Here is a 52500-nt window from a genome sequence, read left to right on the forward strand (position 1 = left end):
GTGGGTGCTAAGGTCCATTGTCAAAAGGGAAACAGCCCAGACCATCAGCTAAGGTCCCCAAGTGTGTGTTAAGTGGGAAAGGATGTGAAGTTGCACAGACAACCAGGATGTTGGCTTAGAAGCAGCCACCATTTAAAGAGTGCGTAATAGCTCACTGGTCGAGTGACTTTGCGCCGAAAATGTAACGGGGCTAAACACACCACCGAAGCTATGGCTTGATGCTTGCATCAGGGGTAGGGGAGCGTTGAATTGAGGTTGAAGGTATACCGTAAGGAGTGCTGGACACAATTCAAGTGAGAATGCCGGTATGAGTAACGAAAAGATCAGTGAGAATCTGATCCGCCGAAAACCTAAGGGTTCCTGAGGAAGGCTCGTCCTCTCAGGGTAAGTCGGGACCTAAGGCGAGGCCGAAAGGCGTAGTCGACGGACAACAGGTTGAAATTCCTGTACCACCGAAAGCCGCTATGAGCAACGGGGTGACGCAGGAGGGTAGTGACGCAGGCTGATGGATGCCTGTCTAAGCAGTGAGGCTTGTGTGTAGGTAAATCCGCACACTTTAAGGTCAGGCTGTGATGGGGAGCGAAAATTACAGTAGCGAAGGTCATGATCTCACACTGCCAAGAAAAGCCTCTAGCCAGGAAGCAGGTGCCCGTACCGTAAACCGACACAGGTAGGTGAGAAGAGAATTCTAAGGCGCGCGGAAGAACTCTCGTTAAGGAACTCGGCAAAATGACCCCGTAACTTCGGGAGAAGGGGTGCCCCGGTAGTGTGAATAGCACGAGGGGGCCGCAGTGAAAAGGCCCAAGCGACTGTTTAGCAAAAACACAGGTCTGTGCGAAGCCGCAAGGCGAAGTATACGGGCTGACGCCTGCCCGGTGCTGGAAGGTTAAGGGGAGTGGTTAGCGCAAGCGAAGCTATGAACCGAAGCCCCAGTAAACGGCGGCCGTAACTATAACGGTCCTAAGGTAGCGAAATTCCTTGTCAGGTAAATTCTGACCCGCACGAATGGCGTAACGATTTGGGCGCTGTCTCAACGAGAGATCCGGTGAAATTTTAATACCTGTGAAGATGCAGGTTACCCGCGACAAGACGGAAAGACCCCATGGAGCTTTACTGCAGCTTGATATTGAACTGGGGTGCGATTTGTACAGGATAGGTGGGAGCCTAGGAAGAGGGAGCGCAAGCTTCCTTGGAGGCGCCGTTGGGATACCACCCTGATCGCATCTGAGTTCTAACCTGGTACCGTGATCCGGTACGGGGACCGTGTCAGGTGGGCAGTTTGACTGGGGCGGTCGCCTCCTAAAATGTAACGGAGGCGCCCTAAGGTTCCCTCAGAATGGTTGGAAATCATTCGAAGAGTGCAAAGGCAAAAGGGAGCTTGACTGCGAGACCTACAAGTCGAGCAGGGACGAAAGTCGGGCTTAGTGATCCGGTGGTACCGCATGGAAGGGCCATCGCTCAACGGATAAAAGCTACCCTGGGGATAACAGGCTTATCTCCCCCAAGAGTCCACATCGACGGGGAGGTTTGGCACCTCGATGTCGGCTCATCGCATCCTGGGGCTGAAGTAGGTCCCAAGGGTTGGGCTGTTCGCCCATTAAAGCGGTACGCGAGCTGGGTTCAGAACGTCGTGAGACAGTTCGGTCCCTATCTGTCGTGGGCGTAGGAAATTTGAGAGGAGCTGTCCTTAGTACGAGAGGACCGGGATGGACGCACCGCTGGTGTACCAGTTGTTCCGCCAGGAGCATCGCTGGGTAGCTACGTGCGGAAGGGATAAGCGCTGAAAGCATCTAAGCGTGAAGCCCCCCTCAAGATGAGATTTCCCAGTATGTAAGACCCCTTGAAGACGACGAGGTAGATAGGTTGGAGGTGGAAGTGTGGCAACACATGGAGCTGACCAATACTAATCGGTCGAGGGCTTATCCTAACTTTTAAGACGCGATGATTCGTTTCGGATTCAGTTTTCAGGTGATTAACCTGTAGCAAGAACGTTTGGTGATGATGGCGGAGGGGTTCCACACGTACCCATCCCGAACACGACCGTTAAGCCCTCCAGCGCCAATGGTACTTGGACCGCAGGGTCCTGGGAGAGTAGGACGTCGCCAAGCAATAACGAAGAGACATGATCCATAATGGATCGTGTCTCTTTTTTGTTGTTTTCGTATTGTTTTCTGTTAGTAGGGTTTCTTTGGTGTATACCAAGAGGCGGTGAACGTTCTATTTTAAGTGGTATGATTTCTTCACTGGATGGTGGGAAGAGGGCTGCCGGTGATTTCTTTTACTTGATCTTCTGTTTGTAGTTCTCCGTTGGATTCTATTCTTTGCTTTGATCTTCTTCGTATAGTCTATTTTTGGTTCTATTTTGTTCTATTGGCTGCTTTTGTTATTCACTTTCTTTGTATTCTTCTTGTTCTGCGTTCTGTTGTTCTCGATATGTATTATACAATCGCCACTTAGTGTTTTCTCTTTTCTGGCTTTGCTTCAGGCTTTTTAACTTTTAGCAGTACTCTTGTTGTTCCAATGAGGGTATAGCAGTAGAAGGTGTTTCAGAGAGGTATTGGAGAAAGATGTTGTAGAGGGGCTCCAAGGAAAGAGGGATACGTATTATACAATTACCCGGTGGTTTTTTGTGGCTAGTAACTAGAAGCAGATAGGCTAGAAGTGATTATATTAATTGTATGAGCTATGATTAGATCATTTTATTCAGGCGAGTACGAAAGCGGTCTAGTATGAAAGGCTTTTGATATTTGACATGCAGGATTTTGGTTTCGATTCGGATGGTTAGATTGGAATTTCATGTAGAGATTTAGTGAAACATGCTTGGTCTTTTAATATAGCGTTTAGAGAAATCCAACTTAGAAATCATATACAATATAATCGTTTTGTCCATGATGAGAGGACATTCGTATGTCCTGAAAAGCCAAATTGGATTGTTCAAAATTCATTTATGTGATTATGCTGTAACGTTCTTGACAGCCCATAACCCCTTTGCTAAGATTGCAATAATATATTTTCAGAAACTTATTTTCAAGAATGTATTTCTTGATCATAAAGGCTTTAAATCAGGCTTAAAAGCTTATGAATATTCCCTTTGAGACGGTGCCCTGAGCACTGGAAATGATCGGAACCTATTCTTTGATTTTTTTCGGCTGTGACAGCGGATTAAAACGGATTTATTTATAAGCCTCATATCAAAAGAAGAAAAGGGAGGAATATCCTCGTGTGGGAAACAAAGTTTGGTAAAGAGGGACTAACATTTGATGACGTGCTGTTGGTTCCACGTAAGTCGGAAGTATTGCCGAAGGAAGTTAATGTTTCTACTGTACTCAGCTCGTCCGTTAAACTGAATGTACCTCTGATCAGTGCGGGTATGGATACTGTTACTGAAGCTGCAATGGCAATTGCAATGGCACGTGAAGGCGGTATCGGCATCATCCACAAAAATATGTCGATGGAACAGCAAGCTGAGGAAGTAGATCGTGTAAAACGCTCCGAAAGTGGTGTTATCACCAATCCATTCTCCCTTACTCCTGATAAAATGGTATCCGATGCAGAAGCAGTAATGGCAAAGTATCGTATCTCTGGCGTACCAATCGTAGATGCGGATCATAAGCTGGTTGGTATCATTACGAACCGTGACCTGCGTTTCATCCATGACTTTAATATCCCAATCAGTGACGTGATGACTAGCGAAAACCTGGTAACTGCTTCTGTTGGTACAACATTGCAAGAGGCTGAGGTTCTGCTACAAAAACACAAAATCGAAAAACTACCACTGGTAGATGAGAACAACATCCTCAAGGGCTTGATCACAATCAAGGATATTGAGAAAGCCATCCAGTTCCCGAATGCAGCGAAGGATGCACAGGGTCGTTTGCTCGTAGGTGCAGCGATTGGTGTATCGAATGATGCTTTTGCACGTGCGGAAGCACTGGTTAATGCCGGTGTCGATCTGATCGTCGTTGACTCTGCACATGGACATCATATTAACATTTTGGATGCAGTACGTAAGCTGCGTAGCATGTTCCCTGAACTCACTATCGTTGCAGGTAACGTAGCTACAGGTGAAGCGACTCGTGATCTGATCCAAGCAGGTGCATCTGTAGTTAAGGTTGGTATCGGTCCAGGCTCGATCTGTACAACACGCGTTATCGCAGGTATCGGTGTACCTCAGATTACAGCGATCTATGATTGTGCGACAGTTGCACGTGAATACGGCATACCAATTATCGCTGACGGCGGTATCAAGTACTCTGGCGAAATTACCAAGGCACTGGCTGCTGGAGCATCGGCAGTTATGCTGGGTAGTATGTTTGCTGGTACAGAAGAAAGCCCGGGCGAATCGGAGATCTATCAAGGTCGTCGTTTCAAAGTATATCGCGGTATGGGCTCCATGGCTGCGATGAAACAGGGTAGTAAGGATCGTTACTTCCAGGATGATGATAAAAAGCTCGTCCCAGAAGGTATCGAAGGCCGTGTAGCTTACAAAGGTCCTTTGTCGGAAACGGTGCACCAGCTGATCGGCGGTCTGCGTTCAGGTATGGGGTATTGTGGTACAGGAAGTCTGGAAGAGCTGCGCAATGATACACAATTCATCCGTATCACAGGCGCCGGTCTGCGCGAGAGCCATCCACATGATATTCAGATTACAAAAGAAGCGCCTAACTATTCTCTGTAATAGATCGTAAGTGAAGACTATGTTGATTGCTTTCGTATCATGTGAGAGCAATTCATTTTCATCATTCTTCTGTATACGCATATAGGTGATAAAAATCGTCTTATGAAGACAGATTAACAAGAACGGATTTAATTATGGCTACTTTCTGGTCTATGACTGGGAAGTGGCCATTTTTTACTTTGAAAAGCAGTGATCGTTGGCGCCGGATGAGGACGGCTGGTGTGCGACGCTATGGGTAAGGCATACTACAGACTGGTGCAATATTCAGAGCACGCTTCAAAAGAGCAGAATAATGACTATAAGCCAAAATCGCAATAAAGTATACGCTTTGATGTAAACTCAGCTCGAATATAAATCTGATTTTAGCAATAGCTCTAAGCTCTAAATGGAAGTAGTCACTCGTATATATAAATAATCATTCATGCATATCTGTACTTCTCCTATTTATTATTTAAACATGATATTAACTTCATCATTTTAAAAGATGAATCGTGAGTAAGCACCACTTTACAGCTAATTTAATTAAAAAATGCAGTTGACGTTTATCGGAGCCTATGATTTATTAAGGGCTTGTCTTTTTTTGCATGTCACCATGTGCTAAAATGAGAAAGTCATCGTGATAGCGGGTTTTAACTGTTTTATGGTTTACATAGTACCGCGCATTACATGCAATACTATAGGTAAGTTTTGAGGGGAGCATTTATACATTGGAACGCAAGTGGGGAAAGCAAACAGGAAAGAAGTCGAAACGTCAACTCATTAAAAAAAGTGTAGCATCGTTGATGCTTGTAAATATGCTATGTCTATCTACAATTGTTCCAACAGCAGCAATGGCTGCATCGGCTACATCCGGTACTTCGACTGATCAAAAATCTACAGAAGCTACTGCTTCCGGCAGTACATCGATACCTTCTGCTGACTCGCTTGGATTGCAGGTTAAGTCTGCTATTTTGATTGAAGCAACGACAGGTAAGGTTCTCCTGTCTATTAATAGTGATGAAGCATTGCCTCCAGCAAGTATGTCTAAAATGATGACTGAGTATATCGTTTCCGATTATGTAAAACAAGGCAAAATCAAATGGGACGATGTGGTAACCGTATCTGCTAACGCAGCAGCACAGGTTGGCTCGCGTGTATTCCTTGCTGAAGGAGATAAGCACACGGTTCTGGATTTGTACAAAGCGATGGCAGTAGGCTCGGCTAATGATGCGACCGTTGCACTGGCAGAGTATATCGCTGGTGGCTCTGAAAAAGAGTTTGTGAAGTTAATGAATGAAAAAGCCAAGGACTTTGGCATGAAAACAGCACATTTTGCTAATGCTACAGGTTTGAGTATTGCGGATATGCCGAAAGGTACACAGCCTGAGGATGGCAAGGAAACCGTTATGTCTGCTTCCGATACCGCTATTCTTGCACGTCATATCGTTGTGGATCATCCTGACTTTAATGAAGTGACCAAAATTCAGTCCTTCAAATTCCGTCCTACCGATAAGTCACCAGTAGTGAACTGGAACTGGATGCTGGCGTCGAACTCGTCTATTACCAACTTTAAGGCGTATGCCTATCCAGGCCTGGATGGTTTGAAAACAGGTCATACGAATGCAGCAGGTCAGTGCTTTACGGGTACAGCTGAGCGTAACGGTATGCGTCTAATCAGTGTCGTAATGGGAACATCCAGTGATAAACAACGTTTTATCCAAACAAAAAAAGTACTGGACTACGGCTTTGATCACTTTGAAGTGAAGCAAATCGTAGGTGCGAAGTCGGCAGTCTCTGGTCTGGCTACCATACCAGTAGTAAAGGGTTCAGCAACAGAAGTTCCTGTGGTAACGGATGCAGCGGTTAATGTAGTTGTACCAAAGGGCACAAATCCGCAAAATGTAACGTACACGGTATCGCAAGCGGATGAAACAGCACGTACAGCACCAATCGAAGCAGGCAAAGCACTCGGTACGATCACGTATACGTACAAAAACGACAGCATGCCGCAGGATCAGGTGACAACGGTGAATCTGATTGCATCGGAGCCTGTGGAAAAAGGAAGCTGGCTGCGTCTGTTCTTCCGTTCGATCGGTGACCTGTTTGGCGATCTGTTCAATTCCGTGAAAAATATGTTCTAATTGGATAAAGATATGGCTTGAGCAATGATATAGATTTTGTGATATGCAGGTTTAGATCCAAGCGAAGACACAAAGCCAGTCTACCGGAATGATGGATATCTTGTCTGGCTGTGGATTTTCAAGGTATCTCATCCACTGTTATAACTGCTCTATTCGATTAGCATCCAATACCCTTTGACCCGCCAGGCACTGCCTGGCGGTCATTCTGCGATATACGGTGAAAATGTATTGTATAATGCATATGTGTCATGTAAAATTATGAGTTAGATTCTGTCCTCTTTTCAGCCTGAAATCAGGCATGGGACGGCTGTTGCGGCCGACGCAGAACGTCATTGATAACGAATCCCGCTGCCGACTGAGCACGGGATATTTACAGAAAGTATTCAGGAGGCATGGACATGGAAACTGGTACATCGAGAGTAAAAAGAGGTATGGCGGAAATGCAAAAAGGCGGCGTCATCATGGACGTTATGAACGCGGAGCAGGCAAAGATTGCCGAAGCTGCTGGTGCAACAGCAGTTATGGCTCTTGAGCGCGTGCCTTCTGATATTCGTGCAGCGGGTGGGGTTGCTCGTATGGCTGACCCGACGATTATCGAGGAAGTTATGAAGGTTGTTACGATCCCGGTTATGGCGAAAGCGCGTATCGGTCACTATGTAGAAGCAAAGATACTGGAATCAATGGGTGTAGATTATCTGGACGAGAGCGAAGTGCTCACACCTGCTGACGAAGTATATCATATCGATAAAAATGAATTTACTGTACCATTCGTATGTGGTGCAAAGGATCTGGGCGAAGCACTGCGTCGTATCGGCGAGGGTGCAGCTATGATTCGTACAAAGGGTGAGCCAGGAACAGGTAACATCGTTGAAGCGGTACGCCATATGCGTCTGATCAACAGCCAGGTTCGCAAGGTACAAAACATGTCCAAGGATGAGCTGTATGCTGAAGCGAAAAACCTTGGTGTAGCTTACGAGCTGCTGCTGGGCGTGCACGAAAGCGGCAAGCTGCCAGTTGTTAACTTTGCAGCGGGTGGCGTAGCGACTCCTGCTGACGCGGCTCTGATGATGCATCTGGGTGCAGACGGCGTATTTGTTGGTTCTGGTATTTTCAAATCCGACAGCCCTGAGAAATTCGCACGTGCGATCGTTGAAGCGACAACGCATTATACGGACTACAAGCTGATCGCTGAGGTATCCAAAAATCTGGGTACACCAATGAAGGGGATCGAAATCTCCAAATTGTCTCCTGCTGAGCGTATGCAGGATCGCGGCTGGTAAGAAAGAAGGATAGTGGAATGAAGATTGGTGTACTGGCACTTCAAGGTGCTGTAGCAGAGCATATTCGCAGCTTACAGCTGGCAGGTGCAGAGGCTGTCAGTGTGAAGCGTGTAGACGAGCTGGGTGAGCTGGACGGTATCGTCATTCCTGGTGGAGAAAGTACCACCATCGGGAAGCTGATGCGTAAGTACGACTTTATGGATGCGTTGAAGCAATTTTCGGCACAGGGTAAACCGATGTTTGGTACATGTGCAGGCTTGATTGTACTGGCAGAACGAATTGAAGGCCAGGAGGAAGCGCATCTGGCGCTGATGAACATGACGGTATGCCGGAATGCATTTGGACGCCAGAAGGAGAGCTTTGAGACTGATCTGGATATTCAAGGTGTCCCTGAGCCTGTTCGTGCAGTATTTATCCGTGCGCCACTGATCGAATCGGTGGGTGAAGGTGTAGAGGTATTGTCGGTGTATAACGATGAGATCGTAGCTGCACGTCAGCAGCATCTGCTCGCCTGCTCCTTCCATCCAGAGCTGACAGATGACTATCGTCTACATCAGTATTTTGTAGATATGGTAAAGGAATCACTGGCAAGTAAGGCATAAGCTTGTTATCCATAGTGTTGCTGTGATTGAGGTTACAGTGTGTGATGCTAGATGAACATCAACAGACAGTGGCGCCTATAGTTACAATGCTACGGTATAATAAGGCTATGCATAGTCATAATAGAGGCTACACGCTGTATAAACAGCTTATGACGATAAGTAGATAAGTAATGGTAGGATCGACCTTAACTCTTGGCAGCTTCCGTGAGTAGAGTATACTCAACTTGCGGAGTGCGGCAAGTTCTCGCTTGCCCGGTACAGCCGCTGGTGTGGAGAAGCGAATCGCCCTATGGCGGTTGGCTTGCCGCATCCGGTCTGTCGGCGAAAAGGGGAACGGGAGTTAAGGTTATTTTTATGAGGAGGGGTTATTCATGTTAGACGTTAAAATCTTGCGTAACGAGTATGATCGTGTTGCGCAGGCACTACAAAATCGCGGCAAATCGCTCGATCTGATCTCTAGCTTCCCAGAGCTTGATTCGAAGCGCCGTGAGCTGCTACAGGAGACAGAGCTGCTTAAAAATCGCCGCAATACGGTATCTGGCGAAGTCGCACAACGCAAAAAGAACAAAGAGGATGCGGAAGAGCTGATTCTGGAAATGCGTCAGGTGTCTGATCGCATTAAGGCGCTGGATGAAGAAATTCGTAATCTGGAAGCCGAAATCGATAGCCTGACACTGGCTATTCCAAACCTGCCAGATAGCAGTGTACCTGTAGGGGCATCGGAGGAAGACAACGTGGAGCTGCGTCGTAATGGCGAGCCGCGTGAGTTTGCATTCGAGCCGAAGGCACACTGGGATATCGCGCAGGAGCTGGGTATTCTTGATTTTGAAGCAGGGGCGAAGGTTACAGGCTCACGCTTTACCTTTTATAAAGGATTGGGTGCTCGTCTGGAGCGTGCGCTGATCAACTTTATGATGGATGTGCATAGCGGTGATCATGGCTATGAAGAGATTCTGCCTCCATATATCGTGAACCGTGATAGTCTGGTCGGTACAGGACAGCTGCCGAAGTTTGAAGAGGATCTGTTCAAGCTGACGGATACTGACTACTATCTGATCCCGACAGCAGAAGTTCCAGTAACGAACTATCATCGTGAAGAAATTCTGGCTAAAGAAGAGCTACCTAAGTATTATGTGGCCTATAGCTCCTGTTTCCGTTCGGAAGCTGGCGCGGCTGGTCGTGATACACGCGGACTGATTCGTCAGCATCAATTCAATAAAGTTGAGCTGATCAAGGTTGTTGAGCCAGAAACTTCATACGAAGAGCTGGAAAAGATGACGGCTAATGCAGAGCGTATCCTGCAATTGCTCGGTCTGCCTTATCGTGTACTTGGACTGTGTACAGGCGATATGGGCTTTAGCGCAGCGAAGACATATGATCTGGAGGTATGGCTGCCAGAAAGCAATATGTATCGTGAAATTTCGTCTTGCTCCAATGTGGAAGACTTCCAGGCACGTCGTGCAAGCATCCGCTATCGTAAGGATACGAAGAGCAAGCCTGAATTCGTGCACACACTGAATGGTTCTGGTCTGGCAGTAGGTCGTACAGTCGCTGCGATTCTGGAAAACTATCAGCAGGAGGATGGCAGTGTGATCGTACCTGAGGCACTTCGTCCATATATGCGCGGTGTTGAAGTGATCGGTAAGTCGGAAAAATAAATATTGTGCTACTATACGATGTATGATATATTAATTATGTTGTGCAATATTCGTTTGAGTATTACATGACATTAATGTTCGGAGAGGTACCGAAGCGGTCATAACGGGGCGGTCTTGAAAACCGTTAGGGGGCAACTCCACGTGGGTTCGAATCCCACCCTCTCCGCCATACATCTATAATACCAAGTCGTTCTCAATGAGAACGGCTTTTTTGTTGCGTTTATCTCGACGATTGTCCGGTTTTTTATAGGAGGAGCTGATATTTTATGTAATAATAATAAGAGTAGATCATGAATTGGACAAAAAGTTGTCACCTTTCGTGATGCCAATACGTACATAAGAACAGGAGGCTAGGCCATGGCACTGAACCAACCTCCAGATTTGGCCGCGTTCACACCGGTAGAACACGGTAAACGTTCCCTACGCAGCACGATGGTACGCACGATGCTGATTGTATTGGGAGCAATCCTGGTTGCTGTTGCACTTGAATTGTTTCTCGTCCCAAACAATGTTACTGATGGCGGCATTACAGGCATATCGATTATTATGTCCTTCTTAACGGGCTGGAAGCTAGGGATATTTCTATTTCTGATCAATATTCCTTTTCTGGTCATCGGCTACAAGCAGATTGGTAAAACCTTCGCATTATCAACACTGCTCGGTATTTCGGTGATGTCGGTAGGCACACTGCTGTTGCATCCGGTCGCTGCCTTTGTAAATGAAACGGTACTGGCGGTTGTGTTTGGCGGGATGTTTCTCGGACTTGGCACCGGGTTAGTATTACGCTCTGGTGGATCACTGGATGGAACGGAGATTATCGCAATCTTGCTATCGCGGCGGACGATCTTTTCGGTGGGCGAGATTGTAATGATTATCAATGTGTTCATTTTGACTGGAGCAGGCTTTGTATTCGGCTGGGATCGAGCGATGTATTCGATTATTGCGTACTACATTGCTACCAAGGTGATCGATATTACGATCGACGGCCTGGATCAATCCAAGTCGGTCTGGATCATTAGTGATCGGACGTATGATATTGGCAATGCCATTATTAGTCGGTTAGGACGAACTGTTACTTATTTATCCGGTGAAGGTGGCTTCTCTGGCGAAGACAAAAAGGTGATCTTTTGCGTCATTACACGTCTGGAGGAAGCCAAGCTGAAGGAAATCGTTAATCATTTTGACGAAAATGCTTTTATGGCAGTCGGTAATATTCACGATGTCAAAGGCGGTCGCTTCAGAAAGCGGGATATTCACTAAACGGACCCGTGTACATGCTAGACTACGCAGAATGATCCTTTTCCATGCCAATACTGTGCAGCAATCAACTTGCATAAATGCGCATGATAGGGACCAATCAAGCCTTTTTTACCTATGGAGCAATCCTGAGTTTTACAGAAAGTTGACCTGTTGTGTTAAGAAAATATAACTAATTTTGGCTTTGACATTTAAAATCATGCCAAAATGGGTTATCATGGATGCGGAGTTTATTTTTTCACTTTATGAAAAGATAGTAAAGGATTCACGCTTAGAAACAGGAAGGGGTATCATAATGAACAAGAAAATGACAGGTAGTTTGCTAGCATTGCTGCTGGTATTCACTATCGCACTGGTTGGCTGTACGAAAAAAGAAGAGCCGAAGGAAGCGGTAAAAGCAGCAACAACAGCTGCCGCACAAATGACTTCGTATACGATGAGTACTCAATTTAAAATTACAGATCTGGCAATCAGCTCCGCAGATGGTGCAGCAGCTACAGATTCTACGAATGCACAGATCATCAATGCATTGAAAAATGCAGAGATCACTGCAAACGGTGTGTACCAAGCTGATCCAATGCAAACGGAAATGACGATTAACCTGAAGCTGGGTGGAGGCACAATGAACTTTGAAGTGCCAATCGTGATGACACAGGACACGATGTATGTGAAAATTCCACAAATCCCAATGCTGCCACTGCCACAAACAACAGTTGGTAAATTCCTGAAGCTGGATCTGAAAGAGCTGGCTCAGCAACAAGGACAAGACTACAAGCCGCTTAGCCCAGCAACAAGCCAAAAGCTGGCACAAGAGCTGTCCAGCGCGGTTCTGGACAAATACGATCAAGCGACGTACTTCAAAGACATCAAGCCTGCTGATGCAAGTCTGCCAGAAGGTGTAGATGCAAAACAAGTGGTACAATTTGCTGTAACGAACGACAATGCCAAACAAGCTGTTGAAATTTTCGTAAAACAAGCACTGCCAGCAGTACTGGATGTTATTTCTAAAGAAGAATATCGTTCTGCACTGAACGTGTCTCAACAAGAAATTGATGACATGAAAAAAGACCTCAATTCTCAGGATTCTCAGAGTGAGTTCTCCAAAGCAGTTGCTGATCTGGACAAATACCTGACGCTGAACCAATTCCATATCAACACAGCGATCAACGATAAAAACTTCCCAGTGTATCAACAAATGGTGATGGATGCAGTATTCTCTGATCCAGATACGAAGGAAAATGTGAAGCTGGCACTGGATGGTAATGCGCAGTACTCCAAGATCAATGAAAAACAAACCTTCGCAATCGGTATTCCAGCGGATGGCGATGTGATCACTATGCAAGAGCTGCAAAAAGAGCTTGGCTATTAATAGCTGAAGCAATCCGGTCATCATTGAACAATGAACGGAATGCCCTTTATCAATGAATAGAGGATTATGACTTAAACGAATGCGATATCGCGTGCATATCATAGGTGAAGAAAGATAAGCATCCATGGATCAGTAAAGGCTGGTCGCTCTGCTGGAATGAATCAGCTGGCCTTACGAAGTGAGGTGAGGCTGGTTCAGCTCAAGCGGACTGTAGCGTAACGAGCAAGTTGTAGAATAAGTATTGAATCGATACAAGAATCGAAGTAGCTTGGACGTAATGTAGAGCTTTGTATAAGATAAGCAGTATCCTTTAAACACGCGATAATTCATTCGACGATAGCCTAATCTCATACTATTGATATGAAAAACCCCCGCTAACAGCATTAGCTGTTTAGCGGGGGTTTTGTGTTACTGAGCTTGTGTTACTGAGCTTGTGTTACTGAGCTTGTGTTACTGAGCTTGTGTTACTGAGCTTGTGTTACTGAGCTTGTGTTACTGAGCTAACATATCTTCTGCCAGTAGCGCATAGATCTGATGATCTTCCCAGTTACCATTAATTTTAACGAGCTTACGAGCGATGCCTTCGGGTTGAAAGCCGCATTTTTCTACTACACGCTTGGAAGAGATATTGTCCGGTATAATACCTGCCTGAATTCGGTGCAGGCCAAGCGAGCGGAAGCTATACGTGAGGACGAGACGCACGGCAGCTGTCATATAGCCGTGTCCCTGATGTTCTGAGCTAAGGGAATAGCCTAATTCGGCGAATTGTCCAACACCTCGCACGATATGGCTAATCGAGATCGTCCCGATCAGCTCATCCTTTTCCTGTAGAAAGATACCGAACAGATAACCGCGATCCTCGGCAGCTTCCTGCTGGCGGCGATATAGCAGGTCGAGCTGACTGGCTTTTGTGAAAAATTCTTCTGGATACTGCGGCTCATAGCGCTGATTCGCGTCCCGGCTTTGTATGCGCATATGTAATAGCGCTTCTGCATCCTCTGGCTGCAATAAACGGACATAGATTCGATGATCTGTATCCTGTAGCTGAATTTGCATCGTGTTAGCCCTCCTTACGTTGCAACTTGTTTTGCTTCAAACGAACACGCAGCTCGCGGAAGAAGTCCGTTAGCAGAGCGGCACATTCCTCCTGCGCTATACCATCTATTACCTCAGTACGATGATTGAAGCGGGGTTCCTGAAGCAGGTTCATCAATGTGCCTGCACAGCCTGCCTTGGGATCCGTCGTACCATAGACGACAGTCGGGATACGACTCTGCACGATAGCGCCAGCACACATCGGGCACGGCTCCAGTGTGACATATAGAGTACAGTCGAGCAGACGCCAGGAGCCAAGCTGCTTACTCGCTTCGCGAATAGCAATAATTTCGGCATGGGCTGTAGCATCATGGGTTGTCTCGCGCAGATTATAACCACGACCGACGATCTCATTATTTTTAACGATGACGGCGCCAATCGGAACCTCGCCCAGCTGTTCTGCTTTGCGTGCTTCGGCGATAGCTTCCTTCATCCAGTGTTGATGTTGTACGATCAAAATGACAAAACCTTCTTTCTGCTGTGGATACGTTATATACTTGTCCATCGAACAAATATTCGTTGTTAACAGCTTGTGGACAGAATTGTGGATAACTTTTATTTCTTATAAAAAATAAATTGTGGATAGAAGTAGAGATAGCAAGGGAATCACCAGCAAGCCTTATAGTATGCTGAATCGCTGGCTTGACTTCGCTACAATTTTTACAAAAGAACATAACTAAATTATCCACAGGTGGAGCCTATCTGTATTTTATTGTAGGCAATCAGGAATCGTATTTCAATCTATAATCGATATGCGAATGATCCTCCAAAAACAAAGAACGGATACCGACGGGTACCCGTTCTTGCTATGTCTGGCACAATGACCAGTATAATAAACGAAGAGACTATGCAAAATTAATTATTTTTGTTATTTACGATCGATTGCAGTGACGTATCGGAATTATTATCTGCATATTTGCGGACAATGGCAACCTCAACGCGGCGATTCTGAGCACGTCCAATATTTGTGCTATTATCGGCGATTGGGCGATATTCACCGTAACCGATTGCGCTGAACTTGCGCGGATCAAGGTTTTTGTTCAGCAGTATGATCTGCATGAAATTCAGTGCACGATCCGAGCTAAGATTCCAGTTAGATGTATAACGCGAATTGGAGATTGGAATATTGTCCGTATGACCGGATACGATTACATCGTAGCCAGGAATCTCCTGCAAAATGTTGGATAGCGATTTGGCGAGTTGACGAGATTCTGGTTTTACGTTAGCCATACCAGAAGCGAACAACGTATTATCGCTGATCGTTACCTTTAGCTCAGACTGATTCAGCTTGGTATTCAGCTGCGAGCTTAGGCCATTACTTTGAATGTATTGATCCAGCTTACGTTTTACCTTTTCCAAATCCTCTTGCTCTTGCTTTTGCAATTGCTCACGTAGCTTTTCCGCTGACGTTTTGGATTTGCTATCCGTAGGTGTAGCAGCTTCGGCCGTATTATTATCGGGTTGACCTTTACCTGTCACTTTACCATTGGTTGGTGCCAGTGAGGTTTGATCCATTACACCAGCACCGCCGGTAAATGCGGCATTAAGCGCCTCAGCCATTCCCTTAAACTTGGAGGCATCGAGGGAGCTCATCGAAAATAGAGTAATAAACAGTGCTAGAAGTAGTGTCATCAAGTCAGAATAAGGAAGCAGCCAGCTTTCGTCCGCGTGCTCCTCATGGGGCTCGTGTCGTTTACCCTTCTTGCTCACCGCTGCCACCTCCTCCTTGATCAGCTTCAAGCTCCGCGCTTTCAGCCGGTGTCAGGAACACAGCCAGCTTTTGACTAATTGCCATTGTGGATACGCCGGATTGAATCGACAGCAGGCCTTCGACCATCATCAGCTTGACCTCTACCTCTGCCTTGGACATACGTTTCAGCTTGTTTGCCATCGGGTGCCACAGTACATAACCGGTAAAGATACCGAGAACCGTCGCGATAAATGCACCTGCAATCGCGTGAGACAGCTTCTCCATATCACTAAGGTCAGCCAGTGCGGCGATCAGACCAACTACCGCTCCAAGTACACCGAGTGTTGGTGCGTACATACCCGCCTGAGAAAAGATGAGCGCGCCTGAGCGGTGACGCTCTTCTGTAGCATTGATATCTTCCATCAGAACGTCCTGAACGAACTCCTGATCATTACCGTCGATAATCATCCGCATCCCATTGCGGAGGAAGGAGTTGTCGATTTCCTCGACTTTGGACTCCAGCGCCAGCAAGCCTTCACGACGCGTGATGGAAGCCCATTCCATAAACATACGAACCAGTTCCTTTTTATCAAGCAGGGTCTGGTTTTTGAAAATGATGCCGAATAGCTTGGGAACACGCTTTACTTCGTTCATCGGAAAAGCCATGAAGATGGTGGCTGCTGTACCTACCAGGATGATAACATAAGCCGCTGGGTTGTTAACCAGACTGACCAGAGGAGCTCCCTTGAGAACCATCCCGACTACCAGGGACAGTAACCCTGCTACTAAACCAATAATTGTTGAAATTTGCATAATACACCTCGTCCGTGAGTATATATTGTAGTGCGAAACACCACTCTCTTCCTTGGAATGATGGCAATGCTTAAATCGCTGATACTTTTTTATCGACAGAATATGATACATTGTTAAGAGTTTTTTTGAGTTATAATGGAAAGAAGTTGGTAAATGTAACAATATGGACAGATTGAAGGGAGGCGCAGGATGGGCGTTAAGCATGGGCGTGATTATGAAGGGATTCTTAATGATTTGACGAAAGCGCTTGATATGATTCCGGATGGCTATCTGTTTTTTCAGATGTCGGAGGAGGAATGGGAAGGGCTGAATCCAGAGGAACGGCGTGAGGTACAGGAGGCGTTGGCTGAGGATTTGTTCTATGCGCTCGGCTCAGAGCCGACGATTCAGGTGGGAAGTGGTGTAGTGATCTACGCTGCGGATACACACCGCATTGATATTTTAATCGGCGAAACGGAAATGACCTTTGTGTCGTTAATTTAAATCCAATGTAATGAAATAGTTTGCTGCATATAGAAGGCCTGCATCAATGGAGAGTGCGTTGCACTTTCGCTGATGCAGGCCTTTGCTGATACGTTCCATAGCTTCATTGTTCTATCGTTTCTGAGAGTTCTAATCGTCTGAAGTTTCTGATCTAATCTATAGTCAGCTTCATTCTGCGGTAGCGTCCTCGTCATACACCATACAATAGAAGGGCTTCATACCGTCTGGCGTTCGGCGGCTATACGTGTCGGTAATATGGAAGCCTGCCTTCTGATACGTACGAATCGCACGCTGATTCCAGGTGAGCACCTCCAGATCGATCTCTGCATCCGGGTTACGGTCGATCGCAGCTTCAGTAATTGCACGCATGAACGATTCACCATATCCATATCCACATAGATCCGGTCGCATGCCAATGCCGAGCCTTATCGTGCCTGTAAGAGGGAAGAACTGAGCGAAGCCACAAAGCTCGTCTGTTGCATCGAGAATAGACACATACTGCTGTTCCCGCAGCTGTGGATCGCCAAACTCAATTCCTAGCTGCTGCATCTGTTCCCAAGGCAACCAGCCATAAATGTTATAAGGCGGCTCATACTGCCAGTTACAAATGAGAGCAGCATGCTCTGTACGCATCGGTACGACGGAAAAAGGTAGTACACATGCAGGCTGCATCGCAAAGCTCCTTTCGATACCATGGAATAAATCGAATAAAATTATAAAATAAATATTGGAAAATGTGTTTACCATAATTTATCCGCGGGTAATTATAAGTAGACATAATTATATGGTTGCCTTATTTTTATTTTAACTTTTTTTGTATAAAGTGTAACCTAATCCAGCTTCATTTCGTTTATATAGTATACAGCTACAAAGCGTAAGAGCACATAAAAAAACCGCAAAAGATTCTGGCGGGAATCCTTCGCGGTTTATATTGATAGTCGATTCATTGTTGTCGAAGTTGCATAATGGTCGAATTAATTGTCTGTAGCGTAAGTGTCAAAAGCATAGTTGCTCATAACACGTTTAGCGCCGACAAAACGATCAGCATAATAATCCATGCTAAGATTATCAATTCGTACACCTTTGGATGTAGAAGCGTGTGCGAATTGAGTGCTGCTTACCATAACGCCTACATGTGAAACTCCTGCTCCAGTCGTGTTGAAGAATACGAGGTCACCAGCTTGCAGATCGCCTTTGCTTACTGCTTCGCCTACCTGGTACTGCGACGTGGATTGACGCGGCAGATCAATGTTCATTTTACTGAATACATATTGTGTGAATCCGGAGCAATCGAAACCGTTGAAAGATGTTCCCCCGATGCGGTACGGTGTTCCCATTGCTGGTTCAATGATCTGGTCCATTCTGGAGTCTGCATGTGCATTGCTGTTCCCCATAACAGTAAATGCAATTGCAAATCCCATGAGTGCGGCGGTTAGTTTCTTTTTCATGTTAAATCGATTGTCCCCTTCCAATGCCTACGAGGTTAGCTTAAGGATTCGGTAGAAGGTCTCCCCTATGATCCCTCTCTTGCAAGATCAATTCACCCAAAACGGTTCCCCCGCTTTCCGGTGCCACGAAATTTGGCTTTACACATTTGATTAATGCACCGTACGACGATATCCAACTTTTACGACAATTTTCGGCTTTTCTGACAATAGTTACAAGCTTACTTTTAAAGTTTACAAAGTTGTTACTAAAAACTTGCTGGGTTTATTCTAACAAAGGTTCTTTACTTTGGCAATGTCTGTTATGCACTTTTTACCTGAAAAATCTTGTCATCTTTGTGAGCAGCATGGTGAAAACCGCGCCATTAAAGGGATTACAATTATTAAAAAAATTTAATCTTTAGTCGAAAAATCCCGTATAGTTCGTTCGATATATGCATTTAGACCTATAAAAGTGATTTTTCTGTCGTTTTACTTTGTCATCTTTTAGACTGCTATCCTGCTAGCTTATCGCTATTCAGGCAAAAGATTAACGTTGTTACTCATAGCTCCGTTGGTTTTTCACACTCGATCCGCTACAATAAGGTTACGACTGCTTACAGTGTTAGCGATCTCCTAACACGAGGTGCAATAAAAAGTGATTTTTGCGAAGCAAAATATCTTACTGCTATTGGGGCTCGTGTCTGCATGGGAAGCGTAAAGCACGTTTATAGATCAGACAGAATAGGATAACGTCAGATGAGGGCTAGTATGATGTGATTATGCTTATCGTGATATCTTACTTCTATAGAAAGAAATCAATGGTTCTATATTCTGTTCTATTCTATATAGAAGTCGTTTAAGCTTTGCCAAAGCATAGTTATAGACAAAAATGACCGTCAGACATGTAGCAGCTATCCTGCAAAAGGTTTGTAAGATATGAAACGCTGCTTTTTTTATATCGGCAGCAAATATAAATTATGAACAGAAAAGGAGTATTTTTCAACATGGATCAAAATATGGATCAAAATCAATCAGCTCAACCTGCCAAAAAAGCGATGTCTCTGAACATCATTAGTAGCAGTACGAAGAGCAGTAAACATAAAGGCTTTGGTGCGGGTGCGATCAATCTGAATAACGTTTCTCCTATTATTATTGATGGAGGCGAAGCGAAGATTGATATCGGCGCCATGCACGCAAAAAGTAAAGTAGAGCGCGGCATCAAGTTCACCACCAATCGTGAGGAGCTGGAAGGCGGACGTCAGGTATGGGTCGTCTGGGTCGCGGTAGATAAGCAGCCAGAAGGCGGAAGCTATGCTGGAGCCACAGCCTGCGAGATGTGGATTGATGAGGAGCATAAAAAGGGCTGGAAAATCCTCGCCGACCATGTGAACAAGCTGGACTATGCGATCAAGCGCCGTATTATGCTGAGTGAGCTTGGTCCGGATGATAAGGCAGCGCTGAAAACATTGCTTGTGAGCCATAATGAAGAATGGTGGAATCGTTCTTCGGATGAGCTGAAGCAGGTGCTGGAGAGCTAAAACAAGCAACGAATACTACACTATGAACGTTAAAACATGAGAGTATACGCCGACTACAGCTTTTTCAATTCGTGAATGAAGCTCGTAGTCGGCTATTTTTATATCCAAAGCGAAAGAATGGGTGCTCGTTCATTCATCCATGCTTGTCATCTCTTCTATTTGCATAAAACAGATACAGAGGATGTATAGACGCTTCCAGCGCAATTTCCAGTGGGAATGTATATTTATACAGCAGAAATTCAATGATTCCACTATAAAATCAATACATTTGCATAAAATATTTAGAGGAATCACCGGAAAACATTATCATCTTCTGGAAAAATAGGGTATAAATGATTAAAACCTTTAGTCCCGTTATGAAATTGGAAAATAGCTTTTGTTAATGCACAATCCATTGTTATAATTGCCTTACAGTCATCTTCGTAAGAAAGCTAACCCTTGCGTGACTAAATTATTCTACAGATGGAGGGAGCAGTATATGCCTAACACAAATGCTATTAAGACACGTGCCATCCATACAGGTATACCCGGACTCGACGAAATTTTGCATGGCGGTATCCCACCGGGTGCTGTAGTGATTCTGGAGGGCGAGCCTGGAACCGGAAAAACGACGATCGGTATGCAGTTTCTGGTAGAGGGTGCAGTTAGCTTCAACGAACCGGGAATTTATATCACATTTGAGGAGTTGCCGGAGCAGATTTACGAAGATATGAGCGGATTCGGATGGGATTTGCGTCAGCTGGAGCGGGAAAATAAGCTGCGCGTTATTTGTATGGAGCCGGATATTTTACTGGATCAGATGCTACAGCCGAACGGTATCTTCGAGGCGGTTGTGAAGGAGATCGGCTGTAAGCGTGTCGTCATCGACAGCATCAGCCTGTTCCGGATGGTAAGCACGCAAGAGCATGCGCGCAATAATGTGTATACAATTCGCAATATTATGCGCAAGCACAATCTGACGTCCTTTTTTATCCGCGAATATGCGGAGCTTGCTGAAATGAATATTCCTTTTGAAAATTATATCTGTGACGGTATCGTGCGACTCTCGCTCAAGCCGCTGATGGAGAAGTACCGCAAGCGTACGATCGAGGTGCTCAAAATGCGTGGTACACGTATTATGGAGGGTGAGCATACGTACAAGTTCCTGAATCAAGGTGTGTACATTGTTCCGTCATTATCGATGGCTGAGGATAAGACGCTGACACGGGAAACGGAAATGTTCTCAACCGGTATCGAGACACTGGATGAATTGCTTGGCGGCGGTATTCCGCGTGGGAGTGTATTCATGATTGATACGAACAGCAAAGCGAATTATCGTTACCTAATGTCATCAATTTATGCACAGCGAATTCGTGACGATGATTGTACAGTAGCACTGATGTCTGGCAATACACCACTGGATACATTTGCCGATACGATAGAGTTGTTTGGCGTGTCGCTGCGGGAGGCTGCTCGTGATGGAAAAGCCTTTTTCATCGAGCATTATCGCAGAGCTGTGGATTCTGATCTCGAAAAAGCGATGATTCGCGTAGATAAGGTGGCGAATGATGATTACGCACAGGTACTCAATGATAAGCTGGGGCCGATTTTTGAATGCGAGGATACATGTGACAAGCGCTGGTTTGTCTACTATGATCTGAATACGATCATTTCCGAGCGTGGCCGTGACTTCCTGTTGCGTTATTTTGCCGAAGAAATGTCGATGTGGCGTTCACTAGGAATTACGATTGTTGTGCATTGCAACTTTGCGGAGATTGGAAAAGAGACTGCTTCATTCCTGGAGCGTACGTGTAACGGTGTTATTCGTACGTGGGTAGATGGCAATTACCAGTATCTTCAGGTCACCAAATCCCCGAGCGGTCGCGTATCTGCACCGCACATTATTGCGAACGCACCCGATGAGCCATTCGTGCAACTGATCTAAGGAGGGATGGGGACCTTATGGTAGCAGAAAGCGATGTAATTACATTACAAATGGAATGCACTCTATTTTTCGAAAATAATCCGTATGCGATCGAAACAAGTAGTGGCCTATCGAAAAGGCTAGGACGCAGTCAACAGGTAACCGAGCGTGCCTTAAATCGTCTGGCAGATATGTCGATCCTGGAAAAGAATGGCGATGGCCTGCGGGCTATTTACCGTTACCGGGCGCCCTATGTGCAGACAGAAGTGGATCTGAGCGCCTATGATTGAGACAACGGGATTGATAAGCGATATTCGAGACGTCTGTCAGGAGCTACAGGATACGTATGCTCAGTTAACTGATCTGTTAATTATGGTAACGGATCATGAAGGACGCATGATGACTGCGCCTTCGCATCCAGGTCATACAATCATATTTGAACAGCATGCCGAGGAAATGCAGCGATTCATGCAGCAGGAGATCAACAAGCTACAAGGGATTAAAAATACGTTGTTATCCGATCAATGGGTGCCCGGCATTCGCTGGCTTATTGCACCGGTGAGTCTGGAACCGCTCTCTTCAAGCTTCTTTATCTGGGCGGGTATTCTGATTCAGACCGGTACACGTCAGGCCGTGCTATCCCATCCTAACTTTTCACAGAAGGATGCAGAGGTGTCGACTGACTTTTTCGAGGCGATGCAGCGCTGGGTACATGAGACGCAGGAGACTACACCGGAGCAGGAAATATTTAAACGTGAAAAAATTACGCGCTTAGCTCGAGCGATGTCGTTAATTTTAAAATCGAGCTACAAAGAAAAGCGATTGACTGACCGGCTGGTCGCTCTAAGCGATACGCTCGTGACGGATCAGTCTGCTGCGCATCCGATTGAGGAAATTACGCGGATTGTGCTGTCATCCAGCGATCTGGCGGATATTTTCGGATTTGCCTTGCGTACGGGCACAGGCAAATATACGGTCATTAATAGCATTGGTACAGCTGCACCTGAGCTGAATGGTGCGGTATTCCACGAGGGAGAGGGCTTCCTTGGGCAGGCGGTGCTGAGTGCGCAGCCGTCACGCTGGACGAATGTGGAACGTGACCCACGTAGCAACTTCTTTTTACAAAAGGGTGTGCCTCAAGTTCATGAGGTGCAGTGCTTCCCGATTCGTTATGATGATGAAGTGTATGGCTTGCTATTTGGCGTGAGCTATAAGGAGCGCTCGATTCCAGGGCTGCATTTCCAGTTTGAAGAGACGATGATCTCGCTGATGGGCTGGTATATTGCCAACCACCTGACCTATGAGAAGATGGAAAAGCAGCTTCAGCGCTTCAAGCCGCTGATCGAGCTGTCGCGCATGATCGTGTCGGTACAGGATGCACAACGCGTCATGTTCATGCTGGTAGATATGAGTCTAAATCTGGTATGGAATCCATCGGCGTCTATTGTGGTGCATCGTACTTCAGACGATGGTAAAATCCAGATGGTGGCACGCGGCATGCAGAGCCCGAATGGTGAAACGTATGCGAAGGATGTAGCGCGTCGTTATCTGGAAAATGCAGAACAGCCAGCAGCTAGCTACTACATCAACCACAGCACACCATTTGAGATTATGCTGGAATATCCGATCGTGTATGCGAATCGTACACGCGCGGTGCTGGCTGTTGCGGTGAGCACGGAGCAGGAGGGCGAGGAATGTCGTGAGATTTTGTCAGCACTCGCGATGATGGGCAGTGTAGTGATGAAATCGGTATATGATCGTCAGCAGTATATGTCTAATAGCAATCGGTTTGCGCAGATTCTACACGAATCGATTCGTGAATGGAATGTGGCGCTGTATCAACTGACTGCCGATGCGCAGCGCATTGTACAGGAGTTTGCAACATGGGGCGGTATTACGAAGGATGAGGCGGATATGATCGGACGCGCCTGCCTGATGTCGTATTCTGATCCGAATATGCTGCGCAGCTTCCCACATCTGTTCCAGCAAGAAGCTGAGATGATTGAGGACTATAAGCATATACAGGATAACCAGGCTGTTGCAGCAGGAAAGTCTTATTCTCGTGGTGGTCAGATTATGGCACTGGCGTTTGCCATTGCGGCATCTGCGGACGATGATATGCGTGTGGTGAATGATCTGCCGATTAGCGGTATTGATCAAGGACTGGTCAGCCAGTTCCGCCTGTTTGTGCTGAGTCGTCATACACTGGAAACCGAGATCAATCTGGTGGAGGAAGCGCCAGCGGTTGCGGCACGCTCGGTTTCGTCCGAAGGCGCGGAAGGTCGAGGACTGGAAGCGATTGTGAAGCAATTTGGCCTTTCGCCTCGTGAAAAAGAAGTATTGGAGCTGGTCGTGAAAGCATCCAGTAATAAGGAGATTGCGGCTACTCTCTTTATTAGTGAGCACACGGTCAAAAACCATTTAACGAATATTTTTAATAAAATGGGAGTCAGTGATCGTGCTCAAGCGATCGCGGCTGTATTTAATAAAAGCATCGGATAGCGACGATGAACAAATGTCCAATTCAATAAGCGAAAGCCAGCGTAATCTACGCTGGCTTTTTTTGTTGGCGTAGATTCGTAATCAAGAGCAAGAAAGTGATGTTTTTACGTTTTTATTTATAAACCATTTAAGGAAAAAAAAAGAAAATATGCTTATTTTTTAAAAAATAGTGATCTTTTTTTAATTAATAGTCGAAATCACAGGTAAAGGAGGGTATATTTGTATATATTCCTTAATTAGGAATAAAATCCTGTTAATTGGTTTAAATGTACCACAATAGTCTTACGAGCTTCATTTGCTAGCCTAGTCGACATCTACTACAACACTTTCAAAAGGGGCGAAAGAGATGAGGAAAAAGGGGTATTCGTTTTTAATTCTGCTGCTGGTTATTAGCCTGATTTGGCCTAATATACCGAGGCAAGCGAATGCCGCAGGCGGATTAGGTATTTCGTCTGCTAATGGTCAAAATGTAGCAGGACAAACAGCCACCGTAACTCTTACTTACGAGCCGGGAATCGCAATTAACCTGATTGGTAGTGTTGTTATCGTATTACCAGCAGGATTCACGGCAACGACAGCGGATCAGTTCAATGGAGTGAATATCCCCTCCAACAGCATCAGCTCCGATGGAAGAACCATTACGCTCGGCAATTTGCTGGCGCTAAATCTAGGTGCTTCCAATACATTGAAACTCAACAATAAAGTGCTTCCCGCAGCTGGAAGCTATACGTTTACCGCCTACACCCGTAGCACGTTAAACGTAACGATTGGTGAGTCCACACAGCAAAATAACTTTACAATCCTGGCAGCAACTCCAGCTCCTACGATTGCTCAGGTTAGTGTATCCAACCAAATCTCAGGCTCCTCGACGATCACAGTGACGGGTCAAAATCCGAGTGATACCATCACTGTATATAACTCCAGCAATCAGGCGATTGGCACAGGTACAGCGAATGCCTCTGGCACAGCCACGGTAACAGCAACGCTTATTCCTGCGGGTGGAACACTCAGTGTGAGTGCCAAACGTGGCACTGCTGAAAGTTCTCGGACGAGTGTAACCTATGGTGCTGCTGTATTAAGCGCCATTCCCACCTCTAGTATTACCATTGCGAACAATTACGGATCACAGGACACTGTAACCGTAAACAATATTAGTGAGGGCGATCTGGTCACTATATATTCCGGCAGTACCTCGATCGGTACAGCGACAGCGAATGCGAGTGGCACAGCCGTGGTCTCCACTACATTAAATGCAGAAGGCGGTACGATCAATGTAAGCCGTACGCGCAGCGGTGTAGAGAGTGCCTACAATGCTGTGACGTACAGTGCCGAGGTTGTTCCCCCAATTGCTACGGCTAACGTTTCCATCAATAATGCTTATGGTGGAGCATCGACCGTTACCGTTAACAATCTAAAAGTAGGCTCTATTGTAACCGTATCATCCGATAATACGATTCTTGCGACCGGTACGGCAGTCAACACTTCCTTAACTTTGCCAGTTGTCTTAACTCCGGCAGGGGGTAGTTTAAGCGTGAGTGTGAAAGAAGGACTCCTGCAAAGCGCGACCACCACGGTCAACTATCCTTCGATCACTGTACCTGCTATTCTGGCTTCTAATATTACCGTTACCAATAATGCCGGTAATACGGATAGCGTAGCCGTTAGCGGTCAGGTTCAAGGCGATACAGTCACCGTTTATGATAGTACAGGTGTACTGGGTACAGGCACGGTAAGTGCTCAAGGCACAGTCACTGTTCCAGTAACGTTAACCCCTCTGGGTGGTTCCGTTAATGTGAGTGTAACTCATCAGGGAGTGGTAAGCCCGGCAACGGCTGTAGCTTATCTGGCTGAGGTAATCCCACCACTGAATTCATCCCAAGTTTCATTGTCCAGTATCGTCAATGGTTCATTAAATGTAACCGTCAATGGACTGACCTCTGGCAATATTGTAAAAGTGTATGGAAATGGAACGGTGCTGGGTACAGCGACTGCAACGGGTACAGGCATTGTAACGATTCCAGTCGCTGCGAATGCACAGGGCGGAAGCTTGAGTCTTAGTGTAACGCAAAACAATATCGAAAGTACCACTATTTCCATTCCTTACGGTGCCATCACGGTTCCTGCTGTAAATGTGGCTAATGTAACGGTTACCAACAATTCTGGTAATAATGATACCGTTCGGGTAACCGGACAGACAGCTGGCAACACGATCAGGGTGTATGGTAATGGCAGCTTGCTGGGCAGTGGAACTGTAGCTAGTAACGGAGAGGTTACAATTAATGTGGCCCTCAATCCGCTTGGCGGCACGGTTGGAATTAGCGTAACTGATCAAGGAGTTGAGAGCTTGGTCGTGCCTGTCGCTTATCCGGCGGAGGTGGTGCCACCGGTAGCTACAGCAAGTGTCAATGTAGGCAACAACTCCGGTAATGCAGATAACGTGATTGTAAGTGGTCTGCAAGCTGGTGACATTATCAAGGTATATGGTAATGCAAGTCTGCTTGGTACAGGTACGGTAGCAACCGGTGGTACAAGTGTGAACATACCGGTGACGCTTATTCCACTTGGTGGCAATGTCAATGTGACACTGACACGAAATGGGGTAGAGAGCGTGCCTACGGTTGTGACGTATGCAGCCGAGGTTGTTGCAGCGATTAATCCAGCTAACGTCAATATTACAAATGAACTTAATGTCTCCTCGGTGATTGACGTCACATCGCTTCAACCAAATGATATTGTCAGAGTGTATGCAGATGGCACGCTTCTGGATACACAAACTGCGAACGGACAGGGCGTTGTTCAGCTCAATGCAACCTTATCTCCAACAGGCGGTGCAGTTAGCCTTATTGTAGAGCGCAATGGCGTGCTGAGTTTACCGGTTCTTGTGAATTATGGAGCCGTTCTTATTCCAAATATCCCAGCTGCTAATGTCACTCCGCAAAATAATTACGGTGATAGCGATACTGTAACCGTCACAGGAGTAGACGAAGGGCTGACCGTAACGATCTATGAAGATAATGAGGTGCTCGGCAGCGCAACCGTTCCTGCATCGGGAACCGTTACAATTGACCTGACTCTTACGCCGACAGGCGGAACGGTTTATGCGACAGCCAAATATCTCGGTATCGAAAGCGACCCAGTAGCTGTAAATTATGGACGTGAGGTTGTTCCACCTATTGATGCAGCACTGGTAACCGTAGCTAATAATACAGGTGGCTCTGATACAGTAAGCTTCGTATCGCTCGTCTCCGGTGATCTGATTACCGTGTACAAAGACGGAGCTGTGCTTGGCACAGGTACGGTATCGGCGGCTGGTACAGTCGTTATCAATGCAACGCTGACTCCGCAAGGAGGCACAATTGCTGTAACGAGACAGCATAATGGCATTGAGAGTGCACCAACTTCGATTCCATACAATTCGGAACCAGGTCCTGTATTGGATCCAGCTAGTATTGATGTGACGAATGCGACTGGAAGCAACGATATGATTGATGTCACAGGTCTGGAGCCAGGCGATACGATCCGCGTAGTGGATGCGAACGATACAGTCGTTGGCACAGGCATTGCGAACGCCAGCGGTGTAGTCATGTTCCAAGTGACGTTACTGCCTGAGGGTGGCGCATTAACCTTTGTACTGACGCGTGATCAACTGGATAGTGATCCTGTTCAGGTGAACTACCCGGCAGAACAACCTGCACCAGCGAATCCACCGGTTGCTGTAGTGGATTCGATTAATGCAGACATCGGAACGGTAACCGTAACGAATCTGCAACCAGGTACAGTTGCTAATGTATACGATGATGACGATACATTGCTCGGTACTGCCCCTGCGGATGGCACAGGTAAAGCAACCATTAGCTTTAAGTTCCTGAAAGCACAGGGCAAATTGTTTGTACGTGCATTTGCCAATGGGGTCGAAACGACCGTCCTGACATTTGATTATCAGGATATTGAGGTAGAGAGTACACCAGGTATCGTTAGTGCTGCACTGACTAGCATTAGTGGCAGTCAGGGAACGGTCACAGTGACAGGAGCACAGCCTGGAGATATTTTAAAAGTATATGGTCCAAATAATGTGGTGCTGGGTACAGGAACAGCCGATACGAACGGACAGGCTCTGATCGTATTTACGTTCCCAACCGCTGATGGTGATCTGAGAGTCACCAGCACTACGAACGGTACAGAGACAGATCTGGTAAACTTACCGTATAGCGGTGTAGATATTCCAGCTACGCCTACACCAGCTGCTGCTCTGAGTAATATTAACAATGATCAGGGTACTGTAACGGCAACAGGCTTGCAGTCAGGCGATGTTGTAACAGTATACGGTCCTAATAATGTGGTACTCGGTACAGCGAATGTAGGTAGCGACGGACAGGCTGTCGTTACGTTCTCATTCCCTACATCGGATGGAGCCCTGACCGTCACATCGACCAGAAATGGAACGGAAACGAATATTGTAGTACTGCCGTATTCTGGTGTGACTTTACCAGCGACACCAACTCCAGTTGCAGCTTTGAGTGGTATTAATGGAGCTCAGGGTGTAGTTACCGTAACAGGTGTGGCTGTAGGTCAGACGGTACGCGTATACAGTGATACCAATGTACAACTGGCTGAAATTACAGCGGATGGTAACGGCGCAGCTGTGTTGCCATTTACCTTCCCAACTACGGATGGTGAATTGTCTGTTCGAACGGTAAGCAATGGAACAGAAACGGAAATTTCGGTTCTGCCATACAGCAATATTACGCTTCCAGTTGCTAATCCAACGGCTGCATTGACCGATATTACCGGAGCACAGGGAACGGTAGAGGTCAGCGATGCACAGCCAGGAGATGTCATTAAAGTCTATGGTCCAGGCAATACGGTATTAGGTACCGCGGTAGCCAACGGTAGTGGACAAGCGACAGTAGTGTTTACGTTTACGACAGCAGATGGTGATCTGAACGTGACGTATACTCGTAATGGAACCGAGACTGCCATTATTACACTGCCATATAGCGGCGTAGATATTCCAGCTACACCACAGCCAGCGGCAGTCATTACGAATATTAATAGCAATCAGGGTACGATTACAGCTACAGGTATTGACCCGGGTGAGACCGTTACTGTCTATGATGACAATAACGCCGTTCTGGGTACAGGAGTAGCCGCAGCAAATGGAGAAGCCGTGATTACCTTTACCTTCCCAACTGCTGACGGTACGCTCACCGTCGTAGCTAATGTGAATGGAGTCGAAACCGAAATCGCTGCGCTTCCTTATAGCGGTATCGTGATTCCGACAACACCTACACCAGTAGCATCCATTAGCAGTGTGAATGGAGATGAAGGTGTGGTGACCGTAACTGGTGTAACACCAGGACAAACGGTACGTGTATATAGCGATGCGAATGTACAGCTTGCTGAAGTCACAGCAAATGGAAGTGGAGCAGCAGTGCTCAACGTGACGTTCCCAAATGCAAGCGGGGAGTTGTCTGTTAGAACCGTAGCGAATGGAACGGAAACGGAAATTGCGACTCTGCCATATAGTGGCATCGTGGTTCCAACGCCGACACCAGCCGCTGATCTGACCGACATCAATGGAGCACAGGGTACTGTGACGGTAACGAACGCACAGTCTGGTGATGTGATCAAAGTGTATGGACCAAATAACGAGCTGCTGGGTACGCAGTCTGTAGGTGTGAATGGTGAAGCGACAGTTAACTTTACCTTTACCACAGCCGATGGCGATCTGACCGTAACGTACACTCGCGGAGGAACAGAAACGAATATTGTAACGCTGCCATATAGCGGTGTGGATATTCCAACGACTCCACAACCAACAGCAATCATCAGCGATATTGATGGCGCAGACGGTACTGTAACAGTTACTAATGTAGCCGCAGGACAAACGGTACGTGTGTACAGCGATGCGAATGTACAGCTTGCCGAGGAAACAGCGAATGCAGGCGGAACCGCAGTGCTGAACTTCACCTTCCCGAGTGCGAATGGGGAGCTGTCTGTCAGAACGGTAGCGAATGGAACGGAAACGGAAATCGGTACGCTGCCATACAGCGGCATCGTGATTCCAACGCCGACGCCAACAGCGGATCTGACTGACATTAACGGAGCACAGGGTACTGTGACGGTAACGAACGCACAGTCCGGTGATGTGATTAAAGTATACGGACCGAACAATGAACTATTAGGTACACAGTCTGTAGGCACAAATGGTGAAGCGACAGTTAACTTTACCTTTACCACAGCCGATGGCGATCTGACCGTAACGTATACTCGTGGAGGAACCGAGACAACGATCACTACGTTGCCATATAGTGGCGTTGACATTCCAACCACTCCACAACCGACAGCAATCATCAGCGATATTAATGGTGATGACGGAACAGTTACCGTTACCAATGTAACTGCTGGACAAACGGTACGTGTGTACAGTGATGCGAATATCCAGCTTGCCGAAGAAACCGCGAATGCAAGTGGGACCGCAGTGCTGAACTTCACCTTCCCGAATGCGAATGGGGAGCTATCCGTCAGAACCGTAGCGAATGGAACGGAAACGGAAATCGGTACGCTGCCGTACAGCGGCATCGTGATTCCAGCACCGACACCAACAGCGGATCTGACTGACATCAACGGAGCACAGGGTACTGTAACGGTAACGAACGCACAGCCAGCAGACGTGATTAAAGTTTATGGACCAAATAACGAGCTGTTGGGTACACAGTCTGTAGGTACGAATGGTGAAGCGACAGTAGTGTTCACCTTTACCACAGCCGATGGCGATCTGACCGTCACGTATACTCGCGGAGGAACAGAAACGACGATCACTACGCTCCCATACAGTGGCGTCGACATTCCAACAACTCCGCAACCAACCGCCATCATTAGTAACATCAATGGTGACGCAGGAACAGTTACCGTAACGAATGTAACTGCAGGACAAACAGTACGTGTGTACAGTGATGCGAATATACAGCTTGCCGAAGAAACCGCGAATGCAAGCGGAACTGCAGTGCTGAACTTCACCTTCCCGAGTGCGAATGGGGAGCTGTCTGTCAGAACGGTAGCGAATGGAACGGAAACGGAAATCGGTACGCTGCCATACAGCGGCATCGTGATTCCAGCACCGACACCAACAGCGGATCTGACTGACATCAATGGAGCACAGGGTACTGTAACGGTAACGAACGCACAGCCAGCAGACGTGATCAAAGTCTATGGCCCGAACAACGAACTGCTGGGTACGCAATCGGTTGGTAGTAACGGTGAAGCAACTGTAGTATTCACCTTCACCACAGCCGATGGCGACCTAACAGTAACGTATACTCGTGGAGGAACCGAGACAACGATCACGACTCTACCTTACAGTGGTGTGGATGTTCCAACGACTCCACAACCTACTGCAACCATCAGTGACATTAACGGTGATGAAGGAACCGTAACAGTTACCAATGTAGCTGCTGGACAAACGGTACGTGTATACAGCGATGCGAATGTACAGCTTGCCGAAGAAACCGCAGACGCAAACGGAAGTGCAGTACTGAACTTCACCTTCCCGAATGCGAATGGGGAGCTGTCTGTCAGAACGGTAGCGAATGGAACGGAAACGGAAATCAGTACACTACCATACAGTGGTATCGTAATTCCAGCACCAACACCAAACGCAGAGGTAACTGATGTTAACGGTAATGAAGGAACCGTAACAGTCACCGATGTAGCTGCAGGACAAACAGTGCGTGTGTACAGCGATGTGAATGTACAGCTTGCTGAGGAAACAGCAGACGCAAACGGTACTGCAGTGCTGACCTTCACCTTCCCGAATGCAAACGGCGAACTGTCTGTCAGAACGGTAGCGAATGGAACGGAGACAGAAATCGCGACCCTGCCGTATAGCGGCATCGTGGTTCCAACGCCGACACCAACCGCTGATCTGACCGACATCAATGGAGCACAGGGTACAGTTACAGTAACCGATGCGCAGCCAGGTGATGTGATTAACGTATACGGCCCGAATAATGAATTACTGGGTACGCAAACTGCGAATGCTAATGGTGAGGCAACGATTAACTTTACCTTTACTACAGCAGATGGCGACTTGACGGTAACGTATACGCGTGGAGGAACGGAAACGACAATCACCACCCTGCCATATAGTGGTGTGGATATCCCAACGACTCCAGAGCCAACGCCAGCAGCTGAATTGGGTACAGTGAATGGATCGCAAGGAAGTGTAACGGTTAGCAATGTAGCTGCCAGTCAGGTTGTACGTGTATATGATGCGAACAATACACTGCTGGCAGAAGGTACAGCCGATGCGAACGGTTCATTGCAATTGACCTTTACCTTCCCAACAGCCAATGGAACACTCTCGGTTCGTACGGTAAGCAATGGAACCGAGACAGAGATTGCAAGCTTGCCATACAGTGGTGCTGATGCTCCAACTACTCCAGGTAACCCGGATAGCCCTGAGGCAACGCTTGTCAATACGCAGGGTAATCAGGGAACTGTCCGAGTGAATGGCGTACTGACAGGGGACACTGTAACTGTACAAAGTGATGTATATGGTCAAGGTACCGTTCAATTGGGAACTGTTACTGTCACTGCGGATGGCTTTACGGATGTAAGTATCCAATTCCCAGAAGCATCAGGACAGATTGTTGTCATCCTGAACCGTAATGGCACATCAACGAACATTGCAACAATCAGCTACAATACGCAAAATAATGGCGGTGGCACAAATGACGACGACAACGTGCCAGCCGGACGGATTCCAGGGCAGCTTGGTCTTGGTCCAGAGTTTACCAATGGTGGAGCAGCGGCAGGAACGGGTACACCTGAGCCTGCTGGAGAAACCGATACACCAGCAACTACCACACCAGCGACTGAACCAACAGACAACACGGTAGGTGCTGCCGCAGGTGAAGGCACGGCAGCCGGAGAAACCGAAGATGCTGACAAGCTGATCACGTTGAAATCGACGAATGTCGCCGACTTTAGTGATACGGCAGGTCACTGGGCACAAGCGGATATCGCTCGCCTGCATCGTCTGGGCATTCTCAATGGCGTAGGTAACAACAAATACGACCCAAATGCAACACTCACACGGGCGCAATTTGCTCAGATGATTAACAATCTGCTACAGCTTAGCCCGGATGGAACCAAAGCAGGCTACTCGGATATTCGTAGCTCCGCATGGTACAACAACGCAATTCAGGCTGTAACGACTGTAGGCGTAAGCAACGGTTACACCGACGGCACGTACAAGCCTAATCGTAAGATCAGCCGTGAAGAGATGACGCATATTCTTTTGAATACGATGCGCTACGTTGATCCAGACGGCTCGTTCGGTGCAGACACCAATCAGGTATTAAACAAATTTAAAGATCAATCTAAAGTCGGTAACTGGGCACGGAATGATCTGGCATCTGCAATCGCAGAGCAACTCATCAAAGGTAGAGCTAACGGTGAGCTAGATCCAAAAGCAAGTACAACTCGTGCCGAAGCAGCTGCAACCATATCGCGCCTGATCGATCAATTAAGTGAAAATTTTAAGATCGATTAATCACACTAAAGCATGTAAATTAAATCATATGTAACACTCAGCTGACCGGATACGTGTGATTCGGTCAGCTTTTTCTTTTGAATACCTGTTCATCTATTATGAAATGCCTATAATTAACCGTTGTAATATAAGAGATGATTTAGTGGCTTAGCAGAAAAAAGCATCTGATCGAATCAATCATCCCTGGATTACATCGATTAGCGTGAACAGTATTGCTAAACAATAGCGTTGATTGAAAAAACGCTTCATGCAGATAAGCTTGCTCTCCATATATCACGAGTGGGAGTAACATATCAAAGCTGGCTAAAGGAGGATGCTATGGAGCAGTTAACTCTACATTATAACGGATGGATTATTGGCTTATCGGTCATTATTTCCATCGTTGCCGCCTATATTGCACTCAATCTGGCGAGCAAAGTATCACATAGTCGTGGAAAAAGTAAGATCATCTGGTTATGCTTAAGCTCTTTTGTTATGGGTAGTGGCGTATGGTCGATGCATTTTGTAGGCATGCTTGCCTTCCATCTGGAAATGGAAGTTCATTACGATATAACGCTGACCCTGTTGTCTGCTCTGGCGGCGATTATCACTTCATTTATTGCCTTTGCGTTTGTCGTTAAGCCCAATCCTAAGCTACATGAAAATATTATCGCAGGCTTGATGATGGGCATCGGAATTTCGGTCATGCACTATATGGGTATGCACGCGATGCGTATGGATGCAATGATCGTATATGATAAGCAGTATGTTCTGTTATCGATTGTGATTGCACTCGTTGCCTCCTATGGTGCGTTATTTCTATTCCATCGTTTCCGGAATCAGCCGGATTTTAGCATCTGGAAGCTGAGTAGTGCGGTCATTATGGGCTTTGCGATTTCGGGGATGCATTATACCGGGATGGCAGCAACGCATTTTCACCATATGCCAGGCACGATGGATACTACCACCTTTTCCTTCTCTGCCAGTCAGGTGCTGCTTATTACAGCGGTATCTCTCGTAAGCTTGAGCATTCTAGCCGTATCGTGGGCAGCTGTATTTATGGAGCGGCACTTACTGGAGCGCATGGCATACAGCGATCCGTTAACCGCGTTACCGAATCGTTATGGCTTACAGCGATATTTCGAAAAAGCCTTTCATGAGAAAATGCAGGGAGCAGTTCTATTTCTCGATCTGGATCGGTTCAAGTCGATCAATGATACGCTAGGGCATGATATGGGCGATGAGCTGCTGATTGAAGTGGCACGTCGACTGCGTCAGTGCATGCAAGCCGAGCATTTACCTGGCAACAATCAAGTGTTTCGACTGGGTGGCGATGAATTCCTAATTGCGGCAAGTGAGATTCAGCCGGATCATGCGATATCGCTGGCTGAACGCATCCTGCAATCGATCAAGCAGCCGTATCATTTATCGGGAGATCAGGTATTTGTAACCGGGGGAAGTATCGGGATTGCGTTAGCACCGGAGCATGGCTACGATCGTACCTCGCTCATGCGTGCCGCTGATACCGCGATGTATGTATCCAAAAATGCGGGGAAAAATCGCTACAGCATTTTTAATGAGGAAATGAACGTTCGTCAGCTGCGTCGTATGGGTCTGGAAAATGATCTGCGTCAATCGATGGATGCGAACCAGCTGTTTATCGTATATCAGCCGAAATGGGATTCGCAGCACGATCGTCTGGTAGGGATGGAGGCATTGCTTCGCTGGAGACATCCTGAGCTGGGGCTTGTATCACCGGGGGAATTTATTCCGATTGCAGAGGAAACAGGACTCATCATACCGATCACCTACTGGATGATTGGCGAGGTATGCGAGCAAAATCTAAACTGGCAACATGAATTGAAGGTTTTCGTCCCTGTCTCCGTCAATATGTCAGCACGAATGTTTGAAAATCCGTTATTCGCTGGACGCGTGGAGCGGATTGTGCGACAGAGCGGGCTATCAGCAGAATATTTGGAGCTGGAGATTACCGAGTCCATCGCCATGAACAGTATGGAAGGCACAGTAGAGCAGCTCAAGCATATTCAGTCACTGGGCATGCGCGTATCACTGGACGATTTTGGCACCGGGTATTCTTCACTTGGACGACTGGATGAAATGCCTGTCGATATTATCAAAATGGATCAGATCTTCGTCCGCAAAAGCGATCAGTCCTCCAAGCAAGCGATTGTGAGTACGATCATTGCCATCGCCAGTAATCTGGAGCTGGAGCTTGTAGCAGAAGGTGTGGAAACGGCTGAGCAGGAAGCCTTTTTACAATCAAGAGGCTGTTATCTGATGCAGGGCTATTATTACGGCAAGCCGATGACCGTCGAACAAATGAATGAATGGCTAAAAGAAAAGGTGCTCCACATGCCGCTGGCAGAGTAAATTACTTTGTCTGCGGCTTTTATTTTGTGCAGAGACAAGCGCTGGAGCACCTGTAAAATAGCAACGTACAGAATGGCGATATGAGCAACACGGTCATATCGTTATTGTTGATCCATCGGCTCTGCACGAACCATCTGCTTACGGAGCATCCAGTGGATGAATATAGGCGAGCGGATTGCTGTTTTTGGCGGATACATAAGGATGATCCTTTATATAAAATCGCCACGGCTTGGCAGCATATTCCTCCGCATAGTCGATATTGATGCGCGGGCCGCATTCGATCTTCATCTCCAGAGAATCGCTGGCTTCCTCGAGCCGTAGCGTGCCACCACTCCCCAGTAGCTGGACGCCATTGAATGACTTATCGATATCCAATGCAAGACACAGCTTGCCCGGGCCGTTACAAAGGGTACGTCTACGGTTCAGCGGAACATTGCGCAGTGCCAGCATCCGCTGCTCATCCTTTGTATCCAGCGGCTCTACTGCACGAATAAGCACCGCCTGCGGATCATCCTCGGCACCAGTGACCACATTCAGACAATGATACATGCCATAGATCAGATATACATAAGCGATTCCGCCCTGTCGGAACATCATTTCGGTGCGAGCCGTACGGCGATTGCCATAGGCATGACTGCCTTTATCTTCGGCACCGCCATAGCTTTCCGTTTCTACGATGCGACAGCGAATCTCTCCAGCAGGCGTGATCCGACTAATGATCTGTCCCAGCAGTCGAGGGGCTGCTTCGAGTGCGGGTAATTGAACGATTTCTTGAATGGTCATATGTGCGTCTCCTTTCGCGCTATAGAAGGGCTTTGCTTTTGCAGTCCCCCGGGATATCGCGTATAATTCGAGTGAGTTGGAATGGCTACCTATTAGATATGGATGTGTATAACTATATCAGGAAAGAAGGTCATGCAGATGGAATTATGGTATACGGAAAAGCAGACCCCTGTCTTCGGAATTACAGCGAAAATTCGTGAGACACTTGTGACCGAGCAAACCGAATTTCAAGATCTCGCCATGATCGATACCGAGGAGTTTGGACGCATGCTAGTGCTTGACGGCATGGTCATGACGACGGTTAAGGATGAATTTGTCTATCACGAAATGGTCGCTCATCCCGCGCTCCATACGCACCCTAATCCGAAGCATGTACTTGTCGTGGGTGGCGGCGATGGCGGTGTGATTCGCGAAGTACTCAAGCACCCAGAGGTAGAGAAGGCTGTACTGGTCGAGATCGACGGTAAGGTGATTGAATACTCCAAAAAGTATCTACCCGAGATCGCTGGCGAGCTGGATCATCCGCGCGTCGAGGTGCACGTAGCGGACGGCTATATGCATATCATTGAACATAAAAATACGTACGATGTGATCATGGTCGATTCAACCGAGCCTGTGGGCCCGGCGGCGCCTTTATTTGAAAAGGGCTTTTATCAGGGCATTTACGAAACGTTGAAGGAAGATGGTATCTTTGTCGCGCAGACGGACAATCCATGGTTTAAGGCCGATCTGATTCGTCAGGTTAACCGCGATGTCAAAGAGATATTCCCGATCGTACGCGTATACACAGCGAATATTCCGACCTATCCAAGCGGGCTGTGGACGTTTACTATGGGTAGCAAGGTGTATGACCCGCTGGAAGTGGATGAAGCCTCTATTCCAGAAATGGATAGTAATAAATATTATACCCCGCGTCTACACAAGGCTGCATTCGCACTGCCCAAATTTGTCGAGGATCTGTGTAAGTCTTAACGGATAGATGACAGCTATATTAGATTATGACCAGCAGTTCTGCCGTTTCTGGCTGTGCTGCTGGTTTTTGGTGTCGCCAGGCGCTGTATGAATCGTTATCAGCAGCCGAAGCGTAGATTGAAGTCAGACTGAACTTTTTCAAGGAAATTGCGGCTTTCCGCTGCATATGATGGTACAATAAGAAGGAGTGCGCTTATTGAATTTATCGTGAAAATGTTCTATATTAGCAAGCCAAGCCGAAGGAATATCCGAAATGGAGCTGGACAGATGACGGAAACTAATGAGGTGCGGCTAACGCTGAGAAGTGAGCAGGATGGAGAGGTTGGTACGACGCATATGGTCGGTCAGGTATTTGCAAAAGGCAATAACCTGTACATCCGTTATGCCGAGCCTCCACAGCCGCCTCAGCAAGAGATTCGTACCACAGTGAAAATTAGCAATGACGAGATCAAGATTATGCGTCATGGCGGTGTTGAGTCGGAACAGACCTTTCGTCCCGGTGAGCAATTGCTCGGCTTTTACCAATCGCCGTTTACCCGTTTCGAGATGGAAACCTATACACGGTCTCTTCATCATGGACTGAATGGCATAACCGGGCATATCGCATGGGAATATGATCTGTATGTGCATGAACAGCTGAGCGGACGCTTTAAGGTCAGCCTGCATATTCAAGCCAACGACGAATCTCCGGATCATGACTCTGCATCATAAACGCACCAACGTACCAACTGCCGTCTGGCAGACAGGCGCAGCTCCGAACACTCTATTGTGGAGCTGCCGATACAGGAGGAAAGTGAAACAATGACAGCTAATCCATTGGAACAAAGCCGCAATTCCGTAAAGGAAGCCGTTCGTGCTGCTGTACTGGCAGCCGATATCGTGAGCGTAGAAGACCTGCCGGAAGTTGCGCTTGAAGTACCGAAAGACAAAACCCACGGTGATCTAGCGACGAATATCGCTATGCAGCTAACGCGTATTGCGAAGAAGAATCCGCGCCAGATTGCAGAAAGCATCATCGCTAATCTGGATACTGGCAAAAGCGGCATCGAGCATGCTGAGATTGCAGGTCCAGGCTTTATCAATTTCAAGCTGAACAAAAGCTATCTTTACCCGGTGATTGAATCCGTACACGAGCATGGTGATAACTATGGTCGTATCGCTAAAGGAGCAGGTCAACGCGTGGAGGTAGAGTTTGTAAGTGCGAACCCAACAGGCAGTCTGCATCTTGGACATGCTCGCGGCGCTGCATTTGGCGACTCGCTCTGCAATCTGCTCGATTTTGCTGGCTACGATGTGACACGTGAATACTACATTAACGATGCAGGGAATCAGGTGTCTAACCTGAGTCTGTCGATTGAGGCTCGTTACTTGCAGGAGCTGGGTCAGGATGTACCGATGCCAGAGGACGGTTATCATGGCGAGGACATCAAGGGCTTTGCACGTGAACTGGTAGCGGAAAAGGGCGACAGCCTGCTCTCCATGTCCTCCAGCGAGCGTACTACCTTCTTCCGTGATTATGGACTAAGCAAGGAGCTGGAAAAGATCAAGCGCGACCTGGAAGCTTTCCGTGTTGGCTTTGACATCTGGTTCAGCGAAACCTCACTCTACGAAAATGGTCAGGTGCTTGATGCACTGGACGAGCTGCGTGAGCGTGGACAGATTTTCGAAGAGGAAGGCGCAACATGGCTGCGTACGACCGATTATGGCGATGACAAAAACCGCGTTCTGATCAAAAACGACGGAACATATACGTATCTAACGCCAGATATCGCTTACCACAAAGACAAATACAGCCGCGGATACGATCGCATGATCAATATCTGGGGTGCCGATCATCACGGCTACATTCCGCGTATGAAAGCGGCAATGCAGGCGCTTGGTAATGATCCAGAGAAGCTGACCGTGCTGATTGCACAGATGGTTAGCCTGTTCCAGGACGGCGAAAAGGTAAAAATGTCCAAGCGTACCGGTAAAGCCGTGACGATGGAGGATCTGATGAGCGAGGTTGGCGTAGATGCCGTTCGTTACTTCTTCGCAATGCGCAGTATCGATTCTCATCTGGACTTCGATATGGACTTGGCTGTGTCCACGTCCAACGAAAACCCTGTATTCTATGTACAATATGCTCATGCGCGTATTTGCAGTATTTTCCGTCAGGCAGAAGAGCAGGGCATCGAGCTGCCAGCGCTGTCGGAAATCGACTTCAGTCAGCTGACTACCGAGCATGAGTATGATCTGCTGCAAAAGCTGGGCGAGCTGCCAAACGAAATCGCTGTCGCTGCGGACAACTTTGCACCGCATCGCCTCATTCGTTACGTATATGAGCTGGCATCGCTGATGCATAGCTATTACAAAGCCGAGCGTACACTGACAGAGGATCGTCCGAAGACGCTGGCGCGTCTGGCTCTGCTGGGTAGCGTACGTACGGTTATTGCGAACGTTCTGCGTCTTGTTGGTGTATCTGCACCGGATCGTATGTAATCATCCGCTTGTAAAAGGCGCCGATGTTGTGGAAATTTGCCGCAAATAGGCGTCTGCGAGCGATAATGCCGGATAAATCGTCTATTTTTTGTAAAAAACTTGATTTTTGCAGGCAAATAGGTTTAACTTATCTCAGCATTTTGTATAATGTATCGTATAGTTTAACAATGCCCGTCTCCGGCAGTGCTTTGCTGGCGTTGACCGGAATGAAATAAACAGCCTGAAACTGGATCTGAGAGGAAGTGTCCGTACGTGAGCACACCGCAAGAACTGAAGATCAATCCGGATAAGGTACATGAGATTCCAATGGTGGATCTGGCCTTTGCCGTTTTGAAAAAAATGAATACACCGCTGTATTACCGCGACTTGATGAAGGAAGTAGCTGAGCTACGCGGATATACCGAAGAGCAGGTTAATGAATACATCGCCCAGCTCTACACTGAATTAAACATTGACGGACGCTTTGCCTGTGTAGGTACGAACCTGTGGGGCTTGAAGCGCTGGTATCCGCTGGAGCGTGCAGAAGATCCGATCGCGAATGCGAAACGTCCACGTATCATTAACGATGATAACGACGACGATGATATCGAAGATGATGAGTTCAACAATGATGATACACCGGAAGATTTGGATGAAGATGATGAGATCGAAGAGGACAACTACGATGATGTAGATGAAAACGACGATGACGACATCTATAACGATGAAGAGAGCGAAGAGCTCGTAATCGAAGACGAGGAAGAAGACGACGACTTCGAAGAAGAAGAAGAAACAGAGTACAACGAAGAAGATAACGAGGAAGAGAAGTAATCTTTTCCTGATCCCGCTTGCTCCGGCAGGCGGGGTTTTTTGTTTATAATCAGGCGATTGGTGTAGCATTAAACCGCCGTCTGGATGTGTTCATGATCGTGATAACGCTATCATTTTACAATGCACAAATCTTTCTGCCGATATGTCTTGACACACAATAAGCCGACAGAGTAAACTATTGCATGGGCTTATGAATTAAACCTTTAAACATATAGATATCCAGCGATTAAATGCTGAAATAATAAAAGTGCCCCGTCACTACGGGTGTCACTTTTTTTGTTTTTTAGAGCGATATCCCCCTATGCATGTTGTATAAAAAAGCCTGCAACCGCGTGGATCAGACAGTGGTCGAATCAGCAGATTCGTCCTATCTTGTCGTGCGTGTAGCAGAGGCTTCCCTTATCAATCATGCTGCTTTGAATTTCTGGAAAACCCAATTAGGAGGTCATATTGTGACAAAGTACATTTTCGTAACAGGTGGCGTTGTATCGTCGCTCGGTAAAGGGATTACAGCAGCTTCCCTGGGCCGACTGCTCAAAAACAGAGGCTTGAAAGTAACGATCCAGAAATTCGATCCTTACATCAACGTTGACCCGGGAACGATGAGTCCGTATCAGCATGGTGAAGTATTCGTAACAGACGATGGAGCTGAGACAGACCTCGATCTGGGTCACTATGAGCGCTTTATCGATATTAACCTGTCCAAAAACAATAACGTAACAACAGGTAAGGTTTACTCTTCTGTTATTAGCAAAGAGCGTCGTGGTGAATACCTGGGTGGTACAGTACAGGTTATCCCGCACATCACAAATGAAATTAAAGAACGTGTATTCCGCGCAGGTCGCGAAGCAAACTCAGATGTCGTTATCACGGAGATCGGTGGTACGGTCGGTGATATCGAGAGTCTGCCATTCCTGGAAGCCATTCGTCAGATCAAGAGCGATGTCGGTCGTGACAATGTAATGTACATCCACGTTACCCTGATTCCTTATATTAAAGCGGCTGGCGAAGTGAAAACAAAGCCAACGCAACATAGTGTAAAAGAACTGCGCAGCATCGGTATTCAGCCAAACGTGATCGTTTGCCGTACTGAATATGAGCTGTCTGAAGATATGAAAGCCAAAATCGCACTGTTCTGTGATATCGATGCGAATGCAGTTGTAGAATGCCGTGACGCATCCTCCCTGTACGAAGTTCCATTGAACCTGCGTAATGAGGGTCTGGATGATATCGTAGTGAATCACCTCAAGCTGAGTGCTCCTGCACCAGATATGAGCGAGTGGGAAGCACTGCTGAACCGTATTCAGCATCTGGAGAAAACAGTCGAAATCGCGATTGTTGGTAAATATGTAGCGCTGCATGATGCATACCTGAGCGTAGTGGAATCCCTTTCCCATGCCGGTTACCATGCGAATGCTGATGTGAAGCTTCGCTGGGTCGATGCAGAAGAGCTGACCGATGAGAACGTCGCTGAAAAGCTTGGCGGTCTGGGTGGTATCCTGGTTCCAGGCGGCTTCGGTGATCGCGGTATTGAAGGTAAAATCAGTGCGATTCGTTATGCGCGCGAGCACAAAGTACCATACTTCGGTATCTGTCTCGGTATGCAAGTATCCGTTATCGAGTATGCACGTGCATTTGCAGGTATGAACGGTGCGAATAGCTCCGAGATCAATCCAGCTACACCATATCCGGTTATCGACCTGCTGCCAGAGCAGAAGGATATCGAGGATCTGGGCGGCACCATGCGTCTTGGACTGTATCCATGTAAGCTGCAACCAGGCTCCCTTGCCATGGAATGCTATGGTGAAGAGCTTGTATACGAGCGTCACCGTCACCGGTACGAGTTCAACAACCAGTACCGTGAGCAGATCGAAAGTGTTGGTATGAAAATTTCCGGTACATCTCCAGATGGTCGTCTGGTTGAGATCGTGGAAGTGCCAGATCATCCGTGGTTCCTGGCTGTACAATTCCATCCGGAATTTACTTCCCGTCCAAACCGTCCGCAACCATTGTTCCGTGAGTTCGTGAAAGCTTCCATCGAACACCAGGGCTAAAAGAAGCGCCGGGTTTACGATTATAAGGTTAAATTGCATTTTGCGCAACCACCCGTATAGGAAACATAGATACGGGTGGTTTTTATTTGTGCCAGATCATCGTTTCTAAACACGATGAGTCCAATCCTATATATAAGGAAAGCATCGCTACATACACTGTCTAATTTTTCATACTAAGGAAGGATTCGGGGCTTGGATGGCGAATGTAATCAACCATGTCTGTACACGCTTTAGATCAAGTGACCGTGGCAGCTCGTCATCACTTCTGCATATCCATACCAGCACTAATGAAACTGATTAGCATCGAAGAAGGGAAAGGTGACAGATGGAACAGAAAAAAATACTAATCGTAGATGATCAGAATGGAATTCGCCTACTTCTTGTCGAGTTATTTTCTAATGAGGGCTATGACATGTTTCAGGCTGCCAACGGCAAGGAAGCACTGAATATTGTAGAGCAGCATGTACCGGATCTCGTACTGCTCGATATGAAAATTCCAGGCATGGATGGTCTGGAGATTTTGCGCCATATCAAGCAGACACATCCACATATCCATGTCATTATGATGACAGCGTATGGAGAGCTGGATATTATCCAGCAGGCAAAGGATCTGGGCGCACTGAGCCATTTTACCAAGCCTTTTGATATTGATGAAATGAGAGAAGCGGTCGACCGCTGTCTGCGTGGCAGCAGTGTAGATCACTAAACGACAGGACGATCCGATTGGATCGTCCGTTTTGATATACAATGTCTGCGAGCGTATACACGACCATGCGATTTTGATGTGAAGCTACCTCGGTTTACATAAATCACATGACTTCAGTAAGGTAAAAGGTCACATAAATCGTGATAAAATGGCGTAAATATGCACAAATTGTTTGTTTAGCATTTAAAGCGGGTTGTGTTATAATAGGCACGTATGCAGTAGCGGCTTACACAATATGGGACATACTGGATAGGATGTGCCCAACATATTTGAGGAGGATGTCATTATGCCATTAGTATCTATGACAGACATGCTGAACAAAGCACTTGAAGGAAAATACGCAGTTGGTCAATACAACATCAACAACCTGGAGTGGACACAAGCGATCCTGGGCGCAGCGGAAGAAGAAAAATCCCCAGTTATTCTTGGTGTATCTGAAGGTGCAGCTCGTCACATGGGCGGCTTCACTACTGTTGTAAAAATGGTAGAAGGTCTGCTGCACGACATGAAAATCACTGTTCCAGTTGCAATCCACCTCGATCACGGTTCTAGCTTTGACAAATGTAAAGAAGCAATCGATGCTGGCTTTACTTCCGTTATGATCGATGGTTCCCACCACCCAATCGAGGAAAACATCGAAATGACGAAAAAAGTCGTTGAGTATGCTCATTCCAAAGGCGTTTCCGTTGAAGCTGAAGTTGGTACAGTAGGCGGACAGGAAGACGACGTAATCGGCGGTATCATGTACGCTGACCTGGACGAGTGCGTACGCATCGTTAAAGAAACAGGTATCGACACACTGGCACCAGCACTGGGTTCCGTACACGGTCCTTACCATGGCGAGCCTAACCTGGGCTTCAAAGAAATGGAAGAAATTCGTGATGCAGTAAAACTGCCACTCGTACTGCACGGTGGTACAGGTATTCCTAAACACGACATCGACAAAGCGATCTCCTTGGGTACGTCCAAAATCAACGTAAACACAGAGAACCAAATCGCATTTGCAAAAGTTGTTCGTGAAGTACTGGCTGAGAAACCAGATGCTTACGATCCACGTACATTCATCGCTCCAGGTCGTGAAGCGATCAAACAAACCGTAATCGGCAAAATCCGCGAGTTCGGTACAAGCAACAAAGCGTAATTCGCTTTTTGAGTTAGCTTGGTGTATATTACAGTATGCAGAAGTTAAAACAAGACGATTTATCGCAATGAACGTAACTTTTATGCACTAGATGCGTTGAATTAAATAGGTTGAACATGGGAAGTACACCGCTCAGACGGTGTCTTTCCATTTTAACCGCCAAAAATGCCAATATGTATCGTTTTATCGGCTGCAAAATACGTAGGGGGATACTAAGCTTTATGGAAAAATTGATGATCAGCGGCGGAAGTCCGTTGCAGGGAACTATCACCATCAGTGGTGCGAAAAACAGCGCCATTGCGCTTATTCCTGCGGCATTGCTCGCCGAATCGGAAGTTGTGCTGGATAATTTGCCACTTCTGAGCGATGTGGCGGTTTACGCAGAAATACTAGAGAATCTTGGCGCAACCGTAAGCTGGAACGAGCTGGACAACCAGATGCGTATTGATCCAAGTGACGTACGTTCCATCCCAATGCCCAATGGGCCTGTCAAAAAACTCAGAGCATCCTATTATATGATGGGAGCACTGCTTGGTCGTTTTGGAGAAGCTACGATCGGCTTGCCAGGTGGCTGTAACTTTGAGCCTCGACCAATCGATCAACATATCAAAGGTTTTGAAGCGCTGGGCGCAACGGTAACGAATGAGCATGGTTCGATTCATTTATATGCAAAAGAGCTTCGCGGTGCGAAGATTTATTTGGACGTAGCCAGTGTAGGCGCGACCATCAACATTATGCTGGCGGCAGCAAGAGCCAAAGGCCATACAATTATTGAAAACGCGGCGAAAGAGCCTGAGATTATAGATGTTGCAACATTACTGAACGCCATGGGTGCCGTGATTAAGGGTGCCGGAACCGAGACCATTCGTATTGAAGGCGTCTCTGAAATGCATGGCTGCAAACACTCCATTATTCCTGACCGTATTCAGGCAGGTACGTATATGATCGCAGCAGCGGCAACACGCGGCGATGTGATTATCGACAATGTCATTCCCAAGCATCTTGAGGCATTAACAGCAAAGCTGCTGGAAATGGGTGTGCATGTGGATGAGCTGGATGAAGGCATTCGTGTTATCGGTAAATCGACTTACACGCATGTCGATGTCAAAGCATTGACCTATCCGGGCTTTGCGACTGACCTTCAATCACCGATGACGAGCTTGCTCACACAAGCACAAGGGGTTAGTGTACTGAGCGATTTTGTGTACAGTAGCCGCTTTAAGCATGTGCCGGAGCTGGCGCGCATGGGCGCCAAGATTAAGGTAGAAGGACGTTCTGCTATCATTGAGGGCGGACCGCTGAATGCAGCTAAAGTGAAGGCAACGGATTTGCGTGCAGGTGCTGCACTGGTCATTGCTGGCTTGACGGTGCCGGAAGGCGTGACAGAAGTATCTGGTGTTGAATTTATTGATCGGGGTTATGACCATCTGGTTGATAACCTGCGCCATCTCGGTGCCAATGTTTGGAGAGAGATGCTGTAGCCTTCAGCATCTTTCCATTATGATTGTTCCTCTTACCCCTGGGGGAGAATTCATTTGTATTTTGCAAAATACATACCTCTTGAATATCTCCTCCCAACAATGGGTAATGCTATCCTATGAATGGATTCAGAACGTATCCACTCCTGACGATTCAACCTTCTGATTGATTCCCAACATCTTCCATCACTTGTCTTAACACTCCCGACTAAAATTGAATAGGTGGTTATGGTATGGATTTACAAATTTCCGATCTGGAAGAAATGAAGCTGACAGATCTGTACAAGCTGGCCAAGCAGTATCAGATTCCGTATTACGGACAGCTTAAGAAAAAAGAATTAATTTTTGCGATTTTGCGTGCACAGGCAGAGCGTAGCGGCTTGATGTTTATGCAAGGTGTACTGGAAATTTTGCCTGAGGGCTATGGTTTTTTACGACCAATCAACTACCTGCCAAGTGCTGAAGATATTTATATCTCTGCTTCTCAGATTCGTAAATTCGATCTGCGTACAGGTGACCTGGTGTCCGGTAAATGTCGAGCACCAAAAGAAAACGAACGCTATTTCGGCTTGCTGCAAGTCAATGCGGTAAATGGCACCAGCCCGGAGCAAGCGGCAGAACGTCTGCACTTCCCGGCGCTCACCCCTCTCTACCCACAAAAGAAACTCGTGCTTGAAACAGCTCCTAATAAATTATCCACTCGCATTATGGATGTTCTCGCTCCTGTAGGTCTTGGACAGCGTGGTCTGATTGTAGCACCGCCCAAAGCAGGTAAAACACTGCTACTCAAAGAGATCGCGAACAGCATTTCCGAAAACAACCCGGAGATTGAACTATTCGTGCTGCTGATCGACGAGCGTCCGGAGGAAGTAACGGATATGCAGCGTTCGGTTAAAGGTGAAGTGGTGGCTTCTACATTTGATGAATTGCCGGAAAATCATATCAAGGTAGCTGAGCTTGTGCTGGAGCGTGCTCTGCGTCTGGTCGAGCATAAAAAGGACGTTGTTATCCTGATGGACAGCATCACTCGCCTTGCGCGTGCATATAACCTCGTCATTCCGCCATCGGGACGTACGCTCAGCGGTGGTATCGACCCTGCGGCGTTCCATCGTCCAAAGCGCTTTTTTGGTGCGGCTCGTAATGTGGAGGAAGGTGGTAGCCTGACAATTCTGGCAACCGCATTGATCGATACCGGCTCTCGTATGGACGATATCATTTACGAGGAGTTCAAAGGTACAGGTAATATGGAGCTGCATCTGGATCGCAAGCTGTCCGAGCGCCGTATTTTCCCTGCGATCGATATTCGTCGCTCCGGCACACGTCGTGAGGAGGATCTGCTGGCGAAGGAAGAACTGGACACGATCTGGCATATCCGCAAAAATATGAACGAAACGCCCGACTTCGTCGAAGGCTTCCTGAAAAAGCTGCGTAACTCCAAAACCAATCAGGAATTCCTGGCATCGTTCGATATCACTGAGGAAGGCAAGACCACATCCGGTTCTGCCAACGGCTCCAACGCGAAAAAGCCAGCATCCTCTGGTGGCACATCAGGTACCGGACGACGTACCACTCGTTCCACCGCTACATCGGCAACGACGAACTAAACTTACTGTGTCGTTGGAAAAGCACAAGCAATAGGTCTATCCGCTATCAAGCTTACAGATATAAGAACTGTAGTATCGCCAGTCTCGCTTATTCACTTTTTGTATCTGTAGGGAGTGATGCTGGAGCATGAATGAGGACTGAACAGGTCGACTTATTGATTACTCATTGACACTCTATACGTTAGCGGTATCTCGACATTTGCCGTATGCTTGGTGTCTTGTCCTGCCAGTTCGATATAACGGTTGCAAATGCATGCTAATCCCGGTATAATTATATAATGCCGTGCTAGATGGGGAGGTAGCGGTGCCCTGTAACTCGCAATCCGCTGTAGCGAGATTGAATTCCTGTCCTAGGTATTGTCGATGTGAGGCAGGTATCTGAGCTCAGTGTTGACGGGTGGGTCCTTCGCAAGGAACTCCTGTGAACCTGGTCAGGTCCGGAAGGAAGCAGCCATAAGCAGTTTCGTTCTTGTGCCGAGGGAGTGCCTACCCTGAGCTGTTGCTCAGAAGAACCGTTCGGATCGCAATTATCGAAGACAGGTGCACGGTATATAATACAGCATATTCAAAACACCTTTTGCACATTGCAGGGGTGTTTTTTTGCTTGTTAAAAGGGCTGTTTCGGTTTTGTTAAAGGCCGACTTATAGTATAATAAAGAGCAGGATATAACGCTTTGTCATCGCCTTATGAAGAGGCGAGCAGAAGCTTGATGTATAGGCTGATTACAGGGCAAAGCCTAATTTCTATCGTATTTTTGATTTTCAAGCAGGGGGTACAGGGAAAAAGGCTTTTGCATAGCAAAAGAACGTACCTCGATATGCAGAAGGAAGGTAAGCAAGTGGAACACATCGCACTTTATCGTGCTTGGCGGCCGCAGTCGTTTCAGGACATGGTAGGACAGCAGCATATCATTCAGACACTGCAAAATGCCATTCGGGAAGAGCGTATTTCACATGCGTACCTGTTTAATGGTCCCAGAGGAACAGGGAAAACGTCAGCAGCCAAAATACTGGCAAAGGCGATTAACTGTGAAAAAGGCCCTTCCGTTGAGCCGTGTAACGAATGTGAAACTTGCAAAAGGATCACTTCGGGCAATATTATGGACGTGCTGGAGATTGACGCCGCATCCAACCGTGGTGTGGAGGAAATTCGGGATCTGCGGGAAAAGGTAAAATATGCGCCTACCGAAGTTCGGCGCAAAGTATATATCATCGATGAGGTCCACATGCTGACGACGGAGGCGTTCAATGCGCTGCTGAAGACGCTGGAAGAGCCGCCAGGGCATGTGGTCTTTATTCTGGCAACAACCGAGCCTCACCGTCTGCCAGCAACGATCATTTCGCGTTGCCAGCGTTTTGACTTCCGCAGAGTATCATTGCAGGAGCAGGCACAGCGTCTGGAGCTAATCGCTTCTCAGGAAGGAATGGAGGCGGACCCAGATGCACTGGAGTATATCGCACGTCTATCGGATGGCGGTATGCGTGATGCGCTAAGTATTCTCGACCAGGTATCTGCTTTTACCGAGGGTAAGATCACCTATCCGCAGGTGTTACAAATGACCGGAGGCATTGCTTCCGAGCAATTTGCCGAGCTGGCGACCGCATTACTGCAAGGCGATGTAGGACGGGTACTGCAAATGGTCGAGTCGTTTATGCAGGAGGGCAAGAGCGCAGAGAAATGTATGGAGAATCTGCTGTATTATTTCCGTGATGTGCTTATGATCAAAATGATCCCGAATGCAGGCGACCTGACCGAGCGGATGCTCAATCCGGATAATTTCCGCGACACAGCGTCCGCATTTAGCCGGGAGCAGCTATTTGCTATTATCGATACGCTCAATCATTACCAGACAGAAATGAAGTATGCGACACAGCCACAGATGCTATTTGAGGTAGCACTGCTCAAGCTGAGCGGCTTGTCGAGTCAAGGTGGCGCAGTTGCTAGTGATGCAGGTATGAGCACGACTGCACAACCAGCTGCCGCTGATGAGGTTCGTCAGCTCAAGCAACAATTAGCAGCACTGGAGCAAAAGCTGGAGAAGGCGATCAAAGCTGGTGGTGTAGGTGGCGATTCATCGGGTAATAGTGCTCCAGCAGGAAGACGCGCTCCAGCGCCTCGTATTTCATCAACGGCGAAGATCCCGTCACAGATGAACCAGTATGTCGCTAACCGAACGCATGAGGACTTTACCCGCGTTTTTGGCTCATGGAGCAAGGTGCTGCAACGAGTGAAGGAAGTCAAGGTGACGATTCATGCCTGGTTTGTGAACTGTGATCCGGTATCGATCCATGAGGATGCTATTCTAGTAGCGTTCAAGCATGATATGCACCGGGAAACGATTGAGAAGGCAGCGAACCGTCAGGTTGTAGAATCTGTACTGGAGGAAGTACTGGGTAGTCCGTATCGACTCGTTACGATGATGCAAAAGGACTGGCTGGAAGCAATCGAAGGTACAAGTGAGCAGCCTGGCGAAGAACTCAAGCTAGAACATGAGCAAGAAGACAAGGGCGAAGCGTTGGTGGATGAAGCGATTCAGCTGTTTGGCGAAGAACTCATTGTCATTAAAGAATAATACAATAACCATTTGACCAGAGGAGATGATCGTAATGGGTAACATGAACCAGATGATGAAGCAGGTAAAGAAAATGCAGGAGCAAATGCTCAAAGCACAGGAAGAGCTGGGCACTAAAACAGTTGAAGGTACATCCGGTGGCGGCGTTGTTTCTGTTGAAGTAAACGGACACAAAAAAGTACTGGCTATCAACATCAAGCCAGAAGCAGTAGATCCAGACGATGTAGAAATGCTGCAAGATTTGGTGATGGCAGCTGTTAATGATGCAATGACTAAAGCTGAAGAGCTAGCCAACAAAGACATGGGCAAATTCACAGGCGGAATGAACATTCCAGGCCTGTTCTAAAATTATAGATCGGCATTCACCAATGACCGGTCTCAAAGGAGATCGCTGTATTGTACTATCCCGAACCGATTGCCAAGTTGATCGATGCTTTTACGCACCTGCCAGGGGTTGGACCGAAGACAGCAGGGCGATTGGCGTTTCACGTACTGCGTATGCAGGAGGACGATGTGATCGATTTTGCCAAAGCCCTGGTCAATGTGAAGCGCAATCTTCATTATTGCTCGGTCTGCGGTAATATTACCGATGCAGACCCTTGCCAGATCTGTCAGGACAAGACACGTGACGCCTCAGTCATTTGCGTTGTGCAGGAGCCTAAGGATCTGGTGGCAATGGAGCGTACCAAAGAATTCAACGGCTACTATCATGTATTGCATGGCGCAATTTCACCGATTGAAGGGATTGGACCAGAAGAGATCAAGCTCAAGGAGTTATTGAACCGCCTTAGTGATGAGCGGGTGCAGGAGCTTATTCTGGCGACCAACCCGAATATTGAGGGAGAAGCGACAGCTATGTACATTTCCAGACTTGTAAAGCCGTTTAACCTGAGAGTGACTCGTATCGCTCATGGTCTGCCTGTCGGCGGCGATCTGGAATATGCAGATGAAGTAACCTTGTCCAAAGCACTGGAAGGACGACGTGAGCTATAAAGGCGAGCTGTAATTGTTCAGGCTTTGCGATCGTATACGAGTGCGAGATCATTCAGATCAGTTATGACACTGCATGGTATTGAATGTTCTCAACACCAAATGTATAAAATAGGTGCATAAAAATCAGATTGCTACTGATAAGCAGTGAGTGGAAGTATATAACGAATTGCTTATTCACCCAGAGAGGATACGTTAACGCGTATCCTCTTTTTTATGGCATTACATGCTCCCAAACAAAATAAAAATTGAAAACAAGCTGGCGCCGATATCCAACCAACACCGATATCAATCAATAACAGTAGGATAACTTACAATCAAGCAGCCTGAAACGATAAAGATAAACTAATAAACAAGGTAGTAAAGGTAGTAGCAGCAGAAAAGTGAAGTGATACAGACAGATAAGCCACGATATAGCTTGACCTTCGTACAGAATTCCCACAATACATTACGTTATACACGAATGAATAGCCTTCAATAAAGATTGATTAATTTAGGAATTGACGAGTGCTAAATGAACATGCTATATTAATCAACGGTCATTATTTTATGACCTGAGCAATGAAT

The 52500-nt window shown here is 47.0% G+C and carries 33 protein-coding genes, 1 tRNA gene, 2 rRNA genes, 1 other RNA gene and 1 riboswitch (1 of these 38 cut by a window edge); of the genes, 30 read left to right on the plus strand and 7 right to left on the minus strand.

Annotated elements, in window-relative coordinates:
* The 10 genes from SK066_RS00335 to SK066_RS00380 all read left to right on the plus strand — a co-directional run.
* Nucleotides 1-1927 (plus strand): 23S ribosomal RNA (locus tag SK066_RS00335); it begins 995 nt to the left of the window's first position.
* Between the two features lie 64 nt (nt 1928-1991).
* A 5S ribosomal RNA gene (gene rrf, locus SK066_RS00340) occupies nt 1992-2108 on the plus strand.
* 1112 nt (nt 2109-3220) lie between these two features.
* A complete protein-coding gene (gene guaB, locus SK066_RS00345) occupies nt 3221-4678 on the plus strand; it encodes an IMP dehydrogenase (protein WP_188778419.1) in 1458 nt (485 codons plus the stop codon).
* A gap of 707 nt (nt 4679-5385) precedes the next feature.
* A complete protein-coding gene (locus SK066_RS00350; protein WP_229686019.1) occupies nt 5386-6798 on the plus strand; it encodes a D-alanyl-D-alanine carboxypeptidase family protein in 1413 nt (470 codons plus the stop codon).
* 398 nt (nt 6799-7196) lie between these two features.
* Complete coding sequence (gene pdxS / locus SK066_RS00355) at nt 7197-8078, plus strand: pyridoxal 5'-phosphate synthase lyase subunit PdxS (protein ID WP_188778417.1); 882 nt, start codon at nt 7197-7199, stop codon at nt 8076-8078.
* Between the two features lie 17 nt (nt 8079-8095).
* Nucleotides 8096-8680 (plus strand): pyridoxal 5'-phosphate synthase glutaminase subunit PdxT, encoded by a 585-nt coding sequence (pdxT, locus tag SK066_RS00360; protein ID WP_320543219.1) that lies wholly within the window; start codon nt 8096-8098, stop codon nt 8678-8680.
* A gap of 371 nt (nt 8681-9051) precedes the next feature.
* A complete protein-coding gene (gene serS / locus SK066_RS00365) occupies nt 9052-10338 on the plus strand; it encodes a serine--tRNA ligase (RefSeq protein WP_250345720.1) in 1287 nt (428 codons plus the stop codon).
* 80 nt (nt 10339-10418) lie between these two features.
* Nucleotides 10419-10507 (plus strand) — tRNA-Ser (locus tag SK066_RS00370).
* A 188-nt stretch (nt 10508-10695) separates the two neighbouring features.
* On the plus strand, nt 10696-11598 hold the full coding sequence (locus SK066_RS00375; RefSeq protein WP_188778411.1) for a YitT family protein: 903 nt from the start codon (nt 10696-10698) through the stop codon (nt 11596-11598).
* Nucleotides 11599-11890: 292 nt separating this feature from the next.
* Nucleotides 11891-12964: a hypothetical protein gene (locus tag SK066_RS00380; protein ID WP_188778410.1), complete on the plus strand. Its 1074-nt coding sequence runs from the start codon at nt 11891-11893 to the stop codon at nt 12962-12964.
* A 492-nt stretch (nt 12965-13456) separates the two neighbouring features.
* On the opposite strand, the gene SK066_RS00385 is transcribed toward SK066_RS00380, so the two are convergent.
* From SK066_RS00385 to motA, 4 genes are all read right to left on the minus strand, one after another.
* A complete protein-coding gene (locus SK066_RS00385; RefSeq protein WP_320543220.1) occupies nt 13457-14020 on the minus strand; it encodes a GNAT family N-acetyltransferase in 564 nt (187 codons plus the stop codon).
* 4 nt (nt 14021-14024) lie between these two features.
* The gene (tadA, locus tag SK066_RS00390; RefSeq protein WP_407673800.1) at nt 14025-14492 is read right to left on the minus strand and encodes a tRNA adenosine(34) deaminase TadA; all 468 of its coding nucleotides are present in this window, start codon (nt 14490-14492) and stop codon (nt 14025-14027) included.
* Nucleotides 14493-14914: 422 nt separating this feature from the next.
* On the minus strand, nt 14915-15769 hold the full coding sequence (gene motB, locus SK066_RS00395; RefSeq protein ID WP_250345716.1) for a flagellar motor protein MotB: 855 nt from the start codon (nt 15767-15769) through the stop codon (nt 14915-14917).
* Nucleotides 15753-16562, minus strand: a complete 810-nt coding sequence (gene motA, locus SK066_RS00400; protein ID WP_320543222.1) for a flagellar motor stator protein MotA — start codon at nt 16560-16562, stop codon at nt 15753-15755. Before motA ends, motB begins: the two co-directional genes overlap by 17 nt.
* Nucleotides 16563-16751: 189 nt before the next feature.
* Between motA and SK066_RS00405 the strand changes: the two genes are divergently transcribed.
* The gene (locus tag SK066_RS00405; protein WP_320543223.1) at nt 16752-17045 is read left to right on the plus strand and encodes a hypothetical protein; all 294 of its coding nucleotides are present in this window, start codon (nt 16752-16754) and stop codon (nt 17043-17045) included.
* 168 nt (nt 17046-17213) lie between these two features.
* On the opposite strand, the gene SK066_RS00410 is transcribed toward SK066_RS00405, so the two are convergent.
* Both SK066_RS00410 and SK066_RS00415 read right to left on the minus strand, forming a co-directional pair.
* A complete protein-coding gene (locus tag SK066_RS00410) occupies nt 17214-17717 on the minus strand; it encodes a GNAT family N-acetyltransferase (RefSeq protein WP_320543224.1) in 504 nt (167 codons plus the stop codon).
* A gap of 302 nt (nt 17718-18019) precedes the next feature.
* Nucleotides 18020-18493: a C40 family peptidase gene (locus SK066_RS00415; RefSeq protein ID WP_188778396.1), complete on the minus strand. Its 474-nt coding sequence runs from the start codon at nt 18491-18493 to the stop codon at nt 18020-18022.
* 9 nt (nt 18494-18502) lie between these two features.
* Nucleotides 18503-18641: riboswitch (cyclic di-AMP (ydaO/yuaA leader) on the minus strand.
* 847 nt (nt 18642-19488) lie between these two features.
* On the opposite strand from SK066_RS00415, the gene SK066_RS00420 reads away from it, so the two are divergent.
* From SK066_RS00420 to SK066_RS00445, 6 genes are all read left to right on the plus strand, one after another.
* Nucleotides 19489-20010, plus strand: a complete 522-nt coding sequence (locus SK066_RS00420; RefSeq protein WP_320544769.1) for a YwhD family protein — start codon at nt 19489-19491, stop codon at nt 20008-20010.
* 478 nt (nt 20011-20488) lie between these two features.
* Nucleotides 20489-21934, plus strand: coding sequence for an ATPase domain-containing protein (locus SK066_RS00425; protein ID WP_320543225.1), 1446 nt, complete (start codon nt 20489-20491; stop codon nt 21932-21934).
* Nucleotides 21935-21951: 17 nt separating this feature from the next.
* Nucleotides 21952-22203, plus strand: coding sequence for a hypothetical protein (locus tag SK066_RS00430; protein WP_188778392.1), 252 nt, complete (start codon nt 21952-21954; stop codon nt 22201-22203).
* Nucleotides 22196-24415 carry a LuxR C-terminal-related transcriptional regulator gene (locus SK066_RS00435; protein WP_320543226.1) on the plus strand — a complete coding sequence of 740 codons (2220 nt, stop codon included), beginning with the start codon at nt 22196-22198 and terminating at the stop codon, nt 24413-24415. The genes SK066_RS00430 and SK066_RS00435 overlap by 8 nt, the downstream gene beginning before the upstream one ends.
* Before the next feature lie 346 nt (nt 24416-24761).
* On the plus strand, nt 24762-33971 hold the full coding sequence (locus SK066_RS00440) for an S-layer homology domain-containing protein (RefSeq protein WP_320543227.1): 9210 nt from the start codon (nt 24762-24764) through the stop codon (nt 33969-33971).
* 318 nt (nt 33972-34289) lie between these two features.
* Nucleotides 34290-36341, plus strand: a complete 2052-nt coding sequence (locus tag SK066_RS00445) for a bifunctional diguanylate cyclase/phosphodiesterase (protein WP_320543228.1) — start codon at nt 34290-34292, stop codon at nt 36339-36341.
* A 138-nt stretch (nt 36342-36479) separates the two neighbouring features.
* Here SK066_RS00445 and SK066_RS00450 read toward each other — a convergent pair whose 3' ends face one another.
* Nucleotides 36480-37124 carry a DNA-3-methyladenine glycosylase gene (locus SK066_RS00450; RefSeq protein WP_320543229.1) on the minus strand — a complete coding sequence of 215 codons (645 nt, stop codon included), beginning with the start codon at nt 37122-37124 and terminating at the stop codon, nt 36480-36482.
* A 138-nt stretch (nt 37125-37262) separates the two neighbouring features.
* Between SK066_RS00450 and speE the strand changes: the two genes are divergently transcribed.
* From speE to recR, 13 genes are all read left to right on the plus strand, one after another.
* The gene (gene speE, locus SK066_RS00455; protein WP_188778384.1) at nt 37263-38096 is read left to right on the plus strand and encodes a polyamine aminopropyltransferase; all 834 of its coding nucleotides are present in this window, start codon (nt 37263-37265) and stop codon (nt 38094-38096) included.
* 267 nt (nt 38097-38363) lie between these two features.
* The gene (locus tag SK066_RS00460) at nt 38364-38807 is read left to right on the plus strand and encodes a YwiB family protein (protein WP_188778382.1); all 444 of its coding nucleotides are present in this window, start codon (nt 38364-38366) and stop codon (nt 38805-38807) included.
* 90 nt (nt 38808-38897) lie between these two features.
* Nucleotides 38898-40577 (plus strand): arginine--tRNA ligase, encoded by a 1680-nt coding sequence (gene argS, locus SK066_RS00465; protein ID WP_188778380.1) that lies wholly within the window; start codon nt 38898-38900, stop codon nt 40575-40577.
* A 252-nt stretch (nt 40578-40829) separates the two neighbouring features.
* On the plus strand, nt 40830-41387 hold the full coding sequence (gene rpoE, locus SK066_RS00470) for a DNA-directed RNA polymerase subunit delta (protein WP_320543230.1): 558 nt from the start codon (nt 40830-40832) through the stop codon (nt 41385-41387).
* A 452-nt stretch (nt 41388-41839) separates the two neighbouring features.
* Complete coding sequence (locus tag SK066_RS00475) at nt 41840-43441, plus strand: CTP synthase (RefSeq protein ID WP_188778377.1); 1602 nt, start codon at nt 41840-41842, stop codon at nt 43439-43441.
* A gap of 325 nt (nt 43442-43766) precedes the next feature.
* Nucleotides 43767-44147 carry a response regulator gene (locus tag SK066_RS00480; protein ID WP_188778374.1) on the plus strand — a complete coding sequence of 127 codons (381 nt, stop codon included), beginning with the start codon at nt 43767-43769 and terminating at the stop codon, nt 44145-44147.
* 286 nt (nt 44148-44433) lie between these two features.
* Nucleotides 44434-45288: a class II fructose-1,6-bisphosphate aldolase gene (gene fba / locus SK066_RS00485; RefSeq protein ID WP_188778372.1), complete on the plus strand. Its 855-nt coding sequence runs from the start codon at nt 44434-44436 to the stop codon at nt 45286-45288.
* 221 nt (nt 45289-45509) lie between these two features.
* Entirely contained in the window at nt 45510-46769 is a 1260-nt protein-coding gene (locus tag SK066_RS00490; protein ID WP_188778370.1) for a UDP-N-acetylglucosamine 1-carboxyvinyltransferase, read from the plus strand.
* Between the two features lie 230 nt (nt 46770-46999).
* Complete coding sequence (rho, locus tag SK066_RS00495; protein ID WP_188778368.1) at nt 47000-48370, plus strand: transcription termination factor Rho; 1371 nt, start codon at nt 47000-47002, stop codon at nt 48368-48370.
* A gap of 281 nt (nt 48371-48651) precedes the next feature.
* Nucleotides 48652-48918, plus strand: an RNA gene (gene ffs, locus SK066_RS00500) — signal recognition particle sRNA large type.
* A 291-nt stretch (nt 48919-49209) separates the two neighbouring features.
* A complete protein-coding gene (dnaX, locus tag SK066_RS00505; RefSeq protein ID WP_320543231.1) occupies nt 49210-50943 on the plus strand; it encodes a DNA polymerase III subunit gamma/tau in 1734 nt (577 codons plus the stop codon).
* A gap of 34 nt (nt 50944-50977) precedes the next feature.
* A complete protein-coding gene (locus SK066_RS00510) occupies nt 50978-51289 on the plus strand; it encodes a YbaB/EbfC family nucleoid-associated protein (protein ID WP_188778366.1) in 312 nt (103 codons plus the stop codon).
* 50 nt (nt 51290-51339) lie between these two features.
* Nucleotides 51340-51936 carry a recombination mediator RecR gene (recR, locus tag SK066_RS00515; protein ID WP_188778364.1) on the plus strand — a complete coding sequence of 199 codons (597 nt, stop codon included), beginning with the start codon at nt 51340-51342 and terminating at the stop codon, nt 51934-51936.
* Nucleotides 51937-52500: the final 564 nt, after the last annotated feature.

Source organism: Paenibacillus hunanensis (genome assembly GCF_034055775.1).
In the GTDB taxonomy this organism is placed as follows: domain Bacteria; phylum Bacillota; class Bacilli; order Paenibacillales; family Paenibacillaceae; genus Saccharibacillus; species Saccharibacillus hunanensis.

Bases quoted from the DNA above. Each gene is read 5' to 3' on its own strand.
- tadA (WP_407673800.1), bottom strand. From the start codon at position 14,492: ATGAAGGAAGCTATCGCCGAAGCACGCAAAGCAGAACAGCTGGGCGAG.
- SK066_RS00405 (WP_320543223.1), top strand. From the start codon at position 16,752: ATGGGCGTTAAGCATGGGCGTGATTATGAAGGGATTCTTAATGATTTG.
- fba (WP_188778372.1), top strand. From the start codon at position 44,434: ATGCCATTAGTATCTATGACAGACATGCTGAACAAAGCACTTGAAGGA.
- SK066_RS00435 (WP_320543226.1), top strand. From the start codon at position 22,196: ATGATTGAGACAACGGGATTGATAAGCGATATTCGAGACGTCTGTCAG.
- SK066_RS00420 (WP_320544769.1), top strand. From the start codon at position 19,489: ATGGATCAAAATCAATCAGCTCAACCTGCCAAAAAAGCGATGTCTCTG.
- SK066_RS00460 (WP_188778382.1), top strand. From the start codon at position 38,364: ATGACGGAAACTAATGAGGTGCGGCTAACGCTGAGAAGTGAGCAGGAT.
- SK066_RS00440 (WP_320543227.1), top strand. From the start codon at position 24,762: ATGAGGAAAAAGGGGTATTCGTTTTTAATTCTGCTGCTGGTTATTAGC.
- speE (WP_188778384.1), top strand. From the start codon at position 37,263: ATGGAATTATGGTATACGGAAAAGCAGACCCCTGTCTTCGGAATTACA.
- SK066_RS00375 (WP_188778411.1), top strand. From the start codon at position 10,696: ATGGCACTGAACCAACCTCCAGATTTGGCCGCGTTCACACCGGTAGAA.
- SK066_RS00415 (WP_188778396.1), bottom strand. From the start codon at position 18,493: ATGAAAAAGAAACTAACCGCCGCACTCATGGGATTTGCAATTGCATTT.
- SK066_RS00445 (WP_320543228.1), top strand. From the start codon at position 34,290: ATGGAGCAGTTAACTCTACATTATAACGGATGGATTATTGGCTTATCG.
- argS (WP_188778380.1), top strand. From the start codon at position 38,898: ATGACAGCTAATCCATTGGAACAAAGCCGCAATTCCGTAAAGGAAGCC.
- SK066_RS00380 (WP_188778410.1), top strand. From the start codon at position 11,891: ATGAACAAGAAAATGACAGGTAGTTTGCTAGCATTGCTGCTGGTATTC.
- serS (WP_250345720.1), top strand. From the start codon at position 9,052: ATGTTAGACGTTAAAATCTTGCGTAACGAGTATGATCGTGTTGCGCAG.
- SK066_RS00480 (WP_188778374.1), top strand. From the start codon at position 43,767: ATGGAACAGAAAAAAATACTAATCGTAGATGATCAGAATGGAATTCGC.
- SK066_RS00410 (WP_320543224.1), bottom strand. From the start codon at position 17,717: ATGCAGCCTGCATGTGTACTACCTTTTTCCGTCGTACCGATGCGTACA.
- pdxT (WP_320543219.1), top strand. From the start codon at position 8,096: ATGAAGATTGGTGTACTGGCACTTCAAGGTGCTGTAGCAGAGCATATT.
- SK066_RS00510 (WP_188778366.1), top strand. From the start codon at position 50,978: ATGGGTAACATGAACCAGATGATGAAGCAGGTAAAGAAAATGCAGGAG.
- pdxS (WP_188778417.1), top strand. From the start codon at position 7,197: ATGGAAACTGGTACATCGAGAGTAAAAAGAGGTATGGCGGAAATGCAA.
- rho (WP_188778368.1), top strand. From the start codon at position 47,000: ATGGATTTACAAATTTCCGATCTGGAAGAAATGAAGCTGACAGATCTG.
- SK066_RS00430 (WP_188778392.1), top strand. From the start codon at position 21,952: ATGGTAGCAGAAAGCGATGTAATTACATTACAAATGGAATGCACTCTA.
- SK066_RS00385 (WP_320543220.1), bottom strand. From the start codon at position 14,020: ATGCAAATTCAGCTACAGGATACAGATCATCGAATCTATGTCCGTTTA.
- SK066_RS00450 (WP_320543229.1), bottom strand. From the start codon at position 37,124: ATGACCATTCAAGAAATCGTTCAATTACCCGCACTCGAAGCAGCCCCT.
- SK066_RS00425 (WP_320543225.1), top strand. From the start codon at position 20,489: ATGCCTAACACAAATGCTATTAAGACACGTGCCATCCATACAGGTATA.
- motA (WP_320543222.1), bottom strand. From the start codon at position 16,562: ATGCAAATTTCAACAATTATTGGTTTAGTAGCAGGGTTACTGTCCCTG.
- SK066_RS00490 (WP_188778370.1), top strand. From the start codon at position 45,510: ATGGAAAAATTGATGATCAGCGGCGGAAGTCCGTTGCAGGGAACTATC.